Below are 47248 nucleotides of genomic sequence, written 5' to 3'. Positions count from 1 at the left end.
CTTCCGCTTCGAGTCCTTCATCGCCGCCCACCCCGAGCTACACCACGTGCGCACCCGAGTGAAGACCCCGGGGCAGAACGGGTCCCGTGAACGCGGCTTCGGCACGCTGAAGTACGAACGGCTCTACCTGGACGAGATCGACGACGCGATCGTGCTCGCCGAGCGGGCCGAGGACTACCGGATCGAGTACAACGAGCTCCGGCCCCACGAGGCCATCTCATGGAACCGGCCCAAGGAGGTGCACCTGGGCCTGGCCGACCCCACCACCCCGACATTCAAAACCAAGGAAATCCTGCCAACTACTTGACGCGGGACACCCTGTCCAGTTCTTTTAGCAACTCCGAACCGAAAAGCGCCCAAAACTCGAGATGACATTTGTCACATTCGCTCGAGCCACCGAACCGTCCTGCTCCCCCGCCACCTGAGAACTCCGACCACGACAAGCTCACGAACTCGTCACCAGTGAAAACAGGATTAGGACTACAACGAGCGATCAGAACAGAACTCCGTCTGCGACTGAGGGCAGAACCCGTCAGCGACTCCGGTGCCTCAACGTCAGCAACAGCACTCATGGATCTCATAGCCAACTCTCGTCCTCATAGCGGCTGGCCAGCTCAAGAAAACCAACCAGCTTTACATGGCGTGGGAGGACGATAGCTCGAAAGCAGCCATCACGAGACGAACGGAGCGCCGAACAGATGGCTGCACATAAGAAGAAGATGGCTGCTCTTAAGCACGCCTAACTCTCGCAGACAGAGCCAACAAGAGAACCCTGCTATCAAGTGTGATACAGATCACATTAGATGACACCAGCAAGCAATGCCTATCGAGGCTGCGGAGAGACACTCCAGATCCATGTGCAGCCATTTGTGCAGCCATTCAGCGCATACGAAAGCACCCCCGCAGCCTTCCTTCCCCGTGTTTTGGGGGTTTTCGGGCGTGCGAGGGTGCGGTTGTGACCCCAGCGGGATTCGAACCCGCGTTACCGCCGTGAGAGGGCGGCGTACTAGGCCGCTATACGATGGGGCCCTATTTAATTGCAGTGCTAGCTCTTGGAGCCTCACACAATAATGCTCCCGAACCTCCGGGAGCTGAGACAGTCTATCAGACTGTTGGTTGAACTGTCACGATCAACCGCTGGGCTACTAGGACTCGAACCTAGAATAACGGTACCAGAAACCGTCGTGTTGCCAATTACACCATAGCCCACTGCAGACCCATACTGGCCGTGCAACGGATAGATACCTTACACGATCAGTCCGACCTGCTCCAAACCGGCGCCACCTCACCCACGCTGGGCAGCGATGTCCCTAAACCGCGCAATCCGCCGGAGTGACGACTCCCGCCCCAGCAGCTCCATCGACTCAAACAACGGCGGGGACACCTTCCGTCCCGACACGGCCGAACGCACCGCACCGAACGCCTTCCGCGGCTTCAGCCCCAGCCCGTCAATCAACGCCTCGCGCAGTGCTGCCTCAATCCGCTCAGTAGTCCACTCCCCCTCGCCCACCGGCTCCAATGCCCGGGCCGAGGCATCCAGCACGCTGAGAATCTCCTCAGTCTGCCCGATCCCACTAAACGCCTTGTCCTCAATGACGAGGGCGTCGTCGTCCCGGAAAAGAAACGCCATCATGTCCGCACCCTCAGCCAACAGAGCAATCCGTTCCTGCACCAATGGAGCAGCCCCGTCAAGCAAGAACGCCTGCCGCTGGGTCAAAGCCTCCCCGACCAAGCCCGCAGCCTGCAGGTAGGGCACCAACCGGTCCCGGAAATCCTGCGGATCCAACCGGCGGATATGCACGCCGTTGATCGCCTCAGCCTTCTTGACATCAAACCGTGCCGGGTTGGCATTGACATCCGTGACGTCGAAGTTCTCCACCAGCTCATCCACGGTGAAGACATCCTCATCCGCCGAGATGGACCAACCCAGCAGAGCCAGGTAATTCACCAACCCCTCCGGGATGAAACCTCGGTCCCGGTGATGGAACAGATTCGACTCCGGATCCCGCTTAGAGAGCTTCTTATTCCCCTCCCCCATCACATACGGCAGGTGCCCAAACCGGGGCAGGTGCTGGGCCACGCCGACCGCATACAACGCCCGGTACAGGGCAATCTGCCGCGGCGTCGAGGAGAGCAGGTCCTCACCACGCAACACATCGGTGATCTCCATGAGCGCGTCATCCACCGGGTTTACCAGCGTATAAAGCGGCTGCCCATTGGCCCGGGCCACCACGAAATCCGGGGTCGACCCAGCGGCGAAACTGATCTGCCCGCGCACCAGATCGGTGAAGGTGATGTCCTCATCCGGCATACGGAATCGTAGGACCGGCTCGCGCCCCTCAGCCCGGAACGCGGCAACCTGTTCGGAGGTGAGGTTGCGGTCATAGTTGTCATACCCCAGCTGAGGGTCACGCCCCGCAGCCTGGTGCCGAGCCTTGACCTCCTCATTCGAAGAATAGGACTCGTAGACAAACCCCGCCTCACGCAGCTTGGCTAGCACATCAGCGTAAATCTCTGAACGCTGAGACTGCCGGTAGGGCCCATGCGGACCACCTGTCTCAACTCCCTCATCCCAGTCGATCCCCAGCCACCGCATCGCCTCCAACAGCTGCTGGTAAGACTCCTCTGAATCCCGAGCGGCGTCCGTATCCTCGATGCGGAACACCAGGGTGCCGCCGTGCCGCCGGGCATGAGCCCAGTTGAACAAGGCCGTGCGGATCAGCCCCACATGCGGGGTCCCGGTGGGTGAAGGGCAGAACCGTACACGCACATCAGCATCATCAGCGACGGTGGGAACATCGGCGGGGGGAGCCACAGTGGCGGACATCGGTTCAACTACTCCTGACGATCAGTGGACAAAGATGAAAAGTGGGCGAGACGGCGTCGTCGTACCGGGTGAGAAGACCGGTCTCAGCGTCGGAAGAAGTTCGTCAGCGTGCCGATCCCTTCGATCTCGGCCTCGAACCGGTCACCCTCGCGCAACAGCCCGACGCCGGCAGGGGTGCCGGTGAGGATCACATCGCCGGGCAGCAACGTCATCGCCTGAGAGATATACGAAATCAACTCAGCAACCCCAAAAACCATATCCGCCGTGGTGCCGTCCTGGACGGTCTCCCCGTTGAGCCGACCGGTGATCCGCAGGTCTTCGACATCCAACTCCGTCTCGATCCACGGCCCCAAGGGCGCTGAGGAGTCAAACCCCTTGGCCCGAGCCCACTGGCCATCAGTGCGCTGGGCATCACGGGCGGTGAGGTCATTGGCCACGGTGTAACCGAAAATCACCTCTGGCACCCGCTCTTCTGGGACCTCTTTACAGATGCGCCCGATGACGACCGCCAGCTCCGCCTCATAACTGACTTCCTCACTGAAAGCAGGCAAAGTGACCGGCTCGTTCGGGCCCGCCACAGCGGTATTCGGCATGAGGAAGAGCATGGGTGAGACCGGCAGATCATGACCCATCTCCTTGGCGTGGTCGGCATAATTGCGCCCGACGCCGACGAGTTTAGAACGCGGAATGATGGGAGCCACCAGACGCACATCCTCTACAGCGTGCCGTTGACCTGACTCCTGGATGCCCTGGTAGAAGGGGTCCCCCACCAGTTGAACGATACTCTCCTGCCCGGGTTCGCCAGTGACGACCCCGTAGGCGGGCTGATCCTCGGTGACGAAACGTGCAATGCGCATGGGTTCAGCCTATCTCCCGGGCGCGTCGTTTACCTCGCCGTCACACACATCAGGCAGGATTGTTCGCATGAGCAACCAAACTGCTGGGCAGACCTCCCCCACCACACCCCGCCAGCTCGCCGATGACTACGTGCAGCAGCTGGCCGCCCTGGACCCATCCACCGCTGTGGGACTGGGCATCAACCGCGATGACACCCGGATGCCCGACTACTCGCCAGAAGCCCACCAGCAGAAAGCCGAGCTGATACGCGCCACCCTGCAGCGCCTTGAGGCACTCGAGGCTGAGGCCGGACCCTTCGACGCACTCGATGAGCGTTGCGCCCGGCTGCTGCGGGACCGGCTCGGTGTGGAGCTGGAAGCCTACGACGCCGGTGAGCACCTGCGGCCTCTGCGGATCATCGGGTCCCCGGTTGACGGGGCACGGTCCATCTTCCTGATGATGCCGCAAAGCTCCGATGCCGACTGGGAGGTCATCACCGCCCGGATGGAACGATTCCCGGATGCCTACACTTCGCTGATCCGCAGCCTGGAACAAGGCCGTGAGCAGCAGCTCTTCGCCGCGCCGTTGCAGGTCGAGTCGATCATCACTCAGCTGCAGGAATGGGTGGCCTCGCAGACCACGTGGTTCCACGACTTCGTCTCCGCCGGCCCGGCCCATTTATCCGACCGTCTCCGGGCCGCTGCCGATGGTGCCGTCTCAGCAGTGCGCGACCTGCGTACCTACTTAAGCGAGGTCTATCTCCCCGCAGCCGCAGGGACCCCGGATGCCGTCGGTGAAGAACGCTATCTGCTCAACACCCGCAGGTGGATGGGCGCAAGCATCGACCCCGAAGAGGTCTACGCCTGGGGCTGGGAAGAGTTCCGCCGACTCGACGCCCAGATGCGCACCCTGGCCGAAGAGATCCTGCCCGGCTCCACACCGGTGGAATGCATGCGGTGGCTGGATAAAAACGGACGGCGCGTCGAAGGCGTGGAGGAAATCCGCCAGTGGCTGCAACAGATGATGGACACCGCTATCGAGGAACTCGACGGCAAGCACTTCGACATCGCTGAGCCGATCAAACACGTCGAGGCAATGATCGCCCCGCCCGGCTCCGCCGCCGCCCCCTACTACACCCGCCCCTCCCTGGACTTCGCCCGGCCAGGCCGGACGTGGCTCCCCACACTGGGACAAACCGTCTTCCCCCTCTACGATCTGGTCTCCACCTGGTACCACGAAGGTGTGCCGGGCCATCACCTACAACTCGCCCAGTGGGTGCTCATGGCGCCCCAGCTGTCCACCTTCCAAACAACCATCGGGTCTTCTTCCGGTGCCACCGAAGGCTGGGCGCTCTACGCTGAGCGCCTCATGGACGAGCTGGGGTACTTCGATGCCGAAGAGCGGATGGGATACCTGGACTGCCAGATGATGCGCGCAGTCCGGGTAGTCATCGACCTCGGGATGCACTTGCACCTTCAGATTCCCGACGACTCGCCCGTAGCTCCGGGGCAGCGGTGGAACCGGGAGAACGCCACCGAGTTCTTCGCTGCGCACTCTGGACGGCCTCAGGACTTCATCGACTCCGAAATTATCCGCTACCTGGGCTGGCCCGGGCAGGCGATCAGCTACAAGCTCGGGGAACGATCCTGGCTGGCCGGACGTGAGGCAGCACAGAAAGCCCAGGGGGAGGACTTCAACCTCAAGGACTGGCACATGAAGGCCCTATCCCTGGGTGCCTTGGGACTCGACGACCTGGAAACCGAATTGGCCCGCCTGTAGGCGGCCAGCGGTGGCCCACCCTCAGCTGGTCACGCTAGTTTGTGCAACCAGTGGTGCCGGTCTTCGACCCGGCCCGTCTGGATGCCCAGGAGTTCTTCGCGCAGACTCATGGTGGTGGAGAAATCACCGGTCATGGTGATGGTCTCCTCGCCGTCGAGTAACTGCCCGATCGGGGTGACCACTGCAGCAGTCCCGCAGGCGAAGGCCTCCGTGATGGAACCGTCGGCGGCGCCGGCGGCCCATTCCTCCAGTCGGATGCGGCGCTCTTCGACGGTGAAGCCACGGTCCTTGGCCAGTTGGATAATGGAGTCACGGGTGACTCCTTCCAAGATCGTGCCGGTCAGTTCCGGAGTGATGAGCGTGTTGTCATCGCGGACCAGGAAAACGTTCATCCCCCCGAGTTCTTCGACCGCGTTCTCATGCAGGGGGTCCAGGAACAGCACCTGGTCGCAGCCTTTCTCGATGGCCTGACGCTGAGCCACCAGGGACCCCGCGTAGTTACCGCCGGTCTTGGCTGAGCCGGTCCCCCCGGGTGCGGCGCGCACATAGTCCCGGGAGACCCAGATCTTCACCGGGCGCAGTTCCCCGCCGAAGATGTTCCCCGCCGGAGAGGCGATGACCCGGTAGGTGAATTCAGTGGCCGGGCGGACACCTAAGAACGCCTCGGTGGCGAAAAGGAAGGGACGCAGGTACAGGGATTCCCCCTCCCCGTTGGGTACCCAGGCTTTATCCCGGGAGACCAGCTCCTCTAGTGAAGCAACAAAGACCTCTTCAGGAAGTTCCGGCAAGGCCATGCGGCGGGCAGAGCGCCGGAACCGGTCAGCATTGGCTTCCGGACGGAAGGTGTAGACGCTGCCGTCGTCGTGTACGTAGGCCTTCAGTCCCTCGAAGATCGTCTCGGCGTAATGCAGCACGGCTGCCGCCGGACTCAAGGTGATATCACCGAAGGGTTCCACCCGGGCGCTGTGCCACCCAGTACCGACGCGGTAGTCGACCACCACGGTGTGGTCGGTATAGGTGGTGCCGAAGCCGATATCAGCCAGCGCCTCGGCGATGGCAGACTCCGGGGTGGGATTCGGGTGAGGGACGACGTCGAATTCCATGGTGCCTTCCTGGACGCTTCACAGACAGTGGAGTCACCCCATGCTATGCCACCGGCGGACCGCTGCTGCGCTGTAGTCCGCTCCGTGGAACCCTAGGCGGTGAACCACTCTGCAGAGAATGGGGTGGGGTGAATTACGGCGTGGACTGGTGGGTGACCTTCTCCGCGAAGGCATCACCCCGCTGGGATGTGCTCAGCCCTTCGCCGCCACCGTCCATAGCCCACTCGGTGAGCTGAGCATGCACCGCCGCGCGGACCCGCTCGGCGGCGGCGTCGAACCCCAGGTGATCCAGCATCAGTGCGGCCGAGAGCACCGCAGCCGTGGGGTCGGCGATCTGGCGGCCGGCGATATCCGGGGCCGAACCGTGGACCGGTTCGAACATGCTTGGCGCCTCACCGGTGGGGTTGATGGAAGCAGAAGCAGCCAGACCGATTCCACCGGTTACCGCGGCGGCAAGATCAGTGATGATGTCGCCGAAGAGATTGTCGGTGACGATGACATCGAATCGCTGCGGATCGGTGACCAAGTAGATCGTGGCGGCGTCGATATGCATATAGTCCCACTCGACCTCCGGATAGTCGGCGGAGGTCTCTTCCACAATGCGCTGCCACAGCTTGCCCGCGTATGTGAGCACGTTCTGCTTGTGCACCAGGGTCAGTCGCTGTGAACGGGCCTGCGCCCGGATGAAGGCGTCGGTCACCACTCGGCGGATCCCGAAAGCGGTGTTCAACGAGGTTTCGGTGGCGATCTCCTGGTCAGTACCCTGCCGGAGCGTTCCGCCGTTGCCCACATAGGGACCCTCGGTGCCTTCACGCACCACCACGAAGTCGATGTCCGCAGTGCTCTCCAGCGGCGTAGAGACCCCCGGGAAAGTGCGCGAAGGCCGCAGGTTGATGCAGTGGTCAAAGCTGAACCGCAGTTTCAGCAGTAGTTCGCGTTCGATCAGCCCGGAGGGCACGGTCACCGAACGTGGGTCCGCCCCGATCGCCCCGAAGAGGATCGCGTCATGACCACGCAGCGCCGTCAAGGTCTCCTCGCTGAGGGTCTCCCCAGTGGCCTGCCAGTGTTCGGCCCCCAGGGAGTATTCGGTGTACTCCAGCCGGGTGGGTTCGTGCTCCACGGCGGCGTTGAGGACTTTGCGGGCCTCAGCGATGACCTCTGGGCCGATGCCATCACCGCCGACGACGGCGATGCTCAGGCTCTCTGTCACAGGTTCACTCCTCTTCGTGGCGGGGGAAGACGGGCTGCGGCTTCGGCAAGGGGGTGCCGGGGACCAGTTTCTCCCCGAAGGCGGCGAAGGAACGCGGCCCCTGACCCGAGGCGTTGGTGCGCCCGGCGTCCCCGGAAGCCGGGACCCCAAGCACATCAAGCAGCTTGGTCGCCGAGCCGGGCATCACCGGTTGGGTGAGCAGGGCGACCTTGCGAATCACCTCCGCGGTGACATACAGCACAGTACGCATCCGGGCCTCATTGGTCTTCTTCAGCTGCCACGGCGCCTGTTCTGCGAAGTAGGCGTTGGCCTCCCCCAGCACGTGCCAGGTGCGTTCCAGTGCATGGTGGAAGTCCTGGACCTCGTAGGCTTCCCGGTTGATGGCCAGCAGTTCTTTGGCTTGGTTGAGCAAGGCGGTGTCCGCCTCGGTGAGCTCACCCGGCTCGGGCACTCGGCCCTCACAGTTCTTGGCGATCATGCTCAGCGAGCGCTGTGCCAGGTTCCCCAAGTTATTGGCGAGATCGGCGTTCTTCCGGCTGACGACGGCGTCGTGCGTATAGGAACCATCCGAACCATAGGGGAACTCCCGCAGCAAGAAGAACCGCACGGCGTCGAGTCCGTAGGTGTTCACCCAGGCATCGGGGGCGACGACGTTACCCACGGATTTGGACATCTTCTCACCTGCGTTGTGCAGGAACCCGTGGATGATGACCCGCTTTGGCAGTGGCAACCCCGCGCTCATCAGGAACGCCGGCCAGAAGATGCAGTGGAAGCGGGAGATGTCTTTGCCAATGACGTGTAGATCCGCCGGCCAGAACTTCCGGTACCGCTCGGAGGTGGTGTCCGGGAAGCCAGCCCCGGTGAGGTAGTTGGTCAGCGCGTCCACCCACACGTACATCACGTGGTCAAGGTCGGTCTCCCCGGCGGTGAGGTCTTTGGGTACCGGTACACCCCAGTCGAAGCTGGTCCGGGAGATCGAGAGGTCATTGAGCCCGTTCTCCACGAACCGGATGACCTCGTTAAAGCGGCTGCGTGGGCCCGCGTAGTCAGGGTTGTCCGCGTAAAACTTCAGCAGCTTGTCCCGGTAGGCCGAGAGCCGGAAAAAGTAGGATTCCTCCTCTGTCCAGGTCACCGGGGTGCCGGTTTCGATGGAGTACCGCTCCCCGTCGTCGCGGACTTCGGTCTCGTCCTCGGTGTAGAACCGTTCGTCCCGGATCGAGTACCACCCGGCGTATTTATCCAGATAGATATCCCCGGCTTGGACCATCCGCCGCCAGATCTCCTGGGAGGCGGCGTAGTGGTCCTCGTCAGTGGTGCGGATGAACCGGTCGTAGGAGATGTCGAGGACCTCGTCGTCAACCCGTTTGAAGACCGCCGCGTTACGGGTGGCCAGCTCATAAGGGGTCAGGCCTTCCTTCTCCGCGGAAAGCTGCATCTTCTGGCCGTGCTCATCCGAACCGGTCTGGAAGTACACCTCGTAGCCGTCGAGCCGCTTGAACCGGGCCATGACATCGGCGGAGATGTACTCGTAGGCGTGCCCGATGTGCGGCTCCCCATTGGGGTAGAAGATGGCCGTAGTGAGGTAGTACGAGGGTTTGTCTGACATGGTCCCTAGTCTTCCAGATTGACCTCAGCCGAGAGGCTGGCACCGACTTCTGCGGTGATGGCATCGAGAACCCCAGCCGGCAGGGCCGCGTCGATGGCCAGCACCGCCAGGGCCCGACCTTCCTTGGTGTTCTGGGAGACCTGCATCCCCGCGATGTTCACACCCTTCTCCCCGAGGATCCGGCCCAAGGCACCGACCACACCAGGACGGTCAGCGTATTCGAACACCACCAGGTGCTCGGTCAGCGCGATCTCCAGATCGTAGCCGTTGATGCCGACGATCTTTTCGATCTGCTTGGGTCCGGTGAGCGTGCCGCGGACCTCCAGGTTGGTGCCGGTGGAAGTCGCCGCCCGTACGGTCAGCGCGTTGCGGTAGTCCTCGACGTCACTGGTGGTCGTCAGCCGAGTGGAGATGCCGCGCTGTTCGGCGAGCACGGGGGCGTTGACGTAGCTGACCGGGTCATTGACCACATCAGTGAAAACACCCTTCAGGGCAGCCAACTGCAGGGCGGAGACGTTGAGCTCGGCGATTTCCCCGGCGGCCTCGGTTTCGATATCGGTGAAGGCCTCCTCGGACAGCGCCGTGAGCACCCGTCCGAGCTTCTCGATGAGTGGGATGCCCGGACGCACGAGCTCGTCGATCGCCCCACCGGCGACGTTGACCGCATCCGGTACCAGCTCTCCGGCCAGGGCCAGCTGGACCGAACGGGCCACGGAGACACCGGCTTTTTCCTGGGCCTCATGAGTGGAGGCACCCAGATGCGGGGTGACCACGACGTTGTCCCGGCTGAAGAACGGCAAGTCTGTGGCCGGTTCGTTGCTGAAGACATCGATGGCCGCTCCGGCGATCTGCCCGGCTTCCAGGGCAGTCTCCAGCGCGTCTTCATCGATGAGGCCGCCGCGGGCCACGTTGACGACAAACGCGCTGGGCTTCATCCGGGCGAATTGTTCGGCACCGATCATGCCCACAGTTTCCGGAGTCTTGGGCATGTGGACGGTCACGACGTCGGCCTTTTCATAGAGCTCGTCGAGCTCCACCAGCTGGGCGCCCAGCTGGTGGGCTCGCGCCGAGGTGACGTAGGGGTCGTAGGCGATGATCTCCATACCGAAGGCCGCCATCCGTTCAGCGACCAGCCCACCGATGCGTCCCAGCCCGATCACCCCGAGGGTCTTCTCGGACAGTTCCACTCCGGTGTACTTGGAGCGCTTCCACTCTCCGGCTTTGAGCGCCTGATGCGCCGGGGAGATGTTACGGGCCAGTCCCAGAATGTGAGCACAGGTCAGTTCCGCTGCGGAGATGATGTTCGACGTCGGCGCGTTGACCACCATGACTCCGGCCTCCGTGGCGGCCTTGACGTCAACGTTGTCCAGCCCCACCCCGGCGCGGGCGACGACCTTGAGTTTCTTCGCCGCAGCGAAGACCTCGGCGTCGACCTGCGTGGCGGAGCGGACCATCACTGCATCGGCGTCTGCGATATCCCTCAGCAGACGGGACCGGTCGGCCCCATCGGTGCTGCGGATCTCGAAGTCGGGGCCGAGCGCCTCCACAGTGGCCGGGGACAACTCCTCAGCAAGGAGTACTACAGGACGAGTGCTCACGTATACCTTCTCTGCTTGACCTGGACTTTAGGCGTGAAGGCCGCAGCCACTGCATGCGGCCGAGAGGCGAGCGCGACCTGCGCGCTCCGCCGGGATATTACCTGGCGGCGGTGCCCTCGGTGTAGTCGTCGTCCTGCGGAATCCAGGAGAACAGCTTGCGCAGCTCACGGCCGGTGGGCTCGATCGGGTGGTCCTGGTTCTTCTTCCGCAGCTGCTGGAACTCCGCGGCGCCGTTGCGCTGGTCGTCCATGAACCGCTGGGCGAAGGTGCCGTCCTGAATGTCAGCCAGCACGGCCTTCATGTTCTCCTTGACCTCAGGGGAGATGACCCGCGGGCCGGAGACATAGTCACCGAACTCGGCGGTGTCGGAGATCGACCAGCGCTGCTTGGTCAGACCCCCTTCCACCATGAGGTCCACGATGAGCTTCAGCTCGTGGAGGACTTCGAAGTAGGCAATCTCCGGCTTGTACCCGGCCTCGGTGAGCACCTCGAACCCGTACTGCACCAGCTGGGATGCGCCACCGCAAAGCACGGCCTGCTCACCGAAGAGATCGGTTTCGGTTTCCTCGGTGAAGGTGGTCTCGATGACCCCGGCGCGGGTGCCGCCAATACCCTTGGCGTAAGCCAGAGCGAGCTCTTTGGCCTGGCCTGTGGGGTTCTGCTCCACAGCAATCAGGGCGGGCACACCGCGGCCTGCTTCGTATTCACGACGGACCACGTGACCGGGGCCCTTGGGGGCGACCATGGCGACGTCGACGCTCTCGGGCGGTTTGATGAAGCCGTAACGGATGTTGAAACCGTGGGAGAAGAACAGGGCGTCGCCGTCCTGGAGGTTGGGGGCGACGTCGTCGGCGAAAACCTTCTCCTGGTGCTGGTCGGGAACCAGCATCATCACGATCTGACCGGCTTTGGCGGCCTCGGCGACCGTGGCGACCTTCAGGCCCTGTTCTTCGGCCTTGGCCCGGGACTTCGAGCCCTCTTTCAGCCCGACGACGACGTCGACGCCGGAGTCGCGCAGGCTCAGTGCGTGGGCGTGGCCCTGGGAGCCATAGCCGATGATCGCGACAGTCTTATCGGACAGTACCGAGAGGTCGGCGTCGTCGTCGTAGTAGAGGTCAGTCATGGTTCTCCTTAGCGTAGGGCTTTCTCGGTCATGGATTTGGAGCCACGGGCGATGGCCAGGGTTCCTGAGCGGACAATCTCCCGCACACCGAAGGGCTCGAGCACCGAGAGCAGCGCATCGAGTTTATCCGCGGCGCCGGTGGCTTCCACAGTGAGGGAGTCAACGGAAACGTCAACGATCTTGGCGCGGAACAGTTCCACCGCCTGGGTGACCTGCAGCCGGGCGGCGGCGTCGGCGCGGACCTTAATGAGCAGGTGTTCGCGCTGCACGGAGTTGCCGGTCTCCAGCTCGATGATCTTGATGACGTTGATGAGCTTGTTCAGCTGCTTGGTGATCTGTTCAAGCAGGTGGTCATCGGCGTCAACCACGATGGTGATCCGGCTCAGACCCTCCACCTCCGAGGGTCCTACGGCCAGAGAGTGGATGTTGAAGTTCCGGCGGGCGAAGAGCCCGGAGACCTTGGAGAGCACCCCGGGCACGTCTTCGACGAGCACTGAGAGGGTGCGGCGTTCGATGTCAGCGGCCATGGCTCACTCCTCCTCGTCGTCGAAGTCGGGGGTCAGGTTGCGGGCAATCTGAATGTCGCTGTTGGACACTCCAGCGGGCACCATGGGCCAGACCATGGAGTCCCGGGAGACCACGAAATCGACGACGACGGGACGGTCGTTGATCTCCATCGCCTGGGCGATGGTCGCCTCCAGGTCGGCTTCGCGTTCACACCGCAGACCCACGCAGCCGTAGGCCTCGGCGAGCTGGACGAAGTCGGGGATGCGCACCACGGTGTCGCCGGCGGCGTTGACCGCGGTGTTGAGGTGAGTGTTGGAGTACCGGGACTCGTAGAACAGCGTCTGCCACTGCCGGACCATCCCCAGGGACGAGTTGTTGATGACCGCGACTTTGATGGGGATGTTGTTGATCGCGCAGGTGGCCAGCTCTTGGTTGGTCATCTGGAAGCAACCGTCCCCGTCGATCGCCCACACGGTGCGGTCCGGTTCGGCCACTTGGGCTCCCATGGCCGCAGGTACCGCGTACCCCATGGTGCCCAGACCTCCGGAGTTCAGCCACTGGCGGGGGCGTTCGTACTGGATGAACTGGGCGGCCCACATCTGGTGCTGGCCAACACCGGCCGCATAGATTGCCTCCGGGCCGGCTGCCTGACCGATCTTCTGGATGACCTGTTGGGGTGCCATTTGCCCGTCTTCGGGTTCAGTCCACCCCAGCGGGTAGGTGTCGACCAATCGTTGGATTCTGGCCCACCACGAGTCCAGGTCCGGCCGGCCCTGGGCGGCGAAGACCTCTCGCACCGCCTGGGTGAGGTCGGGGATGATCTCTTTTAAGGAGCCGACGATGGGCACATCGGCCTGCCGGTTTTTGGAGATCTCCGCGGGGTCAATATCGGCGTGGATCACCTTGGCCTCGGGGGCGAAGGAGTCCAGCTGGCCGGTAACCCGGTCGTCGAAGCGCGCACCCAGGGTGATCAGCAGATCGGACTGCTGCAGGGCGGCCACGGCGGAAACAGTTCCGTGCATACCCGGCATCCCGACGTTCTGCCGGTGGCTGTCCGGGAAGGCTCCCCTGGCCATGAGCGTGTTGACCACCGGGGCACCGACTGTTTCGGCCAGTTCGATGAACTCGGCGGAGGCTTCGGCCTTGATGAGCCCTCCGCCGATGTAGAACACCGGGCGGGTGGAGGCGGCAATGAGCTTGGCGGCTTCCTTGATTTGTTTGGCATGACCGCGAGTGACCGGTTTGTATCCGGTTAGGCCGAGCTTCGGCGGCCAGGAAAATGTGGTCTGGGCTGCCTGCGCGGATTTGGTGATGTCCACCAGCACCGGGCCGGGACGTCCCGAGGAGGCCAGGTGGAAGGCCTCGGCCATCACCCGTGGGATCTCATCGGCATCGGTCACCAGGTAGGCGTGCTTGGTGATGGGCGCGCAGATGCCGACAATATCGGCTTCCTGGAAGGCATCTGTACCGATGACGGAGGCGTTGACCTGCCCGGTGATGGCCACTAGTGGCACGGAGTCCATATGCGCATCGGCGATGGCGGTGACCAGGTTGGTCGCCCCGGGGCCCGAGGTGGCGAAGCAGACACCGACTTTGCCGGTGGCCATGGCGTAGCCCTGGGCGGCGTGGCCGGCTCCCTGCTCGTGGCGGACCAGGATGTGGTTGATCTTCTCCGAGTCCATGAGGGGGTCGTAGGTCGGCAGGATCGCGCCGCCGGGGATTCCGAAGACGTCGGTGACACCGAGTTCTTCGAGGCTGCGAATAATGGCTTGGGAACCGGTGACCGCTTCCGTGGGTACGGTGCGGCCGGGGCCGTAGAGGCGCGTTTCGGCCGTGGTGATGCGGCCGGCGCGCGGGTGGCGTTCGACGGGCGCTGCTGTCAATCCGCTCATCTCTTCTTTCCTCTGCTCTTCGGGAGAGCCCGGCACAGACAAAACCCCGGCGTCAGGAGTTTCCCTGTGCCGGGGTGGACGGTGGCCTGCGTCTGGAGTGGCGCGTGCGTATCGTCAGAACCCGGCGGGGTTCTGTACGGATACGACGAGTAGCTCCATGCGCATACCGACCATCGTTCTCCGACATGTGACGCGTGTCAACCACCCTAGTGGCCGTCTCGCATCATGGACACCCTCCGGTGGTTAGCCGCAGGAGGCTCCCTCGGCCGCTGAGCGAACCAGTTTCGCGTACTTGCCGAGCACCCCGGTGGTGACATACGGCGGCAGCGGCTTCCAGTCCGGACTGTTCCGACGGCGGGAGAGTTCCTCCTCTTCGACGACCAGATCGATCGTGCGGGCGGGAATGTCCACCCGGATCGTATCGCCATCGGCGATGTAGGCGATCGGCCCACCGTCGACGGCTTCAGGAGCGATGTGGCCGATGCACAACCCGGTGGTTCCTCCGGAGAATCGGCCATCGGTGATGAGCAAGACGTCCTTGCCCAGCCCGGCTCCCTTGATCGCACCAGTGATGGCGAGCATCTCGCGCATCCCCGGCCCGCCCTTGGGACCTTCGTATCGAATGACGACGACGTCGCCGGCGGCAATCTTGCCTTCTTCGAGGGCTTTGAGTGCGGCCTGTTCACGTTCGAAGACCCGTGCGGTGCCTTCGAAGACCTCCGCGTCGAACCCGGCAGACTTCACCACGGCACCTTCGGGTGCCAGGGAGCCCCGCAGCACGGCGATCCCGCCGTTGTGGTGGATGGGGTTGTCCAGGTGACGGATGATCTTGCCGTCAATATCCGGTGGGTTGATCTCGGCGAGGTTCTCCGCCAGTGTCTTGCCGGTGACGGTCATGGCGTCGCCATGCAGTAGTCCGGCCTCCAGCAGGGCCTTCATCACCACGGGCACGCCGCCGACCTTGTCCACATCGACCATCACATGCTGACCGAAGGGCTTGAGATCGCCCAGATGCGGGACCTTATCCCCAATCCGATTGAAGTCTTCCAGCTCCAGCTTCACACCGGCTTCATAGGCGATGGCCAGCAGGTGCAGGACCGCATTGGTGGAACCACCGAAGGCCATGGTGACCGCAATGGCGTTCTCAAAGGCCTCCTTGGTGAGGATGTCGCGGGTCGTGATCCCCTTGCGCAGCATCTCCACCACAGCTTCACCGGAGGCCCGGGCGTAGGCGTCACGCCGCCGGTCAGCACTCGGCGGAGCGGCGGATCCGGGCAGGGACATGCCCAGGGCCTCACCAATGCAGGCCATGGTGTTGGCGGTGTACATTCCACCGCAGGCACCCTCGCCTGGGCAGATGGCGCGTTCGATGACGTCCAGCTCCTCTTCGGTCATCGTGCCGCGAGCGCAGGCGCCCACCCCTTCGAAAGCGTCGATGAGGGTGACTTCCTTCTCGGTACCGTCGGCGAACCGGGCAATACCGGGCATGATCGACCCGGCGTAGAGGAACACGCTCGCCAGGTCCAGGCGGGCCGCAGCCATCAACATGCCGGGCAAGGACTTATCGCAGCCGGCCAACAGCACGGAGCCGTCCAGGCGCTCGGCCTGCATCACGGTCTCCACGGAGTCGGCGATGACTTCGCGGGAGACCAGGGAGTAGTGCATGCCCTCGTGCCCCATGGAGATGCCGTCGGAGACGCTGATAGTCCCGAACTCCAGAGGGTAACCGCCCCCGATATGCACGCCCTCTTTGGAGGCTTTGGCCAGCCGGTCCAGGGAGAGGTTGCAGGGGGTGATCTCGTTCCAGGAGCTGGCAATGCCGATCTGGGCCTTTCCCCAGTCGTCGTCGCCCATGCCGACGGCGCGCAGCATGCCGCGGGCCGGGGCCCGGGTGTAGCCGTCGGTGACCTGCCAGGAGCGGGGCTTCTCCGGCACAGAGGGACCTGTCACAGTGGTGGGTGGTGTGGGTGCGGACATGAGGCCGATTCTATGCCCAGGTGGCGTCTTCTGCCGTCAGAGGCTGCAGCATCTCAGGATCCGGATGTTAACTGAGCTTCAGCACGGGCGTCTCAACTCATCTGTTCGATGACCGTGTCGGCGACTTCCCGCATGGTCAGACGCCGGTCCATGGACGTCTTCTGGATCCACCGGAAAGCCTCCGGCTCAGTGAGGCCCATCTTGGTGGTCAGCAGGGATTTTGCCCGGTCAACGAGCTTACGCGTTTCAAATTTCTCAGAGATATCGGCGACTTCGTCCTCCAGTGCGCGGATCTCATCGAAACGCGCCACCGCCACCTCGATGGCCGGGACCAGGTCATTCTCACTGAAGGGCTTGACCACATAGGCCATGGCGCCGGCTTCCCGCGCGGATTCGACGAGGTCCCGTTGGGAAAATGCCGTGAGCATCAGCACCGGAGCGATCCGTTCCTCGGCGATGGTACGAGCCGCTGTGATGCCATCCATCACCGGCATCTTCACATCCATGACCACCAGATCCGGTTCGTGCTGGCGGGCCAGCTCCACTGCCTGCTCGCCGTTATCAGCCTCACCGACCACCTCGTAGCCAGCGCCGGTGAGGATCTCGACGACGTCGAGCCTAATGAGCGTTTCGTCCTCAGCGACGAGCACGCGACGGCGATCACCCTCGGCGACGGGCCCCGCGGCCTGGCCCGCGGACTGGGTCTCTTCGCTCACGGATCTCCTTACAGCTTCGCGCGGGCCGGTGCATGGGCCCTAGTGGGTACATCAGTGCCCGAAGTGGGACTCGAACCCACACTCCGTGAGGAACTCGATTTTGAGTCGAGCGCGTCTACCAATTCCGCCATTCGGGCATCCTCCGAGTCCAGTGCACTGCCATCGGCAGGGCACCCGCTCGGGGCCCATACAGCTTAACGGGTGTACAGACGTAGCGCACTCTTTGTGCCACCGCGTCACCCCAAGACGACGTCGCGCGAAGCAGCCAGAGGCATTCCTAGAGGGCGGAATGCGCCGAGTGAGCTGAGACCGCCGACTGTGCACTCTGCGAGGGCCAGGGGCCGATAGGCTCCTTATCCGGCCCCACTGCCTCGCCGCGGCGGAGCGCTTCGACGTCCACGCCGCCATCGGGCAAGTCCCCGATCCGGTGGACCTTGACCATGTTCGTGGTGCCGGCCTGGCCGGGAGGCGACCCAGCGGCGATGACCACGAGGTCACCGGGTTCGGCGATGCCTTCTTCCAGCAACAGCTTGTCCACCTGAGCGGTGATCTGGTCGGTGTGCGGAGCAAACTCCACCCACCGTGGTTGCACACCCCAGGACAGGGTGAGGATGTTGTGGGTGTGCTCCACGTGGGTGAAAGCGAAAATTGGCTGCTTGGGCCGTAGCCGGGAGAGCCGCCGCGCGGAATCTCCTGAGCGGGTGAAAGTCGCCAGGTAGTTGATGTCGAGCTGCTCGGCGATCTCATTGGCCGCCCGAGTGATGGCGCCCCCGCGGGTGCGCGGTTTGGTGCCCAGCTGCGGGATCCGGGCCAGTCCCTTGGCCTCCGTGGTGGCGATGATGTTCGACATCGTCTCCACAGTCTGCACCGGGTACTTGCCGATGGAAGTCTCGCCCGAGAGCATGACGGCGTCGGCACCGTCGAGCACGGCGTTGGCACAGTCAGAGGCCTCGGCGCGGGTGGGGCGCGGGTTATCGATCATGGACTCCAGCACCTGGGTGGCCACGATGACCGGTTTGGCCCAGCGACGGGCCAGCTCCACAGCCCGCTTCTGCACCACGGGCACCTCTTCCAGGGGCAGCTCCACACCGAGGTCGCCGCGGGCGACCATGATGGCATCGAAGGCGTCAATAACGTCCTGCAGGGCTTCGACCGCCTGGGGCTTCTCCAGTTTGGCGATCACCGGCACGTGCCGACCCTCTTCAGCCATGATCCGGTGGACGACCTCAATGTCGGCGGCGTCACGAACAAAGCTCAGGGCCACCATGTCGAACCCGGTCCGCAGCGCCCAGCGCAGATCAGCTTCGTCCTTCTCGCTCAGCGCCGGAACCGAGACCGCCACCCCCGGTAGGTTAATGCCTTTGTTGTTGGAGACTTCACCGGGGACGGTGACCTCCGTGACGACGTCGGTGTCAGTGACCTCCACGGCACGCAGGGCCACCTTGCCGTCGTCAATGAGCAATGTGTCGCCCGGGTTGACGTCACCGGGAAGCTTCTTGAACGTCGTTGAGCAGCGCTGCTTGGTTCCGGAGATATCCTCAGTGGTGATGGTGAAGGTGTCCCCGGCGTTGAGGTAGTGGGGCCCGTCGGCGAAACGACCCAGCCGGATCTTCGGTCCCTGCAGATCGGCGAAGATCCCCACCCCGCGGCGGAGATCCTTAGCGACCTCCCGCACGGTGTTGTAGGTGTCTTCGTGTACGGAGTAGTCCCCATGGCTCATATTGACGCGGACGACGTCGACCCCGGCTTCAATGAGCTGGCGGGTCCTCTCATAGCCGGCGGTGGCCGGTCCGAAGGTCGCAACGATCTTGGCGTGTCTCATGCCTCACCTCTGTGGTCTGCGGGGGTTAATACAGCTCCCCTGGCACGGCGCTGGACCAGAGATTTCTCTGAAGCTGAGCCTATCTCAGAACCGGCCCGGCGAACACCGTGTGCCGTGTGTCCACCAGGCCGGTTCAGCTGAGATGTCCCAGCGCATTGCGGTGCGCAGCGGAGGCCTGACCAGCTGCGGCTACCGGCCGGCTCAGCTTAAGGAGATCGCCCGGTCACTGGGTTTGACAGGGGCGGGCAGACGCGTGGTCCCTTCGAGGTACTGGTCCACGTGAGCAGCCACGGCACGCCCTTCGGCGATGGCCCAGACCACCAGGGAGGCGCCACGTCCGGCGTCACCGACGGTGAACACACCTTCCACATTGGTCTGGTAGTCCTCGTCCCGGGCTACTGCACCCCGGGCAGTGAAGTCCACACCGAGCTGCTCGGTGAGAGTGTCCGGCTCCGCGCCGGTGAATCCCAGGGCCAACAACACCAAATCAGCGGGGATCTCCTGCTCGGTGCCAGGCTTCGGGGTCCGGGAGCCGTCCTCGTTGTATTGGGTCTCGGCGACCTTGAGTGCACGGACGTGGCCGTTCTCGTCCCCGAGGAACTCCACCGTCGAGGCCAACCACTTCACCTCCCCGCCCTCTTCGTGGGCGCTAGTGACCTCGAAGACCCGCGGGTCCATCGGCCACGGCTCGTGCTCGGGCCGCTCGCGGGGCAATTCCTTACCGATGGCCAGCGTAGTCACCGAGGTGGCCCCGTGGCGGTGTGCGGTGCCGATACAGTCAGCCCCGGTGTCACCACCGCCGAGCACGATGACGCGTTTACCGTGGGCGTGGATCTGGTCGGGGACTTCGTCACCGGCGACCGCGCGGTTGGACTGGGTCAGGTACGGCATGGCGAAGTGGATGCCGGCCAGTCCGCGTCCGGGGATGGGCAGGTCCCGGGGCACCATGGCACCGGTGGCGACCACTACGGCGTCGTAGGAGTCCCGCAGTGCCGACCAGCTGATGTCGGTGCCGACATCAGTTTTGGTGTAGAACCGGGTGCCTTCAGTGCGCATCTGTTCGATGCGGAAGTCCACCAGATGCTTTTCCATCTTGAAATCGGGGATGCCGTAACGCAGCAGTCCACCGAGCCGGTCGTCACGTTCGTAGACGGCCACTGTGTGCCCGGCCCGGGTCAGCTGCTGGGCGGCGGCCAACCCAGCGGGCCCGGAGCCCACCACTGCCACCGTCTTACCGGTCAGCCGGGTAGGAACCACGGGCTTGACGAGTCCGCGCCCCAGGGCCTCATCGGCGATTTCCACCTCGGACTGTTTGATGGTCACCGCGGGCTGGTTGATCCCCAGCACGCAGGAGGTCTCACAGGGTGCCGGGCAGATGCGCCCGGTGAACTCCGGGAAGTTGTTTGTCATGTGCAACCGGCGGGAGGCCTCCTCCCACTGATCGCGCCAGATGAGGTCATTCCACTCGGGGATGAGGTTCCCCAGCGGGCACCCGGTGTGGCAGAACGGGATGCCACAGTCCATACACCGGCTGGCCTGGGTCTTGGTCACGCCCTTCTCTTGGCGTTCATAGACCTCGTTGAAGTCCATGATCCGCACCGGGACGGGGCGGGAGGGCCGGTCCTGGCGCTGCCGGTGCTTTAAGAATCCGCGCGGATCAGCCACGGGTCACCTCCAGAATCTTCTGCCAGGCTTCGTCCCCGTTGGGGTCGAGTCCCTCATCGAGGGCATCGGCACGGGCACGCAGCACGGCGTCGTAGTCGCGGGGCAGGATCTTGGTGATACGGCCGAAGGTGGCCTCGGGATCAGTCAGCAGCTCCTCGGCCACGACGGATCCGGTCTCCTCCTGGTGGCGGCGCAGCAGGTCGAGCACAATCTGTTTGTCCTCGGCATCCAACTCACTCAGCAGCAGGTCACCGTTTGTGGCGGCCTGAACATTGAGCTTGCCGGAGTCGAAGTCCAGCACATAGGCGGTGCCGCCGGACATCCCGGCGCCGAAGTTACGCCCGGTGGGCCCCAGGATGAGGGTCTGTCCCCCAGTCATGTACTCGCAGCCGTGGTCCCCGATGCCTTCGACGACGGCGGTGACCCCGGAGTTGCGCACCAGGAACCGCTCGCCGACCTGTCCGCGCAGGAACATTTCCCCAGCGGTGGCACCGTAGCCGATCACATTGCCGGCGATGACGTTCTCCGCCGCAACCAGCGGAGCAGCGGGGTCGGGATGGACGATGATCCGCCCACCGGAGAGCCCCTTGCCCACGTAGTCGTTGGCGTCGCCGGAGAGCCGGATGGTCACCCCATGGGGCAGGAAGGCGCCGAGGGACTGGCCAGCCTCTCCGTGGAGGTCCAGCTGGATCGTGTTGTGCTCCAAGGTGGACAGCCCCAGGGCCTTGGTCACCTCGTGGCCGAGCATGGTCCCCACTGAACGGTCGGTGTTGACCACGCGGGACGCCACGCGCACCTGCTCGCCGTGGTGGATGGCCGGTTGAGCCTGCTCAATGATGGCCACGTCGAAGTGCTTCTCAAGCTCGTGGTCCTGTTCGGCAGTACGGCGCAGCATCTTGGCGGTGGCCGGGTCGTTGGGGTCCCAGCCGGACAACACCGCGGAGAGGTCAAGCCCGTCTGCCTTCCAGTGCCGTTTGGCCTCGTCCATGTCGAGGGCGTCGATGTGCCCGATCGCCTCATCGAGACTGCGGAAGCCGAGTTCGGCGAGGTATTCACGGACCTCCTGGGCAACGAACTCGAAGAAGTTCACCACGTGGTCGGCCTTGCCGGTATAGCGCTCGCGCAGGGTGGGGTTCTGGGTGGCAACCCCGACCGGGCAGGTGTCCAGGTGGCACACCCGCATCATGATGCAGCCGGAGACCACCAGTGCGCTGGTGGCGAAGCCGTACTCCTCAGCCCCCAGCAGGGCAGCGACGACGACGTCACGGCCGGTCTTCAGCTGACCGTCGACCTGGACAGTGACGCGTTCGCGTAGTCCGTTGAGCATCAGGGTCTGCTGAGCCTCGGCCAGTCCCAGTTCCCAGGGGGTGCCGGCGTGCTTCAGTGAGTTCAGGGGGGAGGCTCCGGTGCCGCCGTCGTGTCCGGAGATGAGCACGACGTCGGCACTTGCCTTGGCCACTCCGGCCGCCACCGTACCGACTCCGTTGAGAGAGACCAGCTTCACGTGGACCCGCGCACCGGTGTTGGCCCGTTTGAGGTCGTAGATGAGCTGTTTGAGGTCCTCGATGGAGTAGATGTCGTGGTGCGGAGGCGGGGAGACCAGGGACACTCCGGGGGTGGAGTGTCGGGTCTCGGCGACCCAGGGGTAGACCTTCTTACCCATGAGCTGGCCGCCCTCGCCAGGCTTGGCACCCTGGGCCATCTTGATCTGGATGTCGTCGGCGTGGGTGAGGTACTGGCTGGTCACGCCGAACCGGCCGGAGGCGATCTGTTTGATCGCCGAACGGCGTTCGGGGTCGATGAGACGCTGCGGGTGTTCCCCGCCCTCACCGGTGTTGGACCGGCCACCGAGCCGGTTCATCGCGATCGCCAGGGTCTCGTGAGCCTCCTGGGAGATCGAACCGTAGCTCATCGCTCCGGTGTTGAACCGCTTCACGATCTCGCTGACCGGCTCGACCTCGCTGACGGGGATGGGCTCACGCACCGGCTTGAATTTGAACAGCCCGCGCAAGGTCATCAACGCCTGGGACTGGTCGTCCACGGCCTTGGTGTACTGCTTGAAGATGTCGTAGCGGCGGGTGCGGGAGGAGTGCTGCAACTTGAACACCGTCTCCGGGTTGAACAGGTGCGGTGGACCTTCCCGACGCCACTGGTACTCTCCCCCGACGTCGAGTTCGTCACCACGGCCTAGGTCGTTGCCGTCGGGCGGGTAGGCCTTGGTGTGGCGTTCCAGCGTCTCGGAGGCGATCACTCCGAGCCCCACTCCGCCCATCACCGAGTTGGTGCCGGTGAAGTACTGGTCCACCATCCGCTGGGAGAGTCCCACAGCCTCGAATGTCTGGGCCCCGGAGTACGAGGCGACCGTGGAGATGCCCATCTTGGACATGATCTTCAGCACGCCCTTGCCTAAGGCGGTGATGAGGTTACGCACGGCCTGTTCTTCGGTGACGTTGGTGATGTCACCGCGGCGGACCATGTCCTCGGCGGTCTCCATGGCCAGGTAGGGGTTGACTGCGGCGGCTCCGTAGCCGATGAGGCAGGCCACGTGGTGGACTTCACGCACATCCCCGGCTTCGACGATCAGGGAGGCTCGGGTCCGGATGGCTGATTTCAGCAGGTGGTGGTGGACTGCAGAGACCAGCAGCAGCGAGGGAATCGGCGCCCATTGGGCATTGGAGTCCCGGTCGGAGAGCACGATGTAGCTGACCCCGCGGTTGACCGCAGCGGAGACTTTCTCGCAGATCTCACGAATCCGCTGGCGGAATTCCTCCTCGGTGGAGCCCACCCGGAAGAGTCCACGGATCTTCAGTGCTGCCTTCTGGCCTTCCTCGTTGCGGATATTGGCAATTTTGGCCAGTTGGTCGTTGTCGATGACCGGGAAGTCGAGTTTCACCTGCCGCGTGCGCACGTGCCCGGGGGCCAGCAGGTTCCCGTTGGGGCCGATGTGCACGCCCAGGGAGGTCACCAGTTCCTCGCGAATGGCATCCAGCGGAGGGTTGGTCACCTGGGCGAAAGTCTGCACGAAGTAGTCAAAGAGCAGCCGGGGCCGTTCGGCCAGCACCGCGATTGGGGTGTCGGTGCCCATAGCACCGATCGGTTCAGCGCCGGTGGCAGCCATTGGGCCAATGAGGATTTTCAGTTCCTCGTGGGTGTACCCGAAGGTCTGCTGGCGCAGTCGTACCGAGCCGGAGGGGTGCTTCACATGCAGGCGCTCAGGGAGGTCTTCAAGTTTGACGAGGTTCTCAGAGACCCATTCGGCCCACGGTTCCTTGGAGGCGAAATCGGCCTTGATTTCCTCGTCCTCAATGATCCGGCCTTCGGCGGTGTCGAGCAGGAACATCATGCCCGGGGCCACTCGGCCTTTGCGGACGACCTTGCTGGGTTCGAGGTCGATGACGCCGACTTCGGAGGACAGGACCACAAGTCCGTCGTCGCTGACCCAGTAGCGGGCCGGGCGCAGCCCGTTACGGTCCAGGACCGCACCGACCTGGGTGCCGTCGGTGAAGGCGATGGCGGCCGGACCGTCCCAAGCCTCCATGAGCATGGCGTGGTACTCGTAGAAAGCCCGCAGATCCGGGTCCATGGACTCGTGGTTCTCCCAGGCTTCCGGGATCATCATCCGCATCGCCATGGACAGTGGCCGCCCGGAGAGCATGAGCAACTCGGCGGCTTCATCGAAGCTGGTGGAGTCGCTGGCTCCCGGGGTGCAGATGGGGAAGAGGTACTCCGGGTCATCGCCGAGCAGTTCGGAGTTCATCATCGACTGCCGGGCCCGCATCCAGTTGCGGTTTCCCTGCACTGTGTTGATCTCCCCGTTGTGGGCGATCTGGCGCAGCGGCTGGGCCAGCGGCCAGGAGGGGAACGTGTTGGTGGAGAACCGGGAGTGAACGATTCCCAGGGTGGTCTTGTAGCGCTCGTCAGCCAGGTCCGGGTAGAAAGGCTCTAGCTGGGCGGTGGTCAGCATCCCCTTGTAGGTGATGGTCTTGCTCGACAGGGAGGGGAAGTAGATCCCGATGCGGTTCTGGGCGCGCTTGCGCAGCCGCCAGGCCCGCTGATCCAGGGTTCCGGCGGCGGACTCCTGGTATTCGTAGGAATCCTCAGGGGCCAGAGTGAGGAAGACCTGCTTGAAGAAGGGCATGGACTCCCGGGCCAGGGAGCCGATCATGGAATCATCGATGGGCACATCGCGCCAGCCGAGCACAGTCAGACCCTGGTCGGCGGCCATCTGCTCGAAGGTGGCGACCATCTCGTCACGTTCGGCGTCGTCTTTGGGGAGGAACGCAGTGCCCGCGGCGTATTCGCCAGCGGCGGGAAGGTCGAAGTCGACCACTGCGCGGAAGAGTTCGTCAGGGATCTGGGTGAGGATGCCGGCCCCGTCACCGGTGCCGACGTCGCCGCCGACTGCGCCGCGGTGCTCCACGCAGCGCAGGGCGTGCAGGGCGTGGTCGACAATGTCGTGCCCGGGGGTGCCGCGGAGTGTGGCCACGGCGGCCATGCCGCAGTTCTCGTGCTCGTTAGCCGGGTCGTAGAGCCCCTGCTTCTCCGGGAACGCGGCAAACCGGGTGTAGGGGCTGATGATCTGCTGGTCTAAGGCCTCGGCACTCAGTCCTGCAGCTTCCGAATGGGAAACGGACATAACGATGTTCCTTCCTCCGCTCACATGGTGCGAGAGTCAGGCGCTTCGGGTGGGCGCACAGCGGTGGGAAGCGCGTGGCGCTTCCGGACGCGCTCAAGAATTGGGTGCGATTCTCAAGGCACGCATGAGAGCTCCCGGCTCAGCAGGAGATCAGATCAATCTTGCGCGCCATCGGCCCTCGGCGCAAATTGTGCTCACTCTGTGGGATGTTGTTCAGGCAGGTTTACCCTTGCCCTCGGTGTCGTCCTCAGCTGCCCCCTCGGGCGTGTCGGCGTCGGTCTCCTCGGCGTCGTCGGCGCTCTCCTCAGCACCAGCATCAGCCTGCGACGACGATGAGGTGAGATCGTCGGATTCTGTCCCCTCGGCGTCGTCGGAGGTATCCGTCTTCTCAGTGTCTTCGTCAGTGCTGTCTTCGTCAGTGCTGTCTTCGTCAGTGCTGCCGGCCTCTGCGTTCGAGTCTTTCTCCGCGTCCTCATCCCCGTCGAGGGACTGCTGGGAACCACGGGGTCCGGCACCGGGGCGGTAGACCTCCAGCTGTTCGAGGATTTCGTCCTCAGTACGGGGCCGCTTGGTCCACAGGTAGATCATCCCGGCCACAGCGGCGAGGAAGACGACGAACACGATGATCTGGTTCAGTCGCCAGTCCAACCCGATGGCCTCGCGCAGCGGGTACTGGGTGGATTTGGTCTCCTCATCGATCCGCAGGGATTCGATCCAGAACCGGCCCAGAGCGTAGTAGGCCACATAGGTCAATGTCAGCAGACCGGAGCGGAACTGGAATCGGCGGTAGAGCCACACCAGCGCGACGACGCCCAAGAGGTTCCAGATTGATTCGTAGAGGAAAGTGGGGTGGAACAGAGTCTGTTCTGTGGTCCCGGCCGGAGCGGAGTGGGCCTGGTCGAGGTCGATGCGCAGACCCCAGGGCAGATCGGTGGAGCGGCCGAAGAGTTCCTGGTTAAACCAGTTGCCCCAGCGGCCTACCGCCTGGGCCAGTAGCACTCCGGGCACGACGGCATCGGCGAAGGCACCGAATTTCATCCCGTAGCGTCGGCAGGCCAGCCAGACTCCGATCGAGCCGGCCGCCACTGCCCCGATGATGGAGAGCCCGCCGTGCCAGATTTGGAAGGCACGCAGGAAGTCGCCATCCTCGCCGAAGTACCCATCTGGAGAGGAGATGACGTGGTAGATCCGTGCTCCGATGATGCCCAACACCACGGCCCAGAGGGTGGCGGTGAGGACATCCTCTGGATCTCCGCCGCGGGAACGCCACAGCCTGGTGGCCAGCAGCACGGCGAGAACCGCGCCTGCAACGATGCAGACCGCGTACATGGCGATCTCAAAGGGTCCGGGCAGATCGATAGCGCGCAGTGGCGGTGGGGGAAAACCGGCAAGGATGGTGGTCATGGGGTGCAAGGTATCAGCAGTTTCCTAACGGAGGGGTGCTGTGCCGGAGAGTTCTCCGGCGAGCTGTTCGACCGCCTCCGGGCCACCGTCGCGCAAGGCGGCCACGAGTGCGGTGCCGACGATCACCCCGTCGGCGTAGGCTCCGATCTCTTCGACGTGGGCGCGGGTGGAGACTCCCAGGCCCACGCAGACACGCTCAGCACCGGCGGCTTTGGTCCGGGCGACCACATCGGCCGCCGCATCGGAGACGGTACTCCGGGCACCGGTGACGCCCATCAGGGAGACTCCGTAGACGAAGCCGCGGCTGAGCTCGGCGATACGGCGCAGTCGCTGATCGGTAGACGTCGGGGCAGCGAGGAACACTCGGTCGAGGTCGTGCGCCTCGGCGGCAGCGATCCATTCGGCGGCCTCATCCGGGATGAGGTCGGGGGTGATGGCACCGGCTCCGCCGGCCTCGGCAAGCCGGCGAGCAAAGGTCTGGGGGCCCATCCGGTCGATGAGGTTGTAGTAGGTCATCACCAGCACCGCAGCATCGGTGGCTTCAGTCACTGCTGCGACGATCTCGAAGACTTCGTCGATGCGGAAACCACGCTGCAGCACCTCTGTGGTGGCTTGCTGGATGACAGGGCCGTCCATCACGGGGTCCGAGTAGGGGATACCGATCTCGATAACGTCGGCTCCCCCACGGGCCAGGGCGATGGCCGCAGCGATGGAGGTCTCCTTGTCCGGGTAACCGGCGGGTAGGTACCCGACGAAGGCGGCACGTCCTTGGTCCTTGGCGGCGTCGATAGCCGCTGCGGTGATGCTCATGCCTCTACCCCCGTCGGTGGTGCGTCGGAGTCCTCATCTGCTGGTAGCAGGTCGAACCATTCGGCCGCGGTGGCGACATCCTTATCTCCCCGACCGGAGAGGGAGACCACGATGATCCGGTTGTTGCCATCATCCCCCCAGGAGGCCGAGAGTCGAGCAGCCCCGGCCAGGGCGTGAGCGGATTCGATGGCGGGGATGATCCCCTCGGTCCGGCACAGGGCGGCAAAAGCTTCCATGCATTCGGCATCGGTCACTGCCTCGTAGGTCACCCGCCCGGTATCGGCCAAATGGGCGTGCTCAGGACCCACAGAGGGGTAGTCCAGCCCTGCAGAGATGGAGTGTGAATCGATGGTCTGGCCGTCGTCGTCCTGCATGAGGTAACTGCGGGCACCGTGAAGCAGTCCGGCCCGACCCAGGGTGATCGCCGCTGCGTGCTTACCGGTTTCCAGACCCTCTCCCCCGGCTTCGTAGCCATAGAGACCGACTGACTCGTCGTCGAGGAAGCCGTGGAAGATCCCCAGGGCGTTGGAGCCGCCGCCGACGCAGGCCACCACCGCATCTGGCAGGGTGCCGGTCTGCTCGAGGATCTGCGCCCGGGTCTCTTCCCCGATGACGCGGTGGAACCAGCGGACCATCTCCGGGAAGGGGTGCGGACCAGCCACCGTGCCCAGGACATAGTGAGTACTGTCCACGGAGGCGACCCAGTCCCGCAAGGCCTCATTGATGGCATCGGAAAGTGTCTGGGAACCGTGCTCGACGGGTACGACTTCAGTGCCCAGCAGGTTCATCCGGGCGACGTTGAGCGCCTGACGGCGGGTATCTTCAGCCCCCATGTAGACCACGCAGTCCAGGCCGAGCAGGGCCGCTGCAGTGGCGGTGGCGACCCCGTGCTGGCCGGCCCCGGTTTCGGCGATGAGCCGGGTCTTCCCCAACCGTTTGGCGATGAGCGCCTGCCCCAACGCATTGTTGATCTTGTGACTACCGGTGTGGTTGAGATCTTCCCGTTTGAGGAAGATCCGAGCAGAGCCGACGTCGGCGGCAAAGCGCTGCGCCTCAGTCAGCAGGCTGGGACGGCCGATGTAGTCCCGGGCCAGACGCTGGTATTCGGCGACAAAGGCGGGGTCCTCAGTGGCCGAGCGGAAGGCAGCTTCGAGCTCGTCGAGCGCCGCGACCAGGGATTCAGGGATCCACCGGCCACCGTAGTCCCCAAAATAGGGGCCGGGGGCGTCGCGGTACTGGGACGGGGGGTTCACTGGCTCTCCTTGGCGAGGCTGGCGGAACGGAAGTCGGCCACTGCTGCGGTGGGGTCGCCGTGTTTGACCAGCGCCTCCCCTACCAGCACCGCATCGGCACCTTGCCGAGCGTAGTCGAGAACCACGCCCGGGGAATCCACACCGGATTCGGCAATACGCACGACGTCGTCAGGTAGGTGCCGGGCCATCGCTTGGTAGTGGCCAGGGTCCACCTCGAGGGTTTTCAGGTTCCGGACATTGACCCCGACGATGCTTGCTCCGACCTCCACGGCTCGGGCGATTTCCTCTTCGGTGTGGGCTTCAACGAGCGCGTTCATGCCGAGACCTTCGGTCGCCTGCAGAAAGTCGCGCAACTGAGCATCGTCGAGCGCGGCAACGATGAGGAGCACGAGGTCGGCACCGTGGGCACGTGCCTCGTAGATCTGGTATTCCTCCACGGTGAAGTCCTTGCGCAACACGGGAATGTCGACCCGCTGCCGCACAGCGTCGAGGTCATCCAGACTGCCGCCGAAGCGGCGCCGCTCGGTGAGCACCGAGATCACCGAGGCACCCCCGGTCTGGTAGGCCTGCGCGAGGGCGGCCGGGTCGGGGATCGCGGCCAGAGACCCCTTGGACGGTGAGGAGCGTTTCACCTCCGCAATGATCCGAACACCGCGGGCGTCGTCACGTCCGCCGGTCAATGCGGCGCGGGCATCCAGGGCAGGCGGGGCATCTTCAGCCCAGCGGCGAATGGCCTGAGCCGGGGTATGGCGGACGCGTTCGGCGAGGTCCTCCCGGACGCCGTCGATGATGGTGTCGAGGACTGTGGGCATACGTCTGGTGTGTGCGGGTTCAGTCCGTGCTGGGTGCTGGCTTGCGCTTGGCCGGGCTGGAGGTCTCATCAGGAATGGCCGGGCCGCGGTGGGCATCCGGGTCCTCGCCGCGCTTGAGCACGGCCTTGGAATCCATCTCCACGCCGTACCCCATCTGTTTCATCACCAGTCCGGCGATGAGCGCCACCGGCACCAAGGCACCGGCGACCCACAGCAGGAACCACCATTGCCCGATAAAGGCGACGCCGGCGATGACCGCAGCGACCATGATGATCCCGCACAGGGTCCAGGCTGCAGGGGTAGAGCCGTGCCCGATGTGGTCGTAGTGGATGAACTCGTCGTCGGCGCTGGGCTTCTGCTCCACGTCGCGAACGCTGCCGGGGCTGGTCGCCATCGAAAGTCTCTCCTTCAAGTCCTCTACAGAGTGTCGAAAAGCTCGTCACCCATTCTGCCACGCCAGCCAGAGCCGTGTGACCGGTGCGACGTCACATCTCAGCCAGTGGCACATCAGATCGCGGCGAGCACGCCTGCGGCGGGGATCTCACCGGGACGCTGACCGTGCAGCCACGCTTCACCCAGGGCCCGTTGCAGGGCTGCATTCACCGGGGTGGGCACCCCCAGTTCTCGGCCGAGCAGGACGATCTGGCCGTTGAGGTAATCGGCCTCATGGCTGCTGGCCCCACGGGTGAACGATTGCCATGTGGACTGCTGACCGGGGCTGTATCCGCTGCGTTCATCGACCTGGAACTGGGAAAGGTCCACCGTGCGTTCGGCGTCGTCGGCGGGGTCGATCCCCGCAGCGTCGAAGACCGCCCGCGCCTCTGCGGAGAGGGCCTTGCCCGCCCGCTGCCGGGCCTCGTCATCGGTGTTGAGCAGTTCGAGGCCGTTCTTCACGCTGTGCAGTAGCTTCCGAGCTTTCCACCGGATGACATCGTCGCTGGTTTGCACCAGCCAGTCGATACCGCGCAGCAAATCGGCGATCTGCTCAGCGGTGTCATCAAGCCCCCGAGGTGCCCGCCCCAGGACGAAGGTGGCGATCTTCGGGGCGGCCCCGGAGATCACCTCCCCGGTGCGGGTGTAGCTGGCGGGAATGAGGATGGATCCCCCATAGACCCGCTCGAAGCGCCGCAGCAGGATCCGTTCGGCCTCCATGCCATTCTGCAGGGTGAGGATCGGCAGATCCGTGGCGGCAGTGCCCTCGCCGACGGACTTCCAGGCCACCTGTTGGGACGCCTCCTCCACGTGCTGGGTCTTGGTCGCCATGATGAGGAGGTCTTCGGGCTGCAGTTCGGCTGCTTCGATTCCCTCGCAAGTGGTGATGGGCACCTGGGTAACCCCATCAGGACGGCGGTAGCTCAGCCCGTGGGCTGCGATGTGGCGGATCTGTTCACCCCGGCCGATCAGCAGATGTTCCCGCCCGCGTAAGGCAAGTTCGGCAGCGGTTCCGGCACCGACTGCTCCAGCGCCAATGATGACAATACGGCCAATGCTCATGGTGTGCGGTCCTCCGTCGGGTCCTCTCCGGCGGAGAGGTCGTCCCACAGGTCGAATTCGTCTGGAGCGTGTTCTGCCCCGGTGGTGCCGGCGCCGTGGGTGCGCCGAGCGTATTTCTTGCTGGCGCCGGCGTCGGGCCACCTTCGTCCAGCCACCAGGGTGAGGATCCCGGCGGCGATCAGCAGTACCGCCCCGGCTGCAGCGGTCCCCAGGGCCCATTGCACCTCGTAGCCGGCGGCAGGTTCTGTGGTGCCGGTGATCTCCCCCAGCGCGGTCAGTGTCTGGGCGGCAGGGTCCAGGAGCACCCGGATGACGGTCACCGCTGCCAGCGCCCCGGCGGCCAGGATGAGCGCACCGATGACGATCCGAGCCACTCGGCGGGCGATCGACAGGGCGGCTCCGCCGGCTAGGCCGACCAGCGCCATCGCGGTGACCGTATCGGAGACTTCGGTGCCGGCAATATCGACGGCCTCCGCGGCTGCGGTCTCCGGCAAGCCTTCGGCGGTCACCCACGTCTGGGTGGCGCTGAGGAAGAGCATCCCACCGGCGGCCAGGCCCAGCAGCACCACGATCCGCCGGCTGAGCCGGGGACGGGATGAAGTGCCGCTGTGTGGTGTGGTGGTGCCGGCGTCGTCGGGATCGGTGCTGGTCATACGCCGCGTAGTCTATCGGCGGCGAGCACAGCCCGCAGCGGGGCGGCTGCCTTATTGACGGTTTCGAGGCGTTCGGCCTCGTCGTCACTGTCGGCGACGATCCCGCCACCGGACTGCACGTAGGCTTTCCCGCCGGTGAGCACTGCTGAGCGGATCGCGATGGCCGCGTCCATCCGCCCGGAGAGGTCGAAATAGCCCACCACTCCCCCGTAAATGCCGCGGCGGGTGGGTTCCCAGGCGTCGAGCAGTTGCAACGCCCGCGGTTTCGGCGCCCCGGAGAGAGTGCCCGCAGGGAAGGTCGCAGCGAGCACATCGTAGGCAGAGGCCGACGACGCCACCGTGCCTTGGACATGGCTGGTCAAGTGCATCACGTGGCTGAAGTGCTCCACCGCCATGAAGCGGGTGACCTCCACGCTGCCAGGCTCGCAGACTTTGGCCAGGTCGTTGCGCGCGAGATCGACGAGCATAATGTGCTCGGCGCGTTCCTTCTCATCAGCGAGCAGGTCCTCGGCCAGGGCGGCATCCTCGGAGGGGGTAGCACCCCGCGGACGGGTGCCGGCAATGGGGTGGGACACGGCGACGCCGTCCTCGACAGTGACCAGCGCCTCCGGCGAGGCTCCTACCACCTGATAGGGCTCACCGGCGGGGGTTTCGAAGTGCATCAGGTACATGTACGGGCTGGGGTTGAGCAGCCGGAGCATGCGGTAGACCGTCTCCGCGTCGACCCCGGTGGTCACCTCGAAGCGCCGGGAGACCACGATCTGGAAGACCTCACCGTCGGTAATGGCCTGTTTGGCCTTGCCGAGAGTGGCAAGGTATTCGTCCTCATTCCAGGTGTGTTGCACCCGGGTGGTGAGGTCCTCTTCGACGTCTTCTGTCCAGTCAGGCTCCGCCACAGCGATGTGGGGGCGAATCGGACGGGCCAACTGGTGGCGCATGGTCTCCAGGCGGGCGAGGGCCTCGGCGTAGGCTCGTTCGGCGCCTTCGGGGCGGCCATCCCGGTTGATCGCGTTGGCGATGAGCGTCACGGTGCCGCTGCGGTTGTCATGGACCGCGAGGTCGGAGACCAGGTGCATGGCCATCTCCGGTAGATCAAGGCCTTCGGCCGGGGGGTGGGGTAACCGCTCCCAGTGCCGGACGACCTCCCAGCCGATGTATCCGACCAGCCCGGAACTCAGGTGGGGCAAGGCGGTGGGGCCAGTCCCCTGGCCTGTGCCGGGATCGGAGCGGTTGCTGTCCCCGGTGAGGAAGTCCAGGGTGCGGCGCAGCACGTCTGCGGTGGTGCCCTCAGCAGGGGTGCCCGCCGGGGGGCGACCGATCCAGTGGGCTTTCCCCTCGTGCTCGGAGAGGGTGGCCTCAGAGCGTACTCCGATGAAGCTATAGCGGTCCCAGGCGGCACCGGGGGCAGCGGACTCCATGAGGAAAGTCCCGGGTTCGGCATCGGTCAGGGCCCGGTAGATGCTTAAGGGGGTGTGCGCGTCGGCGAGCACGGTGGTGGTGACCGGGATAACCCTGTGGTTGCGGGCCAGGTGGAGGAATTCGTCTTCGGCAGGGGTGACGACGCCGAGGGGTTGCATCAGCCGATCTCCCTTCCGGTGAAGCAGGTGGGTTCCCCGGTGTGACAGGCCGGGCCGGTCTGTTCCACGGTCAGTAGGACTGTGTCGGCATCGCAGTCGAGGGCCACCGAGACCACGTGCTGGGTGTGTCCGGAGGTCTCGCCTTTGACCCACAGTTGGTTGCGGGAGCGGGAAAAGTACGTGGCACGGCGGGTGTCTAGGGTGGCCTGGAGGGCTTCTCGGTTCATCCAGGCGAGCATGAGCACCTCCCCGGTGGAGGCGTCCTGGGCGATGGCGGGGACGAGCCCCTCGGCGTTGTAGTTCACAGTGGTGGCGGCACTCATCGGACGGGGTGGCCTGCCTCTCTTAGTGCGGTCTTCACCCGGGCGATCATATCGACCGGGCCGAAGTGGAACATGCTGGCCGCTAAGAGGGCATCAGCCCCGGCCTCGACAGCCGGTGGGAAGTGTTCCGGTGTTCCCGCACCCCCGGAGGCAATCAGCGGTACTCGGGTGACTGCCCGCGCATCGGCGATCATCTGCAGGTCGAAACCATCCTGAGTGCCGTCGGCGTCAATGGAGTTCAGCAGGATTTCACCGATCCCCCGTTCGGAGGCTTCGGCGATCCAGGCCAGAGCGTCGATACCGGTGCCGGTACGTCCGCCGTGGGTGGTGACTTCGTACCCTGAGGGGGTCTGCTGGCTGCGCCGGACGTCGGCGGAGAGCACCAGGACCTGGTTGCCGAACCGGGAGACGATCTCGTTGATGACGTCGGGTCTGCGCACAGCCGCGGTGTTGATGGAGGCTTTGTCCGCACCGACTTGCAGTAAGCGGGCCACGTCCTCGACGCTGCGCACTCCACCACCGACGGTGAGTGGAATGAAGACTTCCTCGGCGGTGCGGGTGACGACGTCGTAGGTGGTCTCCCGGGAGTCGGTGCTGGCGGTAACGTCGAGGAAGGTGAGCTCATCGGCTCCGGCCTCGTTGTATCGGCGGGCCAGTTCCACCGGGTCGCCGGCGTCGCGGAGGTTTTCGAAGTTGACCCCTTTGACCACGCGGCCGGCGTCGACGTCGAGACAGGGGATCACGCGGATGGCTAGTGACATAGTGGAAGGGTTTCAGACTCTGCAGGCGTGGATGGTGGTCACCAGAATGGCGCGGGCGCCAAGGTCGTAGAGCTCGTCCATCAGCTGGTTGGTCTCGGCCGCGGGAACCATGGAGCGCACCGCCACCCAGTTCTCATCGGCCAGCGGGGAGATCGTCGGCGATTCCAGTCCGGGGGTAACCGCAGTGGCGGCGGCAAGGTTCTCCCGCCGGATGTCGTAGTCCATCATGACGTATTGGCGGGCGGTCAGCACCCCTCGCAGGCGGCGGATGAGCCGGTCAGCCCCGGTACGGTCCCCCACCGAGGTGCGTTCCCCGGAGGCGGAGATGAGGATGGCTTCGGATTCCAGGATGGGCTCACCGAAGGTTTCCATTCCGGCGGCTTTGAGCGTGTTGCCGGTTTCGACAACATCGGCGATGGCATCAGCCACCCCCAGGCTGACGGCGGATTCCACGGCTCCGTCGAGGTGGACGACGTCGACGCCGTCGATGCCGCTGTCATCGAGCCAACTGCGCAGCAGAGTGTCATAGGTGGTGGCGACGCGTTTGCCGGCCAGTTGGGCCGCGGATGTGAAGCTTCCCCGGGGTGCGGCCAGGCGGAAGGTGGCCCGGCCGAAGCCTAAGCCCATCACTTCTTCGGCTCCGTGCCATACTCCGGCGTCGGCGAAGAGGTCCCGCCCGGTGAGACCGAGGTCGATGATGCCCTGGCCGACGAAGACCGCGACGTCCTTAGGCCGCAGGTAGAAGAATTCCACCTGGTTGGTTTCATCGATCAGGCGTAGTTGTTTGCGGTCCCGGCGCTGAAGGTAACCGGCTTCACTGAGGATCTGGCCGGCGGCCTCGGAGAGGGCGCCTTTATTGGGCACGGCGACTCGGAGCATAGGGGGTCCCCTCTAGAGGTGGCGGTAGACGTCGTCGGGTGTGAGCCCCTTGGCGAGCATCATCACCTGCAGGTGGTAGATGAGCTGGGAGATCTCCTCGGCGGTGGCCTCCTCGGTCTCATACTCGGCGGCCATCCACACTTCGGCGGCCTCCTCGACGATTTTCTTCCCGATGGTGTGCACCCCGGCGTCGAGGGCGGCGACGGTGCCGGAGTCGGCGGGCCGGTCTTCGGCTTTGCGCGCGAGTTCGGCGAAGAGCTCATCAAAGGTTTTCATCAGGTACAGCCTATGCGGTGACACGCGCAATTTCTGCCGCGGCGGCGATGGCGGCGTGGGCGGCTTCGAAGCCTTTGTCCTCGGTGGAACCGGCCAGTCCGGCCCGGGCGAGGGCCTGGTCTTCGGTGTCGCAGGTCAGCAGCCCGAAACCGATAGGGGTCCGGCTGGTCACCGCCAGGGAGGCCAGCCCGTCGGTGGCGGCCTGACAGACGTATTCGAAGTGGGGGGTGCCGCCCCGGATGACCACACCCAGGGCGATGACGGCCTCGTGGTGTTCCACCGCGTGGGCGCTGATGACGGGAAGTTCGAAGGATCCCGGTGCACGGTAGATGTTCACCTCGGCGGGAGACACCTGGTTGAGGAAGCGTTCGGCTCCGGTGATGAGTCCGTCCATGACGGTCTCGTGCCAGCGGGAGGCGACGATCGCTACGCGCAGGTCGGCGGCGGTGGTGCGCAGGTGTGTCAGTTCGGCCGGTTGCAGCTGCGGTGTTCCGGTTCCGCTCATGGGGTTTCTCCCTGTTCGATGGCTGACTGTGTGGTTTCGCTCTGTTCGTTCAGGGCGAGGTGGTCGAGCATGTGGGCCATTTTGTCGCGTTTGGTCCGCAGGTAGCGGGCGTTGTGTTCGCGCACGACGCCGGCGGAGGGCACTTGGGTGACTTCCAGTCCTGTGGCCGCCAGCGCCTCGACTTTGGCCGGGTTGTTGGTCAGCAACCGCAAGCTGGTGATGCCGGCGGCGTGCAGGATGGCGGCGGCTCCGGTGTAGTCGCGCAGTTCGGCGGCCAGGCCGAGCATTTCGTTGGCCTCGACGGTGTCGGCGCCTTCTTCCTGGAGTTTGTAGGCACGCATCTTATTGGCCAGGCCGATGCCGCGGCCTTCGTGTCCGCGCAGGTAGAGCAGGTGGCCGCCGTCGCGTTCGACCGCTTCGAGGGCGGCAGCCAGCTGGGTGCCGCAGTCGCAGCGGTGGGAGTGCAGGACGTCTCCGGTGAGGCATTCGGAGTGCAGTCTCACCAGCGGGGTGGTGGTCTCGGCGGCGTCGGCGGAGAGCAGCATGTGTTCGTGGCCGGTGGCGTGTTCGGTCCATACCTGGGCGCGGAAGACCCCGTAGTCGGTGGGCAGGCTGACCACGGGCCCTCCGGTGACCAGTTGGGCGGCTTCTTCTTGGGGTGCTTCCCAGCTGGTGACGACGAGGTCGCGCACCGCGTCGGGTTTGGGGGTGCCGCCGCGGTAGGCAATGAGGTCTGCGATGCTGATGACGGCCAGGCCGTGTTCATCGGCGAATTCCCGCAGGGCGGGCAGCCGCATCATAGAGCCGTCGTCGTGGACGAGTTCTGCGATGACACCGACTTCAGTGTGGCCGGAGAGCCGGCAGAGGTCCACTGCCGCTTCGGTGTGCCCGTCGCGACCCAGGACGCCGTCGTGGTGGGCAATCAGCGGGAACATGTGGCCCGGCCGGGTGAGGTCCCCCGGTTCGCTGCCGGCGTCGGCGAGGACCCGGGCGGTGCGGGCGCGGTCGGCGGCGCTGATGCCGGTGCTCACGCCTTCGCGGGCATCACAGCTGATGGTGTAGTTGGTGCCCTTTTTGTCTTCGTTGACCTCGGTCATGGGGGGAAGCTGCAGGTGCCGGGCACGTTCTTCACTGAAGGGGACGCAGATCACCCCGGAGCTGTGCCGGATGGTGAATCCCATGAGTTCGTCGGTGGCGGATTCGGCGGGGAAGACGAGGTCGCCTTCGTTCTCTCGGTGGGCGTCGTCGACAACGATGACGGGCCGGCCACCGGCGAGCTGGTTGAGTGCGACGTCGACAGTGTCAAGGATGGGCCCCGGTGTCTGGGGTGCGGGGACCGCGGGCAGGGTGCTGGTGCCGTTGCGCTCAGGTTCAGGGCCGGGGAGGGCGTGCTCGAAGGCGAGCATCCGGCGGACGTATTTGGCGAGTACGTCGACTTCGATGTTGACGTTGCTGCCGATGTTCAGCTCCCCCAGGGTCGTCTCGGCGAGCGTGGTGGGGATGAGTCCGACCTCAAAGTAGTGGCTGCCGTCGTCGTCGGTGCCGACGGCGGTGATGGTCAGGGAGACTCCGTCGACGGCGATGGATCCTTTTTCGGCCAGGAATCCGGCGAGTTCGGCGGGAAGGGTGAAGCGGTGGCGGCCGTCGTTGCGGTCACGGTCGCTCAGGGTGGCGATACCGTCGACGTGGCCTTGGACGACGTGCCCGTCGAGGCGGGCCCCGGCCGGTAGGCAGCGTTCGAGGTTGACGGTGTCACCGGCCTGGATCTGTCCGAAGGTGGTGCGTTTGAGCGTTTCGCCGATGAGTTCTGCGGTGATCGTCTCGCCGTCGATGTCCACTGCGGAGACGCAGACCCCGTTGACGGCGATGGATCCGCCCAGGGCGAGGTCGTCGGTGTGGCCGGGGGCGTGGATGGTGATCCGGTCGACACCTTTGGTGTGGTCGGGACGACGTTCGAGCACGCGGCCGAGGCCGGTGATGATGCCGGTAAACATAGTGGGTCAGTGTGCTCCTGGTCTCTGGGTGCCGGCTGGTGCCGGGGCCGGGGCGAGGTGGGTGCAGACGTCGTCGTCGAAGAGGGTGACCGGGCCGCCGTCGCTGGGGTCGAGGGTGAACCGGTGGGCTTGGCTGAGGGTGGTCACCCCGATGTCGCCCAGGGCGCTGCGTCCGGCGCCGAGCAGCAGGGGTGCCTGGTAGGCGAAGATTTCGTCGACGAGTCGGTGGTGGAAGAACGCGGAGAGGATGCTCTGGCCGCCTTCGACGAGGACGTGTTTGATGGGGTGGCCGTTGTGGCGGGTCGCAGCGAGTTGGCGCAGGGCGGTCAGCGGGTCTCGGGTGCGTAGTTGCAGCCACCCTTGGCCTTCGGGCTGTCCTTGGGTGAGGGTGGCTCCGGGGGGCAACTCGCGCAGACCCATCACGCAGCGCAGGGGTTGCTGGTCGGTGGGGGTGCCCTCGGGGGTGCGGGCGGTGAGCCGGGGGTCGTCGATCACAGCGGTGTTGGTACCCACCAGGATGGCGTCGACGCGTCGCCGGATGGTGTGGGTGTGGTCACGGGAGGCTTGAGAGGTGATCCACTGGCTGGTGCCGTCGGCGGCGGCGATGCGCGCGTCGAGGCTTTGGGCCAGGTGCACGGTCACGAAGGGTCGGTTTTCTGCGGCAGCGTGGCTCCACCGGTGGTTGAGCTGCCGGCATTCTTCGGCGAGGACACCGCCGACGACGTCGACGCCGGCTTCGCGCAGTTGGTCGCCTCCTCCGCCGTTGTGGGTGGGGTCGGTGGCCCCGTAGACGATTCTGCGGATCCCGGTGCTGCGGATCAGGTCGGTGCAGGGGGGTTGGCGGCCGTGGGTGCGGCAGGGTTCGAGGGTGGTGTAGAGGGTTGTGCCGGTGAAGTCGGTGATGCCGTGGGCGCGGGCGGTGTCGACGGCGTCGCGTTCGGCATGGAGGCTTCCGGCGCCTCGGTGGTGGCCGATGGCCAGCCGGTTGCCGTCCTCGTCGGTGATGATTGCTCCGACGAGCGGGTTGGCTCCGCGGTGGCCGCGGTGTGCGGCCTCCAGGGCTTGCCGCATGAGCGCGGCGTCAGTGGGGTCTGGACCCAATGGTGCATCTCCTTTGCGTGCCACTCCCATCCAGACTGTGACTGTCGGCACCGGAGTTTCACCGGTTCAGCCGGCGCGGTGTTCTGTGGGCGCCGGGTCGCGGGCTGTGACCGCCGGTTCGGATTTTCACCGATCCCGTAAGCACGTGGGATCAATCCTGCCATATCTTGGCCGTGGGCTCTGCCGGCGGGTCGTGGGGCGTCATATGGCCAATGTCAAAGGCCCCGGGTTCACGGGGTGGTCCGTGGGCCCGGGGCCTCTGGGGCGGAGCGGACGACGAGATTCGAACTCGCGACCCTCACCATGGCAAGGTGATGCTCTAGCCAGCTGAGCTACGTCCGCATTCTTCAGTTGTGAGCACGAGTTCCTCCGGCTCTCATGTGAGAGCAGAAATCTCCCGAACTCGTGCGCGATACTGGGTTCGAACCAGTGACCTCTTCCGTGTCAGGGAAGCGCGCTACCACTGCGCCAATCGCGCATGACCTTTTGGGTCGTGCTTCTGCGAGGTGGGGACGGGAATCGAACCCGCGTATACGGCTTTGCAGGCCGCTGCCTCGCCACTCGGCCACCCCACCATACTAGGGTTCTTCCCGGTCCCACCCTGAGGTGGGGTGCGGGGCGAGGCCCCGCACGTCACGTGAGCGAACTCCTCACCCACGGGCGGGCTGAGTTCACTCCGTTCGCGAGCGGATGACGAGATTCGAACTCGCGACCCTCACCATGGCAAGGTGATGCTCTAGCCAGCTGAGCTACATCCGCAGTGTCGAGGATACTCCCCTGGTTTCCGCTTTCGCGGCACCTGCAGGTGAGCGTTTCGACGACATGACACTTTAACCCAGGTGAGAGGCTCTCGTCCAACTATGCGGGCTCGGTGTCGTCTCTGGGGTGCGTGGCACACTGGTGGGTCATGACTGCTCCTTCTCTCGCCCATGCCACGGAATTCGGCCGGATGTATTCCCGTTCGACGGGGTCGGCCCCTGAGGTTCCCTCGATCACCACGGTGATTGGGCAGGAGTCCCGGGACCTCTCCGGGTGGGCGGGACATATGGCGGCCACTGCTCTGGCAGAGGATGCACAGTTGGCGGCCTGTGTGGGGTCTCCGGATCGGCTGCGGAAACTGGCCAGGAACGCAGCCTCGGCGGCGGAGCGCTTTCGCGATGATGCAGCAGCCCGTGGGGATCGTGTACACGAGTATGCCGAGCAGGTGGCCTTGGCCTCATTGGGACGTGCTGAGGCTGACCCGGATGGGGCGTACGCGGCACTGCAGGAGCACGGGGAGACGGCCTTCGCGGATCGGTTCGATCAGTGGTGGGAGCTCTATGGGGTGCGACCACTGGCTGCCGAGGTCACCGTCTGGAATCACCAGGTGGGGTATGCGGGCACCTTGGATTTGGTGGCTGAGATAGGCGGCCGGGTGTGCTTGGTGGATTTCAAGACCCGTGGGCTGACCCGGGATGGCCGGGGTAAACCAGTCAATGAGTCGGTGGTGATGCAGTTGGTCGCCGGGATGCGTGCTGAGGAGGTGCTCGTTGACGCTGATGCGGGTACCTGGGAGTCGTGGCCGCATCGGGAGGATGTCATGCTGCTGGCGGTGGGGATTTCGTCGGCGGAGGTGACGGCGGTGCAGGCCCGCAGCGAGGTGCTGCGTCCGCATTGGCGGAAGTTCTGGGCCCTGCGGCAGGTGTGGGAACATTCCCGTGCGGTCACCGAGGCGGGCCCCGCGTTACGGCCTGTGGGTCCCCCACCGGTGTGAAGCTACCGGCAGGGGACCTCTGATGGGCTCGTTCGTGGTGTGAGGAAACCTCAGGCGGGGACCATGCCGTGGGGGTCGATGACGAATTTCTTCGCCGCCCCGCTGTCGAACTGTTGGTAACCGTCCGGGGCTTCATCAAGGCTGATGGTCTGGGCGTTAACGGCCTTGGCGATGGGGGCCTTGTCGCTGAGGATCAGGTTCATCAGCTGCCGGTTGTACTGTTTGACCGGGCATTGACCGGTCACCATGTACTGTGACTTGGCCCAGCCGAGACCGAATTTGATGCCGATCTGACCTGCTTTGGCGGCGTCGTCGGGAGCTCCTGGGTCTCCGGTGACGTAGAGCCCGGGGATTCCGATACCCGAACCTGCCCGGCCGACTTCCATACAGTCGTTGAGCACGGTGGCTGGATTCTCTGCGGCTGATTCTCCGTGGCCGCGGGCTTCGAACCCGACGGCGTCGACTGCAGCGTCGACCTCCGGTTCCCCGGTGATCTCAGCGATCTTGTCCGGAAGGTCGCCCTCGGTGGAGAGGTCGATGCCCACGCAGCCGAAGCTCTCGGCTTGCTTGAGCCGGTCGGCGTTCATGTCCCCGACCATCACCACGGAGGCTCCCAATAGTTGGGCAGAAAGCGCAGCTGCCAGTCCCACTGGCCCGGCTCCGGCGACGTAGACAGTAGAGCCGGTGGTCACCCCTGCGGTGTAGGCGCCGTGGTAGCCGGTGGGGAAGATGTCCGAGAGCATGGTGAGATCCAGGATCTTCTCCAGTGCCTGGTCCCGGTCGGGGAAGCGCAGCAGGTTGAAGTCAGCGTAGGGCACCATGACGTACTGGGCCTGGCCGCCGACCCAGCCGCCCATGTCCACGTAACCGTAGGCGGCGCCGGCACGGGCCGGGTTGACGTTGAGACAGATGCCAGTTTTGCCTTCGAAACACAACCGGCACCGGCCGCAGGCGATGTTGAAGGGCACCGAACAGATGTCCCCTTCTTTGACGAAGAGGACGTCTTCACCGGCTTCGACGACTTCCCCGGTGATCTCGTGCCCCAGGGTCTGACCCTCTGGGGCTGTGGTGCGGCCACGGACCATGTGCTGGTCGGAGCCACAGATATTGGTGGTGACGACTTTGAGGATCACCGCGTGGGGTGCCTTGGTGGGGATGCCGAAGTGGTCAGCGACCTCTTGCGGGATTTCCAGCTTCGGATAGTCGTACGTCTCGACGTCGACTTTCCCGGGACCCTTGTACGTGACAATGCGGTTGGTGCTCGTCATGACCTCTCTCCTGACGTTGCGGGCAGACCGATGCTGGACCGTGAGACGGACCTCACAGTGCCTCTTCCATTCTGAAACACCAGGTCAGCACCCACAAGGGGTAGGAGCAGAGTGGATCGTTAGCGGGTATAGCTTTCCCATTTGCGGGCCTGGTGCTCGGCCTCGACGATGCGAACGGTGCCCGATTTGGCGCGCATGACAATCGACTGGGTGAACACCCGGTCCCCGTGGTATCGCACCCCACGCAACAGATCGCCGTCGGTGATTCCCGTGGCGGCGAAGTAGCAGTTGTCTGAGGTGACGAGTTCCTCGGTTCTGAGGATCGTGTCGACGTCGTGTCCGGCTTCTGCCGCCTGCTCACGCTCCTGTTCGTCTTTGGGAGCCAGACGCCCCTGGATGACTCCCCCGATGGCGCGGATCGCGCAGGCGGTGACGATGCCTTCAGGAGTTCCCCCAGTGCCCATGAGCACGTCTACCCCGGAACCTTCCCGGGCCGCTGCGATCCCACCAGCGACGTCGCCGTCCATGATGAATCGGGTCCGGGCACCGGCTTCTCGAATCTCCTCCACCAGCTTGGAGTGGCGGGGTCGGTCCAGCACGCACACATTGAGTTGGTCGATCCGTTTGCCCGTCGCCTTGGCGATGAGGTGCAGGTTCTGCTTCACCGGCAGGCGCAGATCCACCATGTCCGCGGCTTCGGGGCCGGTGACGAGCTTTTCCATGTAGAACACCGCTGAGGGGTCGAACATGGATCCCCGCTCGGCCACCGCCAACACAGCCAGTGCGTTGTTGTAGCCCAGGGCAGTCAGGCGAGTGCCGTCGATGGGGTCCACGGCGACGTCGGCCTCCGGACCGGTGCCGTTTCCGACGCGTTCGCCGTTGTACAGCATGGGGGCTTCATCCTTCTCCCCCTCCCCGATGACGACCACCCCGTTGAGGTTGACGGTGTCCAGTAGCGAGCGCATCGCGTCCACGGCGGCACCGTCGGCGCCGTTCTTGTCGCCGCGGCCGACCCAGGCACCACCGGCGATGGAGGCCGCCTCGGTCACGCGCACCAGCTCCAGGGCGAGGTTGCGGTCGGGCTCGTCGTCCCCCACCGCCAGGCGGGGGTTGAGGTGGGCGTAGTCCTGGGAGTCGTCGTGTTCAACAGTCATGCGGTCTGCAGTCCCTCACGTGTCTCGGATACCAACCCGACATCCTCGTCAGGCTTGGGGCCAGCATATCGCCCGGGGGTCTGCGGCGGGGTTCTGCGCGGTGATGAGAGAATAGCTGCCGTGACAGACAGGCCCACTGAGACCCCGGACACCCCGCAGACTGACCCTGCCCAGACGGAGAACGCCGAGGTGGCGAGCCGCCCCACACCCACGCAGAACACTGCCCCCCAGGGTGATTCCGCAGCGCAGCAGGCCACCGACGGCCCCGCGGAGGACGAGCAGCCGAAAGTGCAGCTGACCGAGTCCCAGGCCAAGCGCCTGACCACCCCGATGATGGGGATGATCCTCACCATGGCGGTACTGACCGGACTGCTCGCGGTGCTGTGGTTTATGAATCCCGAGCCCGATGTCCAGTTCCAGCGCGACGAAGACGTCCACGAGGCTGCGGTGTGGACGGCTTCGGCTGCGGAGTTCGCCCCCATCGCCCCCGATGTGCCGGAGGGCTGGACCGCCAATTACGCTCGGTGGGAGACCCGCGCGGAGTTCGGCGTGGATGTCTGGGAGGTCGGGTACACCACTGAGGCGGTGGACTTCATCGGCTTCGCGCAGACCGATGAGGCCAACCCCGCCTGGGTCAATGAGGAAACCGAGCAGGCACCAACCACCGGGTCGGCGACGATCGAGGGGCTTCAGTTCGAAACGCGCGAACAGGACGGGCGACGCTACTACGTGCTGGAAGCAGAGGAAAACAGCATCGACGGCACCACTGTGGTGGTGCGCGGGGACGCCGAGGACGGCGAGTTCGACCAGGCGATGGAGGCGATCATCGCTGCCATCGGGGAGGAGATCGAGCACGATGAGCCCTAAACAGCCCACCCCAGCCGAAGCCTGGCAGTTGCTGCGGGAAGGCAACGCCCGGTTTGTCTCCGGCGATGTGGCCCACCCGAACCAAAACGCCGCGCGGCGTTCGTCGTTGACTGAGTCGCAGAACCCGATGGCGGTGATCTTTGGCTGCTCGGATTCTCGGCTCGCCGCGGAGATCATCTTCGATGTGGGGTTAGGTGATGTGTTCGTGGTGCGCACCGCGGGGCAGGTCATCGACGACGCCGTACTTGGGTCTTTGGAATTCAGTGTGGAGTCGCTGCGTGTTCCGTTGATCGTGGTGCTGGGGCATGATTCCTGCGGCGCGGTCACCGCAGCGGTGGAGTCCGCTCGCAGCGGTGACATGCCGGAGGGTTATGTCCGCGGGCTGGTGGAGCGGATCCTTCCTTCGGTCTTGGCGGCCCAGCGGGCCGGTATCGAGGAGGTCAACCTCACCGTGGAGGAGCACGTCAAGCAGACTGCGGCTCGGCTGACAAACCATTCCCGGGTGCTGCACGAGGCGGTGGAGACCGGACGAACCGCCGTGGTCGGGGTGACCTACCGTTTGGCTGAGGGCCGGGCGGATCCGGTCACCACCATCGGTGATCTGTAACCACGGCGGGTCTTAAACTTTTTGGGTCGTGCTCTCCGACGGCACACCAGGGTGGTTTTCCACAAGCGAGCCGGGGTCGGTTTTCCTCGCTGCATGTGGGTTTTTAAGCTGGAGCTGTGATTCCGCTCATCGGAGATCTCATTACCTCAGGTTCACCGGCGCAGATCGCCGCTGGTCTGCTCCTGCTCGTCGGCGGGGCGGTGTTCGCGGTCTGCGGCACCGCCTTGGCGTTCATCGATGCCAAGGAGCATCGGTTGCCCAACCGAATCGTCTACCCCTGGGCGGGGATCACCGCAGGGCTGCTCATGCTGGTCACGCTGCTGCTCAGTGACTTACCAGGACTGGGCCGGGCGGTGCTGGCGGGATTGATCTGGGGAGGGCTCTTCCTGGGGATCCGGCTGTTGCATCCCCCGTCGGTGGGGATGGGGGATGCGAAACTCGCCGTCGTGCTCGGGATGCACGCCGGGTTCCTGGGATGGGAGGCGTTCGCCGCTGCAGTGTTGCTCTCTTTCGTGCTCGGCGGGGTGACCGCAGTGGTGTTGGTGCTCACCGGACGGGCCTCGCGGCGGACCAATATCCCGTTCGGGCCCTTTCTCATCCTCGGCACTGCCCTGGCGCTAGTGTTCGGCTCCTGACCGACCACCCTGGTCGGTTCTGCCTCCCGCCTGCTCCCGTAGGGTGATACGCATGGCTACCCCGGATTTCATCAGAGAACTACGCCGCGACATCGGAACCAAAGAGCTGCTGCTGCCGGCAGTGACTGCCGTGGTGCTCCGTCGCGAGACTGAGGGGGTCCGTCTACCCACGGCGGAAGTGCTGTTGGTGCGCCGGGCCGATAACGGCGACTGGGGTGCCACCTCTGGGATCATGGAACCCGGCGAGTCCCCCGCACAGGCCGCAGTGCGGGAAGTGGCCGAGGAGACCGGGGTCCAGGCGCGACCCGTGCGCGTCACCGCAGTGTCCGATCACGGGCTCGTGGTCTACCCCAACGGCGACCGGTGCCAGTTCGTCGACATCGCCTTTGAAATGGAGTATGTCTCCGGCGCGGCGCACATCGGCGATGATGAGTCCACCGAGGTCGGCTGGTTCCCGGTTGATGCCCTGCCCGAACCGTTCACCTCCCAGCACCGCGAACGCATCCTCTGGGCTGTGGAGACCAACGCCCCCACTCGCTTCTAGGCTTTTCATCACCTGATGTACGGTTCATCACGCGATCGCGTGAGGCGGTGTACATCAGGTGATGAAAAAGCTGCACTCAGCCGGGATGGGTCATGTCCATCACGTCGAGCGCTTTGTCCAACTGCTCTTCGGTCAGTTCACCACGCTCCAGGTAGCCGAGTTCGACGACGGCGTCACGCACGGTCTTCTTATTCTTCACCGCGTGCTTGGCGATCTCAGCGGCCGCCTCGTATCCGATGTACTTGTTCAGCGGCGTCACTACCGAGGGGGATGCTCCGGCGAGGAAGGCGCAGCGTTCCTCATTGGCGGTGAGTCCCTTAATCATCTTGTCCGCCATGACCCGGGAGGTATTGGTCAGCAGGCGGATGGATTCCAGCAGGTTCTGCGCCATGACAGGGATACCCACATTGAGCTCGAAGGCACCGTTGGTGGAGGACAGCGCCACGGTGGTGTCATTGCCGATGACTTGGGCGCAGACCTGGATCGCGGACTCGCAGATCACCGGGTTGACCTTGCCGGGCATGATGGAGGAACCAGGCTGCAGGTCGGGGATGGCCAGCTCGCCCAGCCCGGTGTTGGGACCTGAGCCCATCCAGCGCAGGTCGTTGTTGATCTTCATCAGCGAGTACGCGATAGTCCGCAGCTGCCCGGAGGCTTCAACAAGCCCGTCCCGGTTGGCCTGGGCCTCAAAGTGGTCACGGGCCTCGGTCAACGGCAGGCCGGTGTCTTCAGCCAGGTGAGCGATGGCTTTCTCAGCGAAACCCAACGGGGTGTTGATGCCGGTACCAACTGCGGTACCGCCCAGGGGAACTTCCGCCACCCGCGGTAGGGCGGCATCGATGCGTTCAATCCCGTAGCGCACCTGAGCGGCGTATCCGGAGAACTCCTGCCCCAGGGTCACCGGAGTGGCGTCCATTAAGTGGGTACGCCCGGATTTCACGATACTGGCGAATTCACCGGCTTTGTCCTCAAGAGCCTCGGCCAGGTACGCCAGAGCGGGTTTGAGATCGTTGATGAGGGCACCAGTGGCGGCCACATGCACACTGGTGGGGAAGACGTCATTGGAGGACTGGGAGGCGTTGACGTGGTCGTTGGGGTGGACCTCCCCTTCGGCGCCCTTGTGCTTGAGGTACTGGTTGGCCAACGTGGCGAGCACCTCGTTGGTGTTCATATTGGAGCTGGTCCCGGAGCCGGTCTGGAACACATCGACGGGGAAGTGCTCGTCGAGCTCCCCGGATTCCACCTGTTCGGCGGCGGTGACGATGGCCTCGGCCAGTTCG

The 47248-nt window shown here is 64.8% G+C and carries 39 protein-coding genes, 7 tRNA genes and 1 riboswitch (1 of these 47 running past the window's edge); of the genes, 7 read left to right on the top strand and 39 right to left on the bottom strand.

All coding sequences use genetic code 11. The annotated features are described in order from the left end of the window. Nucleotides 1-307, top strand: a 307-nt coding sequence (locus tag H578_RS15250; protein WP_156837274.1) for an integrase core domain-containing protein, incomplete at its 5' end; no start/stop codon positions are given. Nucleotides 308-956: 649 nt separating this feature from the next. Here the strand turns inward: H578_RS15250 and H578_RS0108750 are convergent. The 4 genes from H578_RS0108750 to H578_RS0108735 all read right to left on the bottom strand — a co-directional run bounded on the left by H578_RS0108750 (nucleotide 957) and on the right by H578_RS0108735 (nucleotide 3684). Beyond that, nucleotides 957-1029, bottom strand: a tRNA-Glu gene (locus H578_RS0108750). A 108-nt stretch (nucleotides 1030-1137) separates the two neighbouring features. Further along, nucleotides 1138-1209 (bottom strand) — tRNA-Gln (locus H578_RS0108745). Nucleotides 1210-1285: 76 nt separating this feature from the next. Continuing rightward, on the bottom strand, nucleotides 1286-2827 hold the full coding sequence (gltX, locus tag H578_RS0108740; RefSeq protein ID WP_022873314.1) for a glutamate--tRNA ligase: 1542 nt from the start codon (nucleotides 2825-2827) through the stop codon (nucleotides 1286-1288). Between the two features lie 83 nt (nucleotides 2828-2910). After that, nucleotides 2911-3684 carry a fumarylacetoacetate hydrolase family protein gene (locus tag H578_RS0108735; protein ID WP_022873313.1) on the bottom strand — a complete coding sequence of 258 codons (774 nt, stop codon included), beginning with the start codon at nucleotides 3682-3684 and terminating at the stop codon, nucleotides 2911-2913. Between the two features lie 67 nt (nucleotides 3685-3751). On the opposite strand from H578_RS0108735, the gene H578_RS0108730 reads away from it, so the two are divergent. Then, on the top strand, nucleotides 3752-5443 hold the full coding sequence (locus H578_RS0108730; protein WP_022873312.1) for a DUF885 domain-containing protein: 1692 nt from the start codon (nucleotides 3752-3754) through the stop codon (nucleotides 5441-5443). 29 nt (nucleotides 5444-5472) lie between these two features. On the opposite strand, the gene H578_RS0108725 is transcribed toward H578_RS0108730, so the two are convergent. The 32 genes from H578_RS0108725 to H578_RS0108570 all read right to left on the bottom strand — a co-directional run bounded on the left by H578_RS0108725 (nucleotide 5473) and on the right by H578_RS0108570 (nucleotide 39899). After that, nucleotides 5473-6546 carry a branched-chain amino acid aminotransferase gene (locus tag H578_RS0108725; protein ID WP_022873311.1) on the bottom strand — a complete coding sequence of 358 codons (1074 nt, stop codon included), beginning with the start codon at nucleotides 6544-6546 and terminating at the stop codon, nucleotides 5473-5475. Nucleotides 6547-6679: 133 nt separating this feature from the next. Next, the gene (locus H578_RS0108720) at nucleotides 6680-7756 is read right to left on the bottom strand and encodes a 3-isopropylmalate dehydrogenase (protein WP_022873310.1); all 1077 of its coding nucleotides are present in this window, start codon (nucleotides 7754-7756) and stop codon (nucleotides 6680-6682) included. Nucleotides 7757-7760: 4 nt separating this feature from the next. Next, complete coding sequence (gene metG / locus H578_RS0108715) at nucleotides 7761-9362, bottom strand: methionine--tRNA ligase (protein ID WP_022873309.1); 1602 nt, start codon at nucleotides 9360-9362, stop codon at nucleotides 7761-7763. Nucleotides 9363-9367: 5 nt separating this feature from the next. Continuing rightward, on the bottom strand, nucleotides 9368-10960 hold the full coding sequence (gene serA / locus H578_RS0108710; protein WP_022873308.1) for a phosphoglycerate dehydrogenase: 1593 nt from the start codon (nucleotides 10958-10960) through the stop codon (nucleotides 9368-9370). A 97-nt stretch (nucleotides 10961-11057) separates the two neighbouring features. Continuing rightward, entirely contained in the window at nucleotides 11058-12083 is a 1026-nt protein-coding gene (gene ilvC, locus H578_RS0108705; RefSeq protein WP_022873307.1) for a ketol-acid reductoisomerase, read from the bottom strand. A gap of 8 nt (nucleotides 12084-12091) precedes the next feature. Beyond that, entirely contained in the window at nucleotides 12092-12598 is a 507-nt protein-coding gene (gene ilvN, locus H578_RS0108700) for an acetolactate synthase small subunit (RefSeq protein ID WP_028464106.1), read from the bottom strand. A gap of 15 nt (nucleotides 12599-12613) precedes the next feature. Beyond that, nucleotides 12614-14482 (bottom strand): acetolactate synthase large subunit, encoded by a 1869-nt coding sequence (locus H578_RS0108695; protein ID WP_022873305.1) that lies wholly within the window; start codon nucleotides 14480-14482, stop codon nucleotides 12614-12616. Nucleotides 14483-14725: 243 nt separating this feature from the next. Next, a complete protein-coding gene (gene ilvD / locus H578_RS0108690) occupies nucleotides 14726-16459 on the bottom strand; it encodes a dihydroxy-acid dehydratase (protein WP_022873304.1) in 1734 nt (577 codons plus the stop codon). Nucleotides 16460-16551: 92 nt separating this feature from the next. Further along, complete coding sequence (locus H578_RS0108685) at nucleotides 16552-17175, bottom strand: ANTAR domain-containing response regulator (RefSeq protein WP_022873303.1); 624 nt, start codon at nucleotides 17173-17175, stop codon at nucleotides 16552-16554. A gap of 55 nt (nucleotides 17176-17230) precedes the next feature. After that, nucleotides 17231-17312: transfer RNA gene (locus tag H578_RS0108680), tRNA-Leu, on the bottom strand. A gap of 140 nt (nucleotides 17313-17452) precedes the next feature. Continuing rightward, nucleotides 17453-18997: a pyruvate kinase gene (gene pyk, locus H578_RS0108675; RefSeq protein WP_022873302.1), complete on the bottom strand. Its 1545-nt coding sequence runs from the start codon at nucleotides 18995-18997 to the stop codon at nucleotides 17453-17455. 201 nt (nucleotides 18998-19198) lie between these two features. Then, the gene (locus H578_RS0108670; protein WP_022873301.1) at nucleotides 19199-20662 is read right to left on the bottom strand and encodes a glutamate synthase subunit beta; all 1464 of its coding nucleotides are present in this window, start codon (nucleotides 20660-20662) and stop codon (nucleotides 19199-19201) included. Continuing rightward, the gene (gene gltB / locus H578_RS0108665; RefSeq protein WP_022873300.1) at nucleotides 20655-25298 is read right to left on the bottom strand and encodes a glutamate synthase large subunit; all 4644 of its coding nucleotides are present in this window, start codon (nucleotides 25296-25298) and stop codon (nucleotides 20655-20657) included. The genes H578_RS0108670 and gltB overlap by 8 nt, the downstream gene beginning before the upstream one ends. A gap of 213 nt (nucleotides 25299-25511) precedes the next feature. Further along, entirely contained in the window at nucleotides 25512-26702 is a 1191-nt protein-coding gene (gene lgt, locus H578_RS14310; protein WP_022873299.1) for a prolipoprotein diacylglyceryl transferase, read from the bottom strand. A gap of 24 nt (nucleotides 26703-26726) precedes the next feature. Then, nucleotides 26727-27512, bottom strand: coding sequence for a tryptophan synthase subunit alpha (trpA, locus tag H578_RS0108655; RefSeq protein ID WP_022873298.1), 786 nt, complete (start codon nucleotides 27510-27512; stop codon nucleotides 26727-26729). Continuing rightward, complete coding sequence (gene trpB / locus H578_RS0108650; RefSeq protein ID WP_022873297.1) at nucleotides 27509-28765, bottom strand: tryptophan synthase subunit beta; 1257 nt, start codon at nucleotides 28763-28765, stop codon at nucleotides 27509-27511. The genes trpA and trpB overlap by 4 nt, the downstream gene beginning before the upstream one ends. Beyond that, nucleotides 28762-29577: an indole-3-glycerol phosphate synthase TrpC gene (trpC, locus tag H578_RS0108645; RefSeq protein WP_022873296.1), complete on the bottom strand. Its 816-nt coding sequence runs from the start codon at nucleotides 29575-29577 to the stop codon at nucleotides 28762-28764. Before trpC ends, trpB begins: the two co-directional genes overlap by 4 nt. Nucleotides 29578-29596: 19 nt before the next feature. Next, the gene (locus H578_RS15650; RefSeq protein ID WP_022873295.1) at nucleotides 29597-29971 is read right to left on the bottom strand and encodes an HGxxPAAW family protein; all 375 of its coding nucleotides are present in this window, start codon (nucleotides 29969-29971) and stop codon (nucleotides 29597-29599) included. A 113-nt stretch (nucleotides 29972-30084) separates the two neighbouring features. Beyond that, nucleotides 30085-31071: a ketopantoate reductase family protein gene (locus tag H578_RS14300; RefSeq protein ID WP_022873294.1), complete on the bottom strand. Its 987-nt coding sequence runs from the start codon at nucleotides 31069-31071 to the stop codon at nucleotides 30085-30087. Then, a complete protein-coding gene (locus H578_RS14295) occupies nucleotides 31068-31724 on the bottom strand; it encodes a Trp biosynthesis-associated membrane protein (protein ID WP_022873293.1) in 657 nt (218 codons plus the stop codon). The genes H578_RS14300 and H578_RS14295 overlap by 4 nt, the downstream gene beginning before the upstream one ends. Continuing rightward, nucleotides 31721-33301 carry a chorismate-binding protein gene (locus tag H578_RS0108625; protein ID WP_022873292.1) on the bottom strand — a complete coding sequence of 527 codons (1581 nt, stop codon included), beginning with the start codon at nucleotides 33299-33301 and terminating at the stop codon, nucleotides 31721-31723. The genes H578_RS14295 and H578_RS0108625 overlap by 4 nt, the downstream gene beginning before the upstream one ends. Further along, nucleotides 33301-33624: a phosphoribosyl-AMP cyclohydrolase gene (gene hisI / locus H578_RS0108620; RefSeq protein ID WP_022873291.1), complete on the bottom strand. Its 324-nt coding sequence runs from the start codon at nucleotides 33622-33624 to the stop codon at nucleotides 33301-33303. The genes H578_RS0108625 and hisI overlap by 1 nt, the downstream gene beginning before the upstream one ends. Further along, nucleotides 33621-34385, bottom strand: coding sequence for an imidazole glycerol phosphate synthase subunit HisF (gene hisF / locus H578_RS0108615; protein WP_022873290.1), 765 nt, complete (start codon nucleotides 34383-34385; stop codon nucleotides 33621-33623). Before hisF ends, hisI begins: the two co-directional genes overlap by 4 nt. A 12-nt stretch (nucleotides 34386-34397) precedes the next feature. Further along, complete coding sequence (hisG, locus tag H578_RS0108610; RefSeq protein WP_022873289.1) at nucleotides 34398-35264, bottom strand: ATP phosphoribosyltransferase; 867 nt, start codon at nucleotides 35262-35264, stop codon at nucleotides 34398-34400. 12 nt (nucleotides 35265-35276) lie between these two features. Next, entirely contained in the window at nucleotides 35277-35540 is a 264-nt protein-coding gene (locus H578_RS0108605) for a phosphoribosyl-ATP diphosphatase (RefSeq protein ID WP_022873288.1), read from the bottom strand. Nucleotides 35541-35550: 10 nt separating this feature from the next. Next, nucleotides 35551-36045 carry a 6,7-dimethyl-8-ribityllumazine synthase gene (ribH, locus tag H578_RS0108600; RefSeq protein ID WP_022873287.1) on the bottom strand — a complete coding sequence of 165 codons (495 nt, stop codon included), beginning with the start codon at nucleotides 36043-36045 and terminating at the stop codon, nucleotides 35551-35553. Then, complete coding sequence (locus H578_RS15940; RefSeq protein WP_022873286.1) at nucleotides 36042-38039, bottom strand: bifunctional 3,4-dihydroxy-2-butanone-4-phosphate synthase/GTP cyclohydrolase II; 1998 nt, start codon at nucleotides 38037-38039, stop codon at nucleotides 36042-36044. The genes ribH and H578_RS15940 overlap by 4 nt, the downstream gene beginning before the upstream one ends. Nucleotides 38040-38045: 6 nt before the next feature. Next, nucleotides 38046-39140 carry a bifunctional diaminohydroxyphosphoribosylaminopyrimidine deaminase/5-amino-6-(5-phosphoribosylamino)uracil reductase RibD gene (gene ribD / locus H578_RS0108590; protein WP_022873285.1) on the bottom strand — a complete coding sequence of 365 codons (1095 nt, stop codon included), beginning with the start codon at nucleotides 39138-39140 and terminating at the stop codon, nucleotides 38046-38048. A 14-nt stretch (nucleotides 39141-39154) separates the two neighbouring features. Next, nucleotides 39155-39288: riboswitch (FMN riboswitch) on the bottom strand. 120 nt (nucleotides 39289-39408) lie between these two features. Then, nucleotides 39409-39482 (bottom strand) — tRNA-Gly (locus H578_RS0108585). Nucleotides 39483-39546: 64 nt separating this feature from the next. Then, a tRNA-Val gene (locus H578_RS0108580) sits at nucleotides 39547-39618 on the bottom strand. Between the two features lie 26 nt (nucleotides 39619-39644). After that, nucleotides 39645-39715 (bottom strand) — tRNA-Cys (locus H578_RS0108575). A gap of 110 nt (nucleotides 39716-39825) precedes the next feature. Beyond that, nucleotides 39826-39899, bottom strand: a tRNA-Gly gene (locus tag H578_RS0108570). A 148-nt stretch (nucleotides 39900-40047) separates the two neighbouring features. Between H578_RS0108570 and H578_RS0108565 the strand changes: the two genes are divergently transcribed. After that, on the top strand, nucleotides 40048-40893 hold the full coding sequence (locus tag H578_RS0108565) for a hypothetical protein (protein WP_022873284.1): 846 nt from the start codon (nucleotides 40048-40050) through the stop codon (nucleotides 40891-40893). A 50-nt stretch (nucleotides 40894-40943) separates the two neighbouring features. On the opposite strand, the gene fdhA is transcribed toward H578_RS0108565, so the two are convergent. Continuing rightward, on the bottom strand, nucleotides 40944-42161 hold the full coding sequence (gene fdhA / locus H578_RS0108560; protein WP_022873283.1) for a formaldehyde dehydrogenase, glutathione-independent: 1218 nt from the start codon (nucleotides 42159-42161) through the stop codon (nucleotides 40944-40946). Nucleotides 42162-42280: 119 nt separating this feature from the next. Beyond that, nucleotides 42281-43315 carry a class II fructose-bisphosphatase gene (gene glpX / locus H578_RS0108555; RefSeq protein WP_022873282.1) on the bottom strand — a complete coding sequence of 345 codons (1035 nt, stop codon included), beginning with the start codon at nucleotides 43313-43315 and terminating at the stop codon, nucleotides 42281-42283. Between the two features lie 120 nt (nucleotides 43316-43435). Here glpX and H578_RS15640 point away from each other — a divergent pair, with 120 nt between their 5' ends. The 4 genes from H578_RS15640 (at nucleotide 43436) to H578_RS0108535 (ending at nucleotide 45968) form a co-directional block, all read left to right on the top strand. Then, on the top strand, nucleotides 43436-44182 hold the full coding sequence (locus H578_RS15640) for a DUF4245 domain-containing protein (RefSeq protein ID WP_022873281.1): 747 nt from the start codon (nucleotides 43436-43438) through the stop codon (nucleotides 44180-44182). Further along, complete coding sequence (locus tag H578_RS0108545; protein ID WP_022873280.1) at nucleotides 44172-44789, top strand: carbonic anhydrase; 618 nt, start codon at nucleotides 44172-44174, stop codon at nucleotides 44787-44789. Before H578_RS15640 ends, H578_RS0108545 begins: the two co-directional genes overlap by 11 nt. Nucleotides 44790-44905: 116 nt before the next feature. Further along, nucleotides 44906-45424 carry a prepilin peptidase gene (locus H578_RS0108540; protein ID WP_022873279.1) on the top strand — a complete coding sequence of 173 codons (519 nt, stop codon included), beginning with the start codon at nucleotides 44906-44908 and terminating at the stop codon, nucleotides 45422-45424. A 52-nt stretch (nucleotides 45425-45476) separates the two neighbouring features. Further along, the gene (locus H578_RS0108535) at nucleotides 45477-45968 is read left to right on the top strand and encodes an NUDIX hydrolase (protein ID WP_022873278.1); all 492 of its coding nucleotides are present in this window, start codon (nucleotides 45477-45479) and stop codon (nucleotides 45966-45968) included. Nucleotides 45969-46044: 76 nt separating this feature from the next. On the opposite strand, the gene H578_RS0108530 is transcribed toward H578_RS0108535, so the two are convergent. After that, on the bottom strand, nucleotides 46045-47248 hold the 3' portion of the coding sequence (locus H578_RS0108530) for a class II fumarate hydratase (RefSeq protein ID WP_022873277.1). Its footprint extends 218 nt past the window's final position; 1204 of the gene's 1422 nt are visible here — the last part of the coding sequence; the start codon falls outside the window, past its right edge — the gene reads right to left on this strand; the stop codon is at nucleotides 46045-46047.

It is taken from the genome of Nesterenkonia alba DSM 19423 (assembly GCF_000421745.1).
Classification (GTDB): domain Bacteria; phylum Actinomycetota; class Actinomycetes; order Actinomycetales; family Micrococcaceae; genus Nesterenkonia; species Nesterenkonia alba.
The sequence above is the reverse complement of the archived record's forward strand: the minus strand, read 5'-3'. Positions and strand labels throughout refer to the sequence as shown.

Excerpts from the sequence above, each read along its gene's own strand:
- gltX (WP_022873314.1), bottom strand. The coding sequence starts at position 2,827 with ATGTCCGCCACTGTGGCTCCCCCCGCCGATGTTCCCACCGTCGCTGAT.
- H578_RS0108735 (WP_022873313.1), bottom strand. The coding sequence starts at position 3,684 with ATGCGCATTGCACGTTTCGTCACCGAGGATCAGCCCGCCTACGGGGTC.
- H578_RS0108730 (WP_022873312.1), top strand. The coding sequence starts at position 3,752 with ATGAGCAACCAAACTGCTGGGCAGACCTCCCCCACCACACCCCGCCAG.
- H578_RS0108725 (WP_022873311.1), bottom strand. The coding sequence starts at position 6,546 with ATGGAATTCGACGTCGTCCCTCACCCGAATCCCACCCCGGAGTCTGCC.
- metG (WP_022873309.1), bottom strand. The coding sequence starts at position 9,362 with ATGTCAGACAAACCCTCGTACTACCTCACTACGGCCATCTTCTACCCC.
- ilvC (WP_022873307.1), bottom strand. The coding sequence starts at position 12,083 with ATGACTGACCTCTACTACGACGACGACGCCGACCTCTCGGTACTGTCC.
- H578_RS0108695 (WP_022873305.1), bottom strand. The coding sequence starts at position 14,482 with ATGAGCGGATTGACAGCAGCGCCCGTCGAACGCCACCCGCGCGCCGGC.
- ilvD (WP_022873304.1), bottom strand. The coding sequence starts at position 16,459 with ATGTCCGCACCCACACCACCCACCACTGTGACAGGTCCCTCTGTGCCG.
- pyk (WP_022873302.1), bottom strand. The coding sequence starts at position 18,997 with ATGAGACACGCCAAGATCGTTGCGACCTTCGGACCGGCCACCGCCGGC.
- gltB (WP_022873300.1), bottom strand. The coding sequence starts at position 25,298 with ATGTCCGTTTCCCATTCGGAAGCTGCAGGACTGAGTGCCGAGGCCTTA.
- lgt (WP_022873299.1), bottom strand. The coding sequence starts at position 26,702 with ATGACCACCATCCTTGCCGGTTTTCCCCCACCGCCACTGCGCGCTATC.
- trpA (WP_022873298.1), bottom strand. The coding sequence starts at position 27,512 with ATGAGCATCACCGCAGCGGCTATCGACGCCGCCAAGGACCAAGGACGT.
- trpC (WP_022873296.1), bottom strand. The coding sequence starts at position 29,577 with ATGCCCACAGTCCTCGACACCATCATCGACGGCGTCCGGGAGGACCTC.
- H578_RS15650 (WP_022873295.1), bottom strand. The coding sequence starts at position 29,971 with ATGGCGACCAGCCCCGGCAGCGTTCGCGACGTGGAGCAGAAGCCCAGC.
- H578_RS14300 (WP_022873294.1), bottom strand. The coding sequence starts at position 31,071 with ATGAGCATTGGCCGTATTGTCATCATTGGCGCTGGAGCAGTCGGTGCC.
- H578_RS14295 (WP_022873293.1), bottom strand. The coding sequence starts at position 31,724 with ATGACCAGCACCGATCCCGACGACGCCGGCACCACCACACCACACAGC.
- H578_RS0108625 (WP_022873292.1), bottom strand. The coding sequence starts at position 33,301 with ATGCAACCCCTCGGCGTCGTCACCCCTGCCGAAGACGAATTCCTCCAC.
- hisI (WP_022873291.1), bottom strand. The coding sequence starts at position 33,624 with ATGAGTGCCGCCACCACTGTGAACTACAACGCCGAGGGGCTCGTCCCC.
- hisF (WP_022873290.1), bottom strand. The coding sequence starts at position 34,385 with ATGTCACTAGCCATCCGCGTGATCCCCTGTCTCGACGTCGACGCCGGC.
- hisG (WP_022873289.1), bottom strand. The coding sequence starts at position 35,264 with ATGCTCCGAGTCGCCGTGCCCAATAAAGGCGCCCTCTCCGAGGCCGCC.
- H578_RS0108605 (WP_022873288.1), bottom strand. The coding sequence starts at position 35,540 with ATGAAAACCTTTGATGAGCTCTTCGCCGAACTCGCGCGCAAAGCCGAA.
- ribH (WP_022873287.1), bottom strand. The coding sequence starts at position 36,045 with ATGAGCGGAACCGGAACACCGCAGCTGCAACCGGCCGAACTGACACAC.
- H578_RS15940 (WP_022873286.1), bottom strand. The coding sequence starts at position 38,039 with ATGTTTACCGGCATCATCACCGGCCTCGGCCGCGTGCTCGAACGTCGT.
- H578_RS0108565 (WP_022873284.1), top strand. The coding sequence starts at position 40,048 with ATGACTGCTCCTTCTCTCGCCCATGCCACGGAATTCGGCCGGATGTAT.
- fdhA (WP_022873283.1), bottom strand. The coding sequence starts at position 42,161 with ATGACGAGCACCAACCGCATTGTCACGTACAAGGGTCCCGGGAAAGTC.
- glpX (WP_022873282.1), bottom strand. The coding sequence starts at position 43,315 with ATGACTGTTGAACACGACGACTCCCAGGACTACGCCCACCTCAACCCC.
- H578_RS0108545 (WP_022873280.1), top strand. The coding sequence starts at position 44,172 with ATGAGCCCTAAACAGCCCACCCCAGCCGAAGCCTGGCAGTTGCTGCGG.
- H578_RS0108535 (WP_022873278.1), top strand. The coding sequence starts at position 45,477 with ATGGCTACCCCGGATTTCATCAGAGAACTACGCCGCGACATCGGAACC.